We start from the raw sequence: 57671 nt of genomic DNA, 5'->3' as shown, positions 1-57671 counted from the left end.
TGCCTGGCTCTCCTGACCCGGGGGCGGCCCCTCTGCCGCGGGTCGTCGTCGCCGTACCCCCGCACCTTCGTGAGCAGTTCTTCACCCCCGCGGTGTGGCAGAGCCTCTGCACCGCGGGGCAGCCGACCGTCCTCGACGAGCACACCGACCGGGACGCACTCAGTGCGGCGTTGCCCGGTGCCCGTGCCCTGATCACCGCTTGGGGAATGCCCCGCCTCAGCGAGGAACTCCTCGACGTCGCCGACCGACTGGCGATCGTCGCCCACACCGGATCGGCGGTCGCCCCGTATGTCTCCGAGGAAGTCTTCCGGCGGGGCATCCTCGTCACCCAGGCCGGTGACGCGATGGCACGCCCGGTCGCCGAGGTGGCTTTGGCGTTCACTCTCACTCTGCTGCACCGCATCCACCGCTTCGACCACGCGCTGCATGGCGGAGCCGACTGGAGCGAGGCCGGCCAGGCCCCGCCGCGGCACGAGATCCAGGGCTGTGCGATCGGAGTCATCGGAGCGTCCCGCACCGGCCGCGCGTACATCGAGCTGGCGAAGGCGATGGGGGCGCGGGTGGGCGTGAGCGACCCGTACCTCTCCGAGGCGGACGCGCGGGAACTCGGCGTGGAGCGCGTACCGCTCGACGTGCTGCTGTCGCGCAGCCGGATCGTCGCCGTGCACGCCCCTGCCACCGCCGAGACCCGGCGCATGCTGGGTGCGCGGGAACTGGCGCTGATGCCCGATGGCGCCGGTCTGGTCAACACCGCCCGTTCCTGGCTCGTCGACGAGGACGCGCTTCTGGCACAGGTGTCGTCGGGCCGGCTGGACGCGGCGATCGACGTCTTCGACATGGAACCACTGCCGGTCCGCCACCCGTTCCGGAAACTGCCGAACGTGCTGCTCACCCCGCATCAGGCGGCGGGCACCGCCGAGTGCCGGCAGCGGCTCGGCGCAAGTGCCGTGGAGGAGGTGCTGCGGTTCCTGCGCGGCGATCCACCATTGCACGTCGTGGGGCCGGACGCACTGGCTCGCGTCCTTTGACCACTCGATCGCAACCACACAGGGCCCCAGAGGCCGCCCAGTTGTTCCCCCACCCCCGAAGGCATCCCTGTTGCCTTCGGGGGTGGGGAATTCCTGGAGGCCGTAGAAGATGTGTGGCGGGAGCCGGAACAGGCGCAGCCCGTCGCGGAAGGAGCGGCGGGCTCCTGGACGATGTCGCCGTGATGGCGGTCCTGTTATTCGTCCCGGGGCTGAAACTCCTCGGTGACGGCATCGGCATCGGCATCCTGGCCTCCTGACGATGGCGCGGTAGAACTGCCCATAGGCCATCGAGGCTCGCGCACGCAGCGGGCGCGCATACGGGCTCGGAGGGAACCCGCTGCGGCTGGGCGGTCATGCGAAGAAATGCGAGACCCACTGCCGCAACGGCGTGTTGCCATAACTCGGGAAGTCGCATCCATATATTGTCAGGTGAGTCGAATTTATCTTGCGAAGAGAAGCGAATGGAATTAATCGCCTGCTGGCTTGACGGTGAATTGATGGAGTCGGAATGATGCATGGGGAGCCGCGCGATCCGAGCCCGAACGCCAAGCGTGGCCTACCTGAAATCCACTCTGTTCTGCGAACCACTGCGGCCGCGGCGGCGGGTGGAACATTAGTCATCTGGTGGCCGGCGTTCACATACGGAGCCTATGGCGACATCTTCTTCGACAGTGCGATGGCTCTCTGGGCCGTGGCCACGGCCGTACTGCTCTCGGGCCTGGCGCTACGCAGAAGAGTTGCCGTGCCCTGGAGCAGTTGGATCGCATTGCTATTGCCGTCCCTCTGGATTGTTCTGGGTATTACGGCACCGAGGAGCGGGGGTTTCCACTACCTTCATTACTTCGAGGTGCTGATCACCCTGGTGGGTGCTCCATATCTAACCTGGCTTCTGTCGAAAATTCTGCTGTCCGACTATGACGAACTTCCTGCGGCTCAGCGTTTCATGGCCGTCGGCATCACGGTGGTGATCGGTGTCATCGCCTTCTTGCTCGGCAAATACAACGACCTGTTCCTTACATGCGCAGATTTCAATGTGAGCGGCAACAATGTGCCGCCCGGCTGTGCCCAAGGTCCGCCTTTCCGTCTGCGCTGAATACTCGGTAAATGATGGTGGTCGTTCACCGGCCGCGATGGTCAATAAGGTCATGCAGGACATGGTCTGAAGCACTTCAACCATTACATCGGTGCGCCGGCCACGGGCCCGTGCGGCAGCGAAACGACGTCCGCCGATGCCTCAAGACCACCGGCCCAACGCGCCAGCGCGTCTCACCGGGTCCGCGGTTCCGGGGAGGCTTCCTCACGCCGACCAGGTGCCGGCTGGGCGGTGGCGGGCTCCTTGCGTCGGGTGGCGCGATGTGCAGACCAGGCTCCGGCGAGCACGACCAGCGCCATGGCGCACAGCTGGCGGGTGGTGAGCTCCTCGTGCAGCAGCGCGAAGCCGATGCCCGCGGCCACGGCCGGGCTCAGTGCGAGCAGTACTCCGAAGGCTCGTGTGTCGATGTGTCGCAGAACTGTCATGTCCAGCGCGTACGGGATCAGGGATGACAGCAGGGCCACCAGGAGCCCGGTGCCGAGCGCGGCGGGATGGGCCACGACGTGGTCACCGCTGGTGATGGCGGCGATTGGCGTCAGCAGGCAGGCGCCGAACGCAAGTGCCAGGGCCAGACCGGTCCAGTCGGGGAACAGCTGCCCCACCCGGCGGCTCAGCAGGACGTACCCGGCCCGGCATACTGCGGCGGTGCATCCCAGCAGTATTCCGGTGGTGGACAGGGCCCCTCCCGGGGCGGCCAGCAAGAGGACGCCCACGAGCATCAGCAGCGCTATCACAACGTGCTCCAGCCGCCGGGACAGGGCGATCGACAAAACGAGCGGCCCGAGCAGTTCCAGGGTCGCGGCCACCCCGATCGGCAGGTGGTCGATGGCCCGGAAGTAGGCCAGATTCATACCCGCGAAGACCAGACCGAGCGCGATTGCCGACCGCCACTGTGCAGGCGTCACCCCACGCAGCCGCGGCCGGACCAGCAGCCACAGGACGGCGGCTGCGAAGGCCAGGCGCATACCGGCGAGCGCCGTGGGACCGACGGTGGCGTACGCCCCTTTGGCCACGGACGCACCTATCTGAAGACTGACGATCTGAAGGAGTATCAGGATCGGCGCCGCCGCGGCACTCCGCTGTGGCAGGCGGGGGAAGTTCACCGGGCTACTCCTTCAGAGATTCTCATGATCGGCGCCGTCGAAGGCGTGCTGTGCCTGCCGTGCTGAAAACCGCGCCCTTCGTTACGCACCTTCACGGCTCAACCTCACCGTGATGCAATGCTCTTATGCATTTCAACCATTACGGCGGGGAGGCCGCCCGTCTTGCCGCGGACCTGGTCAACCTGACCGCGCCACCACGCCCTGAGCACCTGGAACCGCTGCTCGCCGCCCACGGCGTGGTGCGCCGCACGCTCACCGACGCACAGGCCGAGACCGTCTGGGCCTGGAGCCGACGCCTGGCCGCCTGCTTCGGGCACCAGAGCCTCGAACAACGGTGCCAGGCGATCAACGGACTGCTCGCCAACGCCTCCACCAGCCCCCGCATCTCCCTGCACGACGGCCGGCCCCACCTGCACTACAGCGCCGCCGACGCCGACGCGGCCGATCACGTCCGGGCCATCACGGCAGCCGGACTGGCCTACGTCGCGTGCTCCGCCGACGCTCGGCGTCTGGGGCGCTGCGCACGTCCCACGTGCGGGTTGGCGTTTGTCGACACCTCCCGCAACGGCCGACGCACCTACTGCTCGGTGCGTTGCGCCAACAACGATGCCGTTGCACGTCACCGTCGGCGTCGCCAGAGCAACTCGCAATCAGCAGCCGCACGTGCAGTTTGAACCGCGTATGAAGGAGAGGAGCTTGCTGGGCGGATCGGTTCCCCAGGGGCAGGGTCACCGTCTGCCGGCGGTGAACACCGGCCTGACCGGTCTCGACGGTCACTACAGTCCAGCCTTATGACGATGGTCACCACGCGTGCGGTCGAATACCTGGGCGGCGCGGGGCGGCTGCGGTACCCGCGTGCCGGGTGGGGCGGCGGCCGGGCCGGGCGCCTCGGCGCGGACTTACGGAGTACGGGACCGCGTGCCGGGCGGCGGGTGCGGTGACCGGGCACGGGGTCCGGCTTCCGGCTGACGGTCCTGCGTGCTGGCGGGCACGGCGAAAGCTGAGCGACGCCACCACGGCCCGGCACAGCAGCGCCGCGGCGACGGCGGCGCGGGACACGGGGCGCAGAGCCCGGCAACGCGGGGCAGCGGTCGACCGCCGCCCACTGCGCCACGGCTCGTCCCTGGGGCCGACGAGGGCGGCTACGCCGGCGGCACGGTCCTGGCCGGGGACGGCACGCATGGCGGCGGAGCGTTCCTCGGCGACGTGCTCGACGGCTCCGGTGAACAGGTCCTCGTGGGCCGGAAGTGGCGCTGGGCGGCCCCGCGCGAGACGTCGGTGCGCATCGCGACGACGGAGACGGTGGAGCCCGCCCAGCCGTGCCGCGCCCGTCACTCACCTGTGCCGCACCCCTCGCGCGCCCTGTGCCGCACCCGCCGCACGCCCTGTGCCGTGCCTGTGCCGTGCCTGTGGCGAGTCTGTGTCATTCCCGCCTCAGTCTGAGATGGCTTCGCGGCGCGCCTCGTTGACGCACCGCCGTCGTCGTGCCGCGTCGGCGCGTCCGGTCACATGGCCGGGCGCTTCGCCCAGTTGAACGCTCCGGCTGCCGTACAGGCAGCCCTTGCTGCCAGTTAGGTCAAAATGATAAATAAGGGACGTATCGTCTCCGCAGTTGCCCTCACCACCCTGGTGCTCGGACTCACGGCCTGCAACGACGGCGAGGACGCGGCACCGGCGCAGGACTCGCCGTCGGCCTCCGCCCCGGCGTCGTCCGACCCGGGCAGCAAGAGCCCGTCCGCGGACCCCAGCGACGACGCTGCTGCTCCGGCCGGTGGTGACGTCGCCGCACCGGGCACGAAGTTCAAGATAGGCGACCGAGCGGTCCTGCCGTTCAAGTACGGGACCGACAAGAAGGGCACCGTCGCCGTGACCGTCACGGCGATCGAGAAGGGTGCCGAGGCCGACATGGCCCCCTTCGGTGACAAGGCGAAGGGCATGACGCCCTACTACATCCGGATGAAGGTGGAGAACGTCGGCGGCACCGACCTGTCGTACGCGTCGCTGAGGCTGCGCGGCAAGCTGGAAGGCGGAGGCCCCACGGGCGTCATTCTGATCGGCGACCTCCCGGGCAAGTGCGACAGCGAGACGGCACCCCGCGACTTCACCACCAAGGGCGCGTCGTACGAAACCTGCTCGCTCAGCGCCACGAAGACCGATCCCATCGCGGTTGCCTCGTTCGAGGAGGGTGACGCGTACAGCGACAGCCCGGTCCTCTGGACCAGCTGATCAGCCGTTCCCGTGTCCGCGGGCCGGGCATCCCGTCCCCGACGGCATGCCCGGCCCGCGGCCCACGCTCTACGGCTTCCCGGCGAGGAGCACGGCGCGGTGGCCGCCCGGCTCGCGGCCGATCTCCCGGGTGAAGTCGGACATGAGCTCCGCCCAGCCCCAGAACGTGAACCCGAGGTGCCCGCACGCGTAGTAGTCGTCCTCCCAGCTCCACCGGTCAATCCGGACAACCGGGCGCAGGACGGGCAGTGCACGACCCCTTCGCCACCGCCCTCGGCCCAGTCCTGGAACCGCCCCTTGAAGGGGCCCAGGCGAACTCGATGGGTTCCCACACCGCGTCGACCGGCCGGATTTTGGTCCGGGAGAGCAGGCAGGTGGTCGCGCCCGCGTCTCCCCGGCCGCTGTCGAAGACCGTACGGCCGGTCTGGACGTGAAACCCGTTGGTTCACAGGTCGACCGGGTCCGGGTCTTGGAAGCCGGGCGTTTCCAGCAGGATGAAGGGCCCGTCCAGCCCGGCATGCGCCCGATGACTCAGCGCGAGAATCCGAAGGCTGACGCCCGACAGCGCAGCGCACGTACGCAGGCGACGGAGCCGCCCCCTGTGCGCTTCCTCATCGGTGGGTTGAAGCCTCGGCGGCGGTCGATCGACGGCATACGGTCCCGGGTCCGTACCGGCATTCCGTGGCGGGACGTCCCCATCGAGTACGGACCTTGGAACCGGGTGTACGACCTGTTCCGCCGGTGACAACGGAACGGTACCCGGCAGCGGATCCTCACCCGGCTCCAGTCCCTGGCCGACGCGGAAGGCGCGATCGTCTGGGACCTGAGCGTCGACTCCGCGGTGTGCCGCGCCCACCAGCACGCGGCCGGGGCCCGCAAACAGGGCGACCAGTAGAAGGAACCGCCGGGTGGCGTGTTCACCGAGCCTGGTGATCACGGGCTGGGACGCTCGCGCGGCGGCTTCACCACCAAGCTGCACCTGGCTGTCGAACAGGGTCAAAAGCCCATGTCGACCGTGGTGACGGCAGGGCGGCGTGGAGACTCGCCACAGTTCGAACCGGTGCTGGAGAAGGTTCGCGTGCCCCGCATCGGGCCGGGCCGGCCACTCGTTCGTCCCGATCGGGTACGGGCCGACAAGGCGTACGCCTCCCGCCGGAACCGCGCCTGCCTGCGCCGCCACGGGATCCTCTGCACCATCCCCGACAAGGCCGACCAGGCACGCAACCGCCAGAAGCTCGGCTCCCGCGGCGGTCGGACGCCGCGCTTCGACCCGGCCGACTACCGCGAGCGCCATGCGGTCGAGCGCGGGATAAACCGACTCAAGAGACACCGCGTTGTCACCATGCGCTATGACAAGCTCGCCGTCCGCTACGAGGCGACCGTCCTCGTCGCCGCCATCAGCGAGTGGCTGTGTCCCTTTGCCGTCACGCGGTGGGATCCACGTTCCACGCCGCGGGCAGATCGCTGCCGCAGAAGACGCAGACGAAGTCGTCCTCGCGGACGATGTTGTGCTCCTGGCAGTCGGGGCACCGCCGGAACACCACCTCGTGGGTGAAGCCGGAGGGCCGCCGGAGCTCTACAGCGTCCAGTGCGCGGGCGACCTCCGCCCAGGAGGTGACGTCCGGGCAGTACCCGGTGGACTGGTTGCTGACCTCGTTCACGGTCCACCGGTCTGCCTCGCTCATGAAGCTGATCTCGCCGGCACTCAGAACCATGTCTCCGCCGGCACAGGCCACGTGCTCACTTCGCCGCGGCGCCAGCCGGAGCACACCGTCCATACCGACCACGAAGGTGAACGGTTCGGCCGACTCCGCCACCGATTGCTCCGCGATCCAGCCACCGAAGTCAGCCGCCGAACCGATCCGACGCCCGCCGTCACCAGGCCGCACCGCAGCCTTCAGCTCGACCGGTCCGACATATCGGTAACCCCGTCCCCGCTCGCTCACGTCAGCCAACCCAGACGACCTGTGGCAGTGAACCTTGACCGTTTGCCATCGAAGGTTAACCACTGCTCAGTTCGTGCCATCGAAGATCGACCGCCCAGGTCAATGTGCTGGACACCATCCCCGATTGTCGGTGGCTTCGGAGCGGGGCAGGGCGCCGAGGCGGACTCATCGGCATCCGAGCCGGAACGACTGCGCGGTTTCGAAGCAGCGGGAACACCCTTGATCCACGAGAGGCCGCAGCCCGTTTTCGGTGGCTCGGTCGTCCAGTCCGCCCAGATGCCGGGCCTGTTGTGAGCGGAGGGGCTCAGCGCAGCCGTCGCGCACGCAGCACCAGGTCGTCGGTATGGTGCGCGCCGGCACCGCCGTCGGGTGCCACGCGTGGTCGCTGCTCGTTCACCTCCACCTTCCAGTCGTCGGTGAGCAGGGCGGCGACCATCGAGGGCCAGACGTAGTCAGTCGGGTCGAAGCCGCTGTCGTGCGCCTGCTGGGTGTCCATCCCCGCGTGGTGTACGAGCAGCAGCACGCCGCCGGGCGCGACGGCCGCGAGCAGCGCTCGCTCGGCTGCGGCGTCGGGGGTGCGCAGCAGGGCCGGATACTGCGCGGAGACCAGGTCGAAGGAGGCCGGCGGGAGCGCCGCTTCCGTCAGCGCGGCGTGTACCCAGCGAACGGCGACGCCTGCGTCCCGCGCGTGCCCGGCCGCCCGCTCCAGCGCCACGCCCGAGACCTCGAGCGCGGTCACTTCCCAGCCGCCGCGCGCGAGCCAGACGGCGTCCGCGCCCTCGCCGCAGCCGACGTCGAGCACCCGCCCGGGCGTGAGCCCGGCGACCTCGGCCACGAGCGCACCGTTGGGCCGGCCGCTCCACAGCTGTTGTCGGTCGGCGTATCGGTTGTCCCACTCCGCCCGCACCGCGGGGTCTCCGACGTATCCGTCGCCGGGCAAGGAAGTGTCAGACGCGGGCGGTCCCGCTGCGATGTTGTCGGTCATGGGCCCAACGTCACTCATCGTGGCCCGGTCACGCCACTCCTGTTGCCGCTCCGGCAAAACGGCGTCCAAGAGGCGAGGAACAGCCTGGTGCAGTCGCACTGGACGTCATCGGAACAGATCAGCCGCGGCATCCTTGCCCTGCGCAGTCAATCCTCGATGGCACATACCGTCGTCAATCAATCTTCGGTGGCAATCGGGCAAGGTTCGCTGTCACAGGTCACTGGAGCACTTCCGACACACGCCCTGGCCGGGCAATGTCGGACTCCGTCGCTTCGGTCCGCTGCAGCACCGGGCCGAGCCGACCGCCCGTCCGTCTTCTCAGCCGAGCGGCAGCACGCGAAAACGGGCAAGGACAACGATGGTGTCGTCGTCGACCGTGAAGCCGGGGTCGCCGATCGAGTCGAGATAGTCCGGGCTCGCCCAGAAAGCCTCATGCGCCTCGCGCCACTGGGCCACGGTCTCGAAGCCCTCGCCCTCGTCGATCGCATGGCGCAGATCGACGTCGGCAAGCCGAACCTCGCGGACGCCCACGATCTCCTCGATACAGACCGGCGAGCCCGCGGAGTCGATCACGAGCGCCCGGTCGCCGACCTTGGGCAGAGCCTCGCGCTCGTAGTCCTGTCGGAGGGACGTGGTGGTTGTCTTCTCGCCACGGAGGATCGCGGCAACAAGCATGTCGCGCACCGGGCCGGGAAAGGCGTATTTCGGAAGTGGGGAGTGTTTCGGACATCCCCGATCCTCGCACGCCTCCACAAGAGGCCGTGCAATGCCTTCCGCCGGCCCAGCTGAGGCACTCCCTACCCCGCCCCCTCCGTGACGTTCACCCCGAGCGTCGAGACGGACGAAGAAGAGGTATTCCAGGCCGATGAGAGCCAGCGGCGTCGCTGTGGCCGCGACGGCGGCGCCGACGCTGCGGAAGCCCTTCGTGGCCCGTTCCCGCTGTCTCGTTGGTTGGTGAGAGTTCTCGGCCCGGTTGTTCAGTTCTCTGTGAGCGCGGTGTTCCACCGAGGGCATCAGCTTCCGGTGAGCGGCGCCGCCTGGGTGTGCCGGGCGACCTGCTGCCCGGCGGATACCTCTTCGGCGGACCGCCGCACGGCTTTCCCGGCATACCGCGCCCGGTGGACGGGTACCCGGCCATCGGCCACCTGCCGCTGGACAGGGCCAAACCTGCCGCAGACGCCTACGGTGACGTCCTGGTCCGCATGGCCCCGGACTTCTGGGCCGACGTCCAGGAGCTCACGGAGAAACTCGAATTCGAGCACGAGGAATGGTGGTGCGCGAAGCACAGAGTCGCCGGGTACACGCAGGACACCCTCCTCTTCGGCCTCACGTGATGCCGCGGCCTCAAGGGCGGGGCCGGGGCGGGGTCAGCCCCAGGTCTCGCCGCCGACCTGGTCCGGTCCGAACCAGCGGGAGGTGACGGAGGCGAGCGCCGGTACCGGGCCGCCCTCCAGTCCGAGATGGCCCAGCGCGTGCTTGAAGGTGTGGACCACGCAGGTTCGCACCGGAAGCACCGGCCCGCCGTCCATGTCCCCGCAGGTGTTGGCGGACAGCGGCCGGTTCTGCGGGCCCGCCAGGGCGAAGCAGGCCAGCGTCGTGCGGTGGTCCTCGTACTGGAAGTAGTCGGTGATCGCCCGGTTGCCGAAGTCCATGTGATCGAAGACGACGGCGATGTCCTCGTCGCCGTACGGGGCGGACCGCAGCGCCGGCAGCAGGTCGAGCACCTTCTCGCCGGAGGCGAGCAGCCGGACCTCCTCGTGCGAGGGACCCCAGGGCGGGGGATCGTCGTCCGGGTCCGGCACCTCTCCCGGGTACTCCTCGGTCCGCAGCACCGTGCCCACGGGAGGCCGGTCCCAGCGGGCCTGCCCGCTGACGCTGCCCCAGTTGAGGCTCGCGTTGACACAGAGCCTGCCCGCGACGAGCGCCCACGGGGTCCGGACCACACGCTCGCGCGCCAGCTCGACCGCGAGTCGGCCGAACGCCTCCGGCCGCAGGAGAGTCGGTTCCGGGGGCGCGATGAAGGCGTCGGTCCATATTCCCATGCCCTCTTGTAGCAACGGGGCACGGCCCGGCGCGACCGCGTTTCCGGGAAACACAGTCGAGCGGCGGGTGCAGGGCGGTGAAGGCGGAGCGGTCGCCGGACGGGGCGCCAGCACCCCTGGCCGTCGATGCGTCCCGCTGCGGTGCCGCCTGGGCATGGCCTGTCCGGGTGCGGGTCGGCCACTCTCCGGCCCGGCGCGCGGCGGCATCGGGCTCGGTCGAGAAAGGGCGCGGAACGTGCGCTTTCGGTCGTGATGGAAGGTGGCTGCTACATGGCTGCGTGCGTCATCGGTTGATCGGATCCTGCCTCGCCGGCCCGCACGGCCGGCGAGGAGAAGCCGCCCGGGTCCGGTTCAGCCGGTGATGGAGAAGAAGATCGATCCGTCTTCGGCCCACCACCAGGCGCCCTGGCCCTCGGCCCATTCCGAGTACCAGCTGTCGAGGGCCTTGATCAGTTCCTCCAGGTCGTACCGCAGGTCGGCGTCTACCCGGTCCAGCACCGCCCGGTAGGCCTCCACCGCGGGGCCGGCCTTCGCCAGCGGCCAGCAGCCGATCTCCGGTGAACCCTCCAGGGGGCGGGGGATGCGGAACCCGATCTCCGAGGGCGGACCGCTGTAGATGTACTGGTAGGGCAGCAGGTCCGCCGGGACCCCGGCCGCACTCAGCGCATCGTCCAGAGCGAAGAAGAAGGTGCTTGGGCTTCGGTAACTCGCCAGGGTGGAAGAGTCGGAGGCGTTGCGGTCGATGATGATCTGGAGGGCCGCGTAGTAGGCGCTGCCGGCGTACTCCGCGGTGGAATCGGCCCGACCGGCAACCAGCTCCTCCAACGCGTCCTGAACCGACAGCCCCCAGTCCACCTCCTGGTCATCGAGACCGTCCTGACGCGCCCGCGCCCGCTCCCGCATCCTGTCCAGGAGCCGCGATTCCTCGTCGCTCAGGTCCTGGGCGGGCAGAAAACGCGCAACCTCGCCACGGTTCGCCATGGAGTAATTGATGGTTCGGCTCATGGAGCCAACCTTGTCAAAGGGCACTGACATTCCCGATGCCCGGGGCGTCCACCGGGTGAGTGCTGCGATGCCGAGGCCGAATGCCGTTGCCATGGGGGGCCGGGCGTCATGGTGGTGAGCGTCGCGGGTACCGCGCGGTCCTTCTTCAGCGGCCGAGCCGTGCCGTTCAACGATCGGGGCGTCCCCCAGGTGCGGGCAGCGGCTGCCGTCCGGCCCGCAGGAGTTTGTCGGCCAGCAGCCGGGCGGGGCCGGTGCGGTAATCCTCGTCGCCCCGATGGCCGCGTTCGACGTCGGCGAGGACCTGCCGCGGCGAGCGCACCGTCCACCGCGGTCCGTTCGACCAGGCTGCGGTCCCTGGTGAGTGGGAGCCGGGCTGCGTGGTCGCGGGCGAGGCCGTGAGGACCGGGACGGGCAGCTCCAGCAGCAGGCGGACAGGGCTTCACGCGCTCGACGACGAGCCGGCCGACCGGTCACGGTGCTCTCCGGCAGACCACCCCGGCCCCGGCACGCTGGGCGGCAGGGAGTCAACAGGCCGTACTCCCGAATCGATCGGGTGAACTGGCCCGCGAGAGAGGTTGCTGCCCATGCGGCTGTAAAAGATCAGCAGGACTTCAACCGCCCAGCCGCTTCTCCACCTTCTGGGAGTACCATGCGTGCACCTTTCCCGTTCACGGCCCTGGCTGTGGCCATGCTCGTCAGCACGGCCGCACCGTCGGCCTACGCCGCTCCCGAGGCCAGTCCGTCGGACGTCGGCGGGTTCGTCACCGACGGAGACCATGTACACGTCTCCAGCACACCGCCCGCGACAGCATCGGCACACGGATGGTGGCTCGACCCGCTCGGAAAGCACAAGAACGCGAAGGCGAAGGTCACCATCTGGCTCCAGACCAGGCACGGAGACACCTGGAAGACTGTCGCATCAGGATCCAAGAGCGTGAAGGCCGGCGGCAAAGGAGCCAGTTCCCGCCGCGCCAACGCCCGCAAGGAATGCGGGAGCAGGGACAAAACCAAGTGGCGCAGCGTCGTCGATGTCGACCTGATCGGTATCGCGGACTCCCCTGAGAAGGCGGTCACCAAGACCGTCACCCTGTCGTGCGGAGCATAGAAGCGGAACCGAAGTAGGACATGGACGCAAGTGACCCGACCCTCATCATGGGACTGCACGGGGTATTTCGCCGGCACCCGTGGATCGCCGGCATCCTTGCCGAGAACGACCTGGCGGACGAGGACGCCTTCAGTCTTGCCGTGACCAGGGCGGAAGCCTACGGCTGGAGCAGCACTCACCTGGGCCGCGGTCCGCTGGACGGCTGCCGGTGGGGACACAACGATGCGGGGGAGGACTGGACGGAGGACGGCCTTGTCCGCCAGCTGGTCTGGATGCAGGTCGCGGTACAAGAACAACTGCACGGACAGCGACTTCCCCTTCTGCCAGTGGCCACCGTCCTCAGCGATGCACTGCACCACATGGGCGTGTACACGCTCACCGGGGTTCACGCGATCGTGCCCCTGCACCTGCCCACGGACGACGACCTCGCCTACCTGTCCCAGGCCGCGGACTGGGTGGCCACTTCGGGGCCAGGACCGGCGGCCGACTGTGTCATCACCATCGCGGCCCGGGAATCAGCCGGTCTGTCGAACCGGGCACGGCAAGTCGACGTACAGCTCCTCGAACACTCCTACGGGCGCCTGTCCATCCACCCCGGCGAACCCGCCCCACCGACACACGGGCTGGCTCGATCACTTGCCGGGGAAGTACAGGCCGAGGGCATGCAGAACGTGGCATCGATCCCCTGCTCCCTGCCGCTCTGGTCGCTCGATAGCGCCACCTGGGCGGCCGAGGTCATCGCCACCGCACTGCGCGACATCGGCGTGACGGAACCAGTGCTCCTGACCATCTCCAGAAATGGCATCGAGCCGGCGTGGAAAGAATGAACCGGACCACAAACGCACTTGGCCAGGAGCGACCGGAGGCCGGCCCCGAAACCGGCTCGGAGCCGACAGGCGGCACACACCCGCGCACGTTGCCCGGGGCGGTCCCACGCGACGTGCGAGCGGAGCGCGGGACCACCAAACCCTGCCGCCCTGTCGGAGTCGGGCAGAAGCACCATGGAAGACACTTCTGTTATCCCGCTCCCGCTGCAGCGCACCAGAGTGATGACAGCGCAGGCCACCACACGCACCTCCATATCGCGCCTGACCCCGCCACACCGCTCACCACGCAGTGCCGTACGGCGGGGCCGCGGTGCATGCTGCAGAGTTGCCAGTCCTTGTCCACGCCGTCGAGTGACTCGCTTCGCCTGCCGTGCCGTCACCCTGCCCGAGCCCGCGGGCATGGCGCCCCTGGCCCTCGCTGCCGAACCGCACCGGCTGTCCTCGCCGCCAACTCGCATGCCGGTGCGCCCGCTCCTGACCCGGTACCCGGCTTCGTCGTTGCATTCGTTCCGCCGACTGCCGTGTCAGTCCGCCCGGCTCAGGCGATGACTCCGACGTCTTCAGCACCGGGCCGGTACCCGCCCCGGTGCTCATGGGCTCGACCCGCCTCACCGGGCGGCCGTCGCGAAGGAACTGACCCCACATGGTGGACCTGCGGGCCCTGAGCCCCGACGACGCACCAGCCCTCACCCGCATCTACAGCGGCGCCTCCATCCGGTACACCACCGGCAAACCCCTCACCCCCGACCAAGCCCACGAAAAGATTCGCACCTCCCTTGCCAGAGCCGCCGAGAACCCCCGGATGCAGTGGAGTTGGTGCATCCTCAGAGAATCCCGGACGATCGGCCTGATCTCTCTGCGCCGCCGAACTCCCTCCACGGGCACCATCAGCTACATCCTTTGCGAGGACTGCTGGGGAAGGGGCTACGCCACCCAGGCCGTCACCCAGGTCATCCCTGTCGCCTTCACCGGCGCAGGTCTGAACCGGCTGGAGGCCATGCACCACCCCGAGAACCCCGCCTCCGGCCGCGTCCTGACGAAAGCCGGATTCACCCGCGTCGGTACAGCCGACCGAAACACCAGGCACGGCCCGGCCATCCCTTACGAACTGTACAAACTGGAGAACACCAGCAGATGAGACGACAAAGCGCGCAGTTGGCCCGCACCGACGCCATACCGAACGGAATACCTTGACCCCGAACTGCTGCTGGCCGCACCGCCGCAGGAACGCCAGCCGCGACCGCGTAGGCGTTTGAGCTGCCCAGACCGTTCCCGCGGCAGCCTCCCGGTACACCAGACGTCGGCGGTCCGCCTGGGCGAGGGCACCGAGGGAAGACGATGCTCGCCGGTCCGTCGAACTGCACCCCCTTTGAGACGGAGGCACGACACACTGGTCGAGTGATTTCCTGGCTGCACCGCCGCTGGTTCGGGCTCCGGTCCCGTCCGCACCGCGACTTCGACAGCACCGACCCCACCGCGAAACGGACCGCCCGAATCATCTGGACATTGCTGACCGGAGCAACCTGCCTGGTGCTGGGCCGCACAATCACCTGGGCATCTCGGACCGTGGGCGCATCCTCAGAACTGACGACCAGGCTCGGTGTGTGGATCCTGCTCTCCGTGTTCACCGTCGCGCTGGTCGCGGTCACTGCTGGACCGGGCCGTACCCGTCGGCCGGCACCGGTCACGCTCGTCCTCGTGACCGGCTTCATCCTGCTGATGACGTTGTCCGGGCCGTCCTGAACGGCCTTGCCGAGGATTCCAGGAAAACTGATGGGAAACGTCGCCAGAGACCATTGTTCTGGCCTTCCGCATCACCAAAGCCCCGGGGCCAGGGGTCCGCGTAGGGTCGACCGACCGGACCACTCCGTGCCGTTGCTCGGCCCGTCGTGCCGGAACCGGGGCAGTCGCAGGGCCGAGGCCGAGACCAGAGGATTCGCCGCCGAGGCCGTGCGCCACGGTGTGCCGGTCCACCGGCTCCGAACGCCGGGTGGCGAGTCGTCGGAGGACGTCCAGGCCCGCTACGTGGGCCTCTGGGGCAAGGTCTGCTCCGGGGTGCGGCAGCCCACCCTCCTCGTCGGGCACGGTGGGGGCGTCGCCTGCCTGTTGCTGTGGCTCACCGGAAGCGGATTCGACCGGTACCTCCAGCATGTGCCCGGGTCCGCCGGGGTCACGTGCGTGGAGATCGGCGGCCCGGCTCCGCGCGTGCGGCCCATGAACGTCTCGCCCGCGGACCTGCCCGTCCTCCTCAACGCCCGTACCGCCCGATGAGAGTCGGGACGGTACGGGAGCGGGGATGCCCGTCAGGCTTCCGGGGCGCCGCCGAAGCGCTCACGGTAGGACTCCAGGTCCTCCTCCGTGATCTTCGCGAAGAGCACCGGCGGCACCGTGAACGCGGTACCGGCCGGGACGGTGTCCAGGGACTTGGCCTGCTCGGCGGTCACCCAGGTCGCGGTGTCGTTCTCCAGATCGAAGGCCCCGCGCATGGCGGCGGCCGACGTCGGGATGAACGGCTCGGAGACGACCGCGTACAGGTGGATCAGGTTCATCGCGGTACGGAGGGTCAGTGCGGCGCCGTCGGCGTCGGTCTTGATTTCCAGCCAGGGGGCCTTCTCCTCCAGGTAGGAGTTGCCCGCGGACCACAGCGCACGCAGGGCGGCGGCGGCCTTGCGGAACTGGAGCACCTCCATGTGCTCCTCGTACTCTCCGAGCAGTCGTGCGATCTCCTCGCCCAGCTTCGCCTCCGCTTCGCCGGTGGCGTGCCCGGCCGGGACCTCGTCGCCGAACCGCTTGCGGGAGAAGGACAGCACGCGGTTGACGAAGTTGCCGAGGGTGTCGGCCAGGTCCTTGTTCACCGTGGCAGTGAAGTGCTCCCACGTGAAGGAGGAGTCGTCCGACTCGGGGGCGTTGGCGATCAGGAAGTAGCGCCAGTAGTCGCCGGGGAGGATCTCCAGGGCGGCGTCGGTGAAGACGCCGCGCTTCTGGGAGGTGGAGAACTTGCCGCCGTAGAACGTCAGCCAGTTGAAGCCCTTGACGACGTCGACCTTCTTCCACGGTTCGCGCACGCCGAGCTCGGTGGCCGGGAACATCACCGTGTGGAACGGGACGTTGTCCTTGGCCATGAACTGCGTGTACCGGACGGTGTCGTCGGCCTCGTACCACCACGACTTCCAGTCGCGGGTCTCACCGTCGCCGGCGGTATCCGCCCACTCCTTCGTCGCGCCGATGTACTCGATCGGGGCGTCGAACCAGACGTAGAAGACCTTGCCCTCGGCCGCGAGCCCCGGCCAGGTGTCGGCCGGGACGGGGACTCCCCAGTCGAGGTCACGGGTGATGGCGCGGTCGTTCAGACCCTCGGTCAGCCACTTGCGGGCGATGGACGTGGACAGGTGCGGCCACTCGCCGCTGACGGTGGCGATCCACTCCTCGACCTCGTGCTGGAGCTTGGACTGCAGCAGGAAGAGGTGCTTGGTCTCGCGGACCTCCAGGTCCGTGGAGCCGCTGATCGCCGAGCGCGGGTTGATCAGGTCGGTCGGGTCGAGCACACGGGTGCAGTTCTCGCACTGGTCGCCGCGGGCCTTGTCGTAGCCGCAGTGCGGGCAGGTGCCCTCGACGTACCGGTCCGGCAGGAAGCGGCCGTCGACCGGCGAGTACACCTGACGGATCGCTCGCTCCTCGATGAAGCCGTTCTCGTTCAGCTTGCGCGCGAAGTGCTGGGTGATCTCGACGTTCTGCTGCGAGGAACTGCGCCCGAAGTGGTCGAAGGCCAGCTCGAATCCGTCGTACACGGCCTTCTGCGCGTCGTGCGCCTGCGTACAGAACTCGGCGACCGTCAGCCCGGCCTCCTTGGCTGCCAGCTCGGCCGGCGTGCCGTGCTCGTCGGTGGCGCAGATGTAGAGGACGTCGTGACCACGCTGGCGGAGGTACCGGGAGTACACGTCCGCCGGAAGCATCGACCCGACCATGTTGCCCAGGTGCTTGATCCCGTTGATGTAGGGAAGCGCGCTGGTTACCAGGTGTCGAGCCATCCTTGGATGCTCCATTTCGTACGTACGGCGCCGGTGGCGCTGCCACGGCGGGCCCAGGTCGGGAGGCCGCAGCCGACGCGGTCATTCCGATCGCGCGCCATCGTCACGCACGGTGACGAAACGGGGCTGCAAGCCGTCGCCATCGTATCGAACCGGGGGTGGGGTCAGCCGGTGGGTTTTCGCGCCGCACACCGCCGCGCCCGAAAAGCACTCGGCCGTCCGGGACAGGCGGCCAAGCGAGTCCCGGACGGCCGAGGCGTTCCCCATCCTACGGCTACCGCCCACGGCGGATCTCGCGCCGCGAGTACGCCCCCAACCCCCATTCCGAACCACAGCGAGGAGGTGGACCGCATGATCAGGAACCGCGAGCCCCGTCGACTCCGCGTCGTCGTGGGGCAGGGATACGCCGGGGGCCGCTCGCGGTGCGAGCCGCGACGCAGGATGCCCGCCGCCTCTCGGTACACGTGCTGACAGCCGAGGCCGCTGCACGCTGGCCAGACCTCCCCGGCACCACAGCCTTCGTCCACGTTCGAGGAAACCGACGGGCTCGCGGCCCGCGCGCTGTGGCTGTCTGCGCTCCTGCGAGGTCTGCCCAGCAAGGGCTGGGATGCCAACAATGATCACGCCTTCGCATTGGCAACTCACCCTGAAGAGATCGCGGGGATGTGCTGTGCGGCGTGCGAAACCTTCGATTGGCTAGGAGCGGCACATCAAAGTTTCCTGTCAAAGTCAATTTTGACGCCTCCTCGTTCGAGAGGGGAGGGGTGTTCCGGTGCGGACGCCAGGAATGGGATATTCACAAACGCTATTTAGCCGTTCGGGTGTGAAGATCGCGGTGGGACGTCGTGGCGGCCGTAGTTTCGTCACGCTGTTGTCCGTGCTCAGGAGTCGGAAGGTCACGGCCTCCTCTGGCGGAGGCGCCGTCATGCCGCGGTGAGGCGCTCGGCGAACAGATCGCCGAGTTGCCGGGGTCCGCTGGTTCATGGACGTGTCGCCGGCCGCGGGAGTGTGTCCCTGGCCAACGGCTGATGCCGCTGAAAGGGCTTTTCCTGCATGCCTCTGAAGACCGCACTCCGCCGAACACCGCTCATAGCGGTGGCCGGAGCTCTCGTGATCACCGACTTCACCGCGGGGCCCCGCCCCGGCCGCCGCGCCGCAGGGCGCTGACGGGATGCGTTCCGTCGTTGCCTTCGGTGCCACTGGTGTCTCCGCCCAGAAGGCCAAGACCAGCTGCACACGGACTTGTGGCAGTACCAGCGAGCCGTCCGTGCTCACGGTGACCGACACGCGGGGCAAAGCCCGCGGTCGGATGACCGGCGCAGCGACCCAGTCGGAGAAGCCGAACTCCAAGTCGCGCAACTGGAAACGCCAAGCAGAACAGCAAGGCAGGAACCCGGCTCAACCAGTGCTACGGAAACAACCGGATCATGGAAGGTGACGGCTTCTTCGTGAAGGCGAAGTAGCCCCCACAGGAACCAACCCCGCAGACCCTGGCGCCGGAAGGCCGCCAAACTGCCACCACCGCCACGTAGGCTCTGCCCGAACCAAGCTGAAGGGCGGCCGCGATGCCCCACGCGTCTCAGTCCATGACGCTCTTCGTGGAAAACGGCCGGTTCGAGATCGACCCCACCGAACCGGACACAGACGAAAGCCCCGACACCCAGCCGCCGCTCGGCGAGCCGGCCAACGGGCTCATCGCGGCCACCAACAACGCCGCCGCCATCCACACCGGCATCAAAAAAGGGCAACGTCCACCTCGACACCTGCCTCTTCGACACCGAACCCGCCCTCGACCCCGACACCTGGGACGAGGCGATCGACACCACCCTCACCTCCACCACCGGCTACGCCCGCATCGGCTCCTACGAGCACGCCATGGACCTCAACATCGCCCACCAGGGTCCGGGAACCCACCGGCTGCGCCTGCACGCCAAGGGCCGCGACTCCCAACCCGGAGCCAGCCGACGCCGCAACTCCAAGCCCAGCGCCGAGCACTACCTGTTCCACATCTGGCCCGCCCCGGCCGCTCCCGAGACCGTACACAAGGCCACCGACACCGTCGGCCACACACTGCGCACCCGGCTCGCGACAATGGCCGAGCGGGGCGCGAAGTGGTCCCTGGACGACTGGGTCGGCCCCCTCACCGTGAACATCACCGACGGGACGTTCTCCCTGCAGGCCCCAGACGCGCAGACGAGGCCGCAGCCCACTGGCCTCATCCCCACCGAGAAGGACTGGGCCCCGATCTCCACCACGGCATCGACCGGCACCGTCACGGTCACCCTGCACCCCGCCGACCGCGACCCGGGGCCCGATCCGCTGTCATGGGACGAGATCGCCGAAGCCGTCGTCCGCTCCACCACCGCCACCTGGTCCTGTGCACAGCCGACGGCCCCACCAAGGACCACGAGGAAACGGCCCTGCACGGCTCCCGCCAGTACGGCATCCGCGTCCACACCCGCCGCACAGCCGACGGCGAAGACTACCTCGTCCAGACATGGATGCACGGAAAGAAGTGGCCAACCATGACCCGACCGCTCGGCCCCTGGCCCGTCCGTGTCGACGAAGGACAGTTCTACATCGCCCCGAGAGCACCCACGCCAAGGGCCTGGACAAACGTATGGAACGCGCACCGGACCACGCCTGCAAGAACGCAGGCCTGATCGGATCCTCCGAGGACACCGCGTGCGTACTGGCCGGCATCAACTGCGGCACCATCATGCTCTCCGTCCTCCGGACCGACACCGACCCGGGCCCGGACCCCGCACCATGGGACGAGACCGAGGAAACCGACCTCACCTCATCAACCGGCGACTTCCGCTACAGCGCCCTCATGGGCAACACCGGCGAAGACCCGCAGGAGCCGTACGAAACCAACCTCGCCCACGCAGGACCCGGCACCCACCGACTACGCCTGCACACCCGGGGACGGGACACCAACCCCGACGGCGTGCAGGACGACGACGAACCGATCGCGGAACACTACCTGCTCCAGGTCTGGCCGAAGCGCACACCGTGGAAACTGGAGCAGCCCCGGTCCGCCGGCAGATGTTCGGCAGCGCCTTCCGAAAGGGATCGACAGATCAAGGACGGTGAAGGGACGAACACGTACTTTGCGCGCCCGGTCCGCCCCGGAGCCCGTGCGCGACCCACGTAAGGAGAAGGCCGCAGGCGTTCAGCTGATCGAACGGACCAACTCCCTCGCAGCCACTCCCGCGGGTACCGCTCTCATTTCACGAAGCAGAGCACCTGCTCAGCCTCTTGGACGCAGTGCAATCCTCCGTCACCCGACCGGCGGCTCGACCAGCATCGCGGAGTGGCCCGCCTTGACGGTGAACGCGCCCCGGACCCAACTTCGGTCACTGTCCGGTCGTTTATGAGAATGGCTGACCCTTTCAGCGTACGGTCGGTGCCGTACGTCGAGGATTGCCGAAGCCCTGGTACGGGCACCGAGGAGCTGTCGATGCTGGACCGGGATGTGCTGCGCGCCGCGCGCCTGGCTGCTTACGGGGCCGTGAGCACTCGGCTCTCCTTGCTGAGCGACCACCGGCTCGAGGAGGTCGTGGCAGCCGCTATCCCGCTCGGGTCGGGCATCGGCGGCAGGTCGGCAGAGCTGGACATCAACGGAACGCGCGTCTTCGTCAAGCGGATTCCTTTGACAGACACCGAATTGCGCCCGGAGAACATGCGGTCGACGGCGAACGTCTTCGAACTGCCGATGTTCTACCAGTACGGGGTGGGCTCGGCCGGGTTCGGCGCCTGGCGGGAGCTTGCCGTGCACACCATGACCACGAACTGGGTTCTCGGCGACGAGCATGCGGGATTCCCCCTGATGTACCACTGGCGGGTTCTGCCTGATTTCCCTCCCGAAGGATTCACCGACGAGTTCGGGGGCCTGGAGGGAGCCGTTTCCCACTGGGAGGGATCACCCGCCGTTCGCTCCCGGCTGGAGGCCATCGGCCAGTCCTCGTGCAGTCTGGTGGTCTTCTTGGAGCACGTGCCGCACACACTCGCCGGATGGCTGGCCGACCACCGGAAACCCACTGTTCCGGAAGGCGGGGACGGCTCGCCCTTCCGCTGGGTGGAGGAAGCTCTGATGAGCGGAGCTGCCTTCATGAGTTCTCGCGGACTTGTCCACTTCGATGCTCACTTCGACAACATCCTGACCGATGGCCGCCAGCTTTACTTCGCCGACTTCGGACTTGCCCTGAGCTCCCGCTTCGACCTTGCGGCGGACGAGTCCAACTTTCTCACGGACCACCTCGCGTACGACCGCTGCTACACGGCGAGCCACCTGCTCCAGTACCACTTGCTCGACGGCGTGCGCGGTGACACGGAGCGCGAAGTCTTCCTGCACGACTGGATCGCGGGCCGGCGCCCTGGCGGCATCCCGCCCGAGATCACGGCCATCATCGACCGGCACGCACGCCCTACCGTCGTTGTGAACTCCTTCTTCCGCCACCTGTTCACCGAGAGCAAGCAGACGCCGTTCCCGGCCGCCGAAATCGAGCGGCAGTTGGGCGCCGGTGCCACAACCCCGACCTGATCCATGCCCTCGCCTCGGTTGCCACGGGTCGCTGTCCACCGACGGACCTCTGGTGCACTTTCTGGGGTTCCTGCCACCCCGGCGCAGCGAGCTGCCGCTGTCCACGCCCACCAGCAGGCCGCGATGCCCAAGGAGCACCTAAAGGTTGTTGCAGAAGGGTGGGTGTGGGCAGGCCGGGATGGCGTTCGGCCTGCTGGTCCAGCGGGTCATGGCGAGGTTGTGCATGGTGGCGACGGCTTGGACGGCATGGTGAAGGCCGTCTCCTTTCTGGCGGCAGTCGCGGAGGATTTTCCAGTTCTTCATGCGGGCGAAGGTGTGCTCGACGCGGGCGCGGACGCGTCGGTGTTCGGCGTTGTCCTCCTCCTGACCGCGTAGGGGTGGGCGTCCGGCTCTTCTGCGGTGCGGGACGATCAACCCGGTTCCCAGGCAGGCGCCGTCCGCGATGACCGTTGTCCCGGCAGCGGCGGCGGCCAGGTCCGATTCCCGCCAGGCGTGTGCCTCGGCCTTGTTTCCGAGGACGGGGCGGGCTGAGGCGATCACCGGGCGGCTGTCCGCATCGATGATGACCTGCACATTCGCTGAGAACCGATAGTTGCGGGAGGACGTGGCGAACCTGCGGTCGCGGACCGGGGGCCGGGGTTCCGCCCACGATCCACAACCGTTCAACATCCGCGACGGGCCGCGGCGCCGGCTCCAGCGCGAGAAGCGGCCGCAGGCGATGAATGACCCGGCAGACGGTGGCCGCGGAGCAGCCGAACAGCGGGGCGAGCTGGCGCATCGTGAGATTGGTCCGGTAGTAGACGGCCACCAGGAGGACCCGGTCCGCCAGCGGCAGGCACCACGGGCGCCCTCCACCGGGACCGTTTCCTCCCCGCTCCCGCACTGCCTTCACCAACTTCTCGAACCGGCCCATTCGCAAGCCGGTGGACGTCTCCCCCACAACGGCTCAGCCCGCAACACCCCACCCATACAAGAGGAACGCCCCATCCTGGACGTTCTGCAACAACCTTTAGCCGACTGGGTACTCCTCCACGCCGGGGAGGCGAAGCCGGCCCCGCCCTGCTGCACGATCCGCTGGTCGCCACCGCGATCCGCGGCCGCGAGCTCCATCGCGGCGCGGTCATCGGCGTCGCCCAGCTCACCGACTGCCACTCCGACCAGGGCCCCAAGCACTGCGCTGGCCCCTGGGCGCAGCGCAACGTTTACCACCTGGCCCTCGACGACGTCCACGAACTGCCGCTTCCCGTGCCTGGAGCTGATGAGGTGCCCGTCAGGGCGTGGCGCTGGCAGGGACGAGTCGGGTGCATCCGGCGAACTGGTCAGTAAGTGCGGTTGATGGGGCGGTGGTTCACGCATGTCGTTACTCTCCAGGGCATGACATCCCAAGGGCGTAGTGCCGGAACTGTCTTGTGCATCGTCGTGGCCATGATCAGCATGATCACGGCGGTGATCCTGTCGGCGGTCGCGTTGGACGCGGCCTCCAAGGTGGCTGATGAGCCACTGGGTGACGCCGGCAGCGCGAGGACTCTTTACGCGGACTCCAACTGCCGTGCTGATCGCGACGCCGCACCCACTCAGGCGGACATGAAGTGCCTCTTCGAGTACCAGTCGGCCAATCAACAGGGTGCGGCGCTCTGGGAAAGGGAGACTGCAGCACGGCAGGCCGACATCCAGGCGAAGGGCGACTTGGCGATCGTCTTCGGTCTGCTCGGCGTGACCTTCGCGGTCTGCGCCGTGGTGTCCAACAGGGGCCGCCGGGCCGGGCCGCAAACCACCGCGATATGAGGCGGCCCTGCGACTGCCCCGGCGTAGTGGGGCAGTCGCAGGCGGGCTACGTGGGTCTGGGGGGTGCCCCTATGTCTTTGAAGGCGTTGTTGTACCGAACTTGATGGACGTGTTTCCCCAAGTCAGGCATGACGTCGAGGACGGCGAGGGAGGCTCGGGCTGACGTTTTGTCTAGTCTGTGGAGGTGCGAGATGGCGTCGGTCGTGGGGTTGCTGGAGGACCGCGAGCTAGCCGCGCGGGTTCGCGTGGAGGGACTGCAGGAGGAAGCGGACCGGGTACTGGCCGAGCTCGCCCAGGCGGAGACGGACTGGCAGGAGTGGCTGATCGCCCGGCAGCGCGTGGACGAGGTCTTGTCTGCGCCGCGGCGCTCGGAGACCGGCGTAGTCGGCCCCGTCTCGGTCGAGAACTCGTGTGTGCTGAAGCCGGAGGTGGCGGCCGAGGTGCCGTCCGTTGGGACGCCCGCGACGGGTGCTGCGCGTGCAGGTTCGATCGTGCCGGTGTGGCGGCCCGCGCTGACTGTGGATGTGCTTGCGGTGGACTACCAGCAGATCCTTGCCGCCCTGGCGGAACGCCGCACGAAAGAGGATGGGGTGATGACGTGCCAGGAGATCGCCGTCGTACTCGGGCTGGAGCTGTGCCCGGCCAGCGTGGAAGGGGTACGGTCGAAGATGAAGCGGCTCGCGGACCGCGGCTGGGCAGCCGAGCCGGCCCCCGGCCGGTTCACCCTTGCCGACGGGCCATCCTGCGGCTCATGAGCACCGAGACAAGGGATTCTTGTATGGATGGCAAGCCCCCACTGTGCGTCGTGATCACCGGGCCTTCCGCCGCCGGGAAGTCGACGTTGGCAGCCGCCATCCAGGAGCACGCCCGTGAGCCCCTGTTGCGTTTCGGAGTGGACGAGCTTTACCGCATGGTTCCCGGGCAGTGGGCCGGTGGCGTTGCAAATGCCCGATTCGCAGAACGCGGTTTCACCTACCAGGATGTCCCGTCCATGCCTGGGGCGCGCCGGATCGACAATGGTGTCGACGCCGTCGCCATGCTCCTTGCGATGAACGCGGGGATCGTGGGAATTCTCGGCGCTGGCGTCGGTGTGATCGTCGACGGTCAGGCGTTCGAGCCTGTCGTCAACACGGACCTCGAAGGCCGACTCCAGGACTTGCGTGCACGGGGGCTGGCCCGGGTTGCCTTCATCGAGCTCTCGGTCACCGACGAGCCGCTGGCTGACCGGCAGCGCCGCCATGCTCATCCGGTCGGCCTCTCTCGGCATCAGAACAGCCTGCCCAAGCAGGCCACCAAACCCGACCTCGTCGTCGAGACGAGCGGTATGCCGGCCGCTGAGGTGGCCTCGTTCGTGTGCCGTTGGCTCGAAGAGGAGTATCTGGAGGCGTGACCGCGGGCTTACCGGCCACACCTTGTCTCCGATCGGTGCAGATCACAACCTGATCAGGCATGATCTGCTCTGTGAACGCGACAACGTCCGGCCCCGGGCCGGTTCACGCTCGCCGATGGGCCAGCCTGCGGCTCATGAGTATGGTCATCGACCACAGGACCATTCGCTCGTGGACGGCGGGCAGCGTCTCGTAGTCGCGTACCAGCCGACGCAAGCGGAACAACCACGCGAACGTCCGCTCCACGCACCAGCGCCTCGGCAGCACCACGAATCCCGATACGTCGTCCGAGCGTTTGACGATCTGCATGGTGAGCTGGAGCTTCTCCTTCGCCCAGACGACCAGGCGGCCCGCGTAGCCGCCGTCGGCCCACACCAGCATGAGCTTCCTGTGGCGGTCCCGCACGCGCTTCAACAGCGGCGCCGCCGCGTGGCGGTCCTGGACGCTCGCGGTGGTCACCATGACCGCGAGCAGCAGGCCGCGGCAGTCCACCACGATGTGGCGCTTGCGCCCCGGCACTTTCTTTCCCGCGTCGTATCCCCTTGAGGACGCGGGCACGGTGGCCGCGGCCCGTACCGACTGCGAGTCGATGATGGCGGCGGTCGGCTCCGGATCGCGGCCAGCCTCCTCGCGCACCAGGCCGCGCAGCCGGTCGTGCAGTTCGGCCAGCAGCCCCTGCGCGCCCCAGCGCCTGGCGAACGCGTAGACGCGGTCCCACGCAGGGAAGTCGCCCGGCATGGCCCGCCACGTGATCCCGCCGGCGACCAGGTAGCGCACGGCATCCAACATCTGGCGGTGGCAGTAGCTCTCCGGCTGGCCGCCCTTGCCGTTCATCCACGCCGGTACCGGCATCGCGTCCCGCACGACCACCCACTCCGCGTCCGACATGTCCGAGGGATACCGGGGCTCGCGGTCCGGATGGTCGTTTGCGTTCCCAAATCGGTGAGCGAGGCAATCACATGACCGAGCAACCGAGTTGGACTGTACCGGCACGAACCCGCAAGACTGCGACACGAGGGCCCCCTGTTCAGGTCGCTCGGACTTCGACAATCCCGAGCTGGACAGAAGGCCCCGCCTTCATACATATCGGATCCGAAGATCACGCGGCCGAGTCACCACACTCGAACTGGCGCCTAACAAGGTCGGTACGACAACGGCTTCTGACTGCAAACCATCGGGTGGCTTCAAGCTAACGGGACATCAACGGGGGTTCACACAATTCACCCGTCCAGTCTTTCCCTCACCTGTGGCTCCTCGATGGCCGAGGCGCTCTTGGGTTTGAACGCTCAGCTTCACACCCCGCCGTTGCCGGTGACGCATGTGAGCGCGGGAACGGATCTTGGACACTGATCCGGGGACCAGCTCTCCTCTCCTTCCTCCGTGGCTGTTCCCACTTGTCGTGAGCGACTTCGTGTCGCACTTTGAGCTGTTTGTTTCCTCTCCTGGAGGGCTGTTCGCCGCGGATGGAGGAGCCCGAGCTCCGGGTTGCCGGGGCGAGTCCGGCGTAGGCGGCGAGGTGTCCGGCGGTCGGGAAGGTGCTGCCTTCGCCGACCTCGATCAGGATCCGGGCTCCGGTCCTGACGCCGACGCCGGGCATCGACGTCAGGACCTTCGAAAGAGGGTGGGAGCCCAGCAGTTCCTCGATCCGCCCGGCCGGCAGTTTGCGCTGGTCAAGCACGGCGGCCAGCGAGGCGGCCAGGCTCGGGACGATCAGCGCGGCCGCCTCGGTCCCCGCAACGGTGACGGTCTGCTCGTCCAGGGCGGCGAAGATCTCCTCGACCAGCCGCTCGGCCATCCGCGGTGCCTTCGGCCGCAGCAGGGTGACCAGCCGCCGGCGGCCGGCCTTGCGGATCTGGGCCGGCGACCCGAACCGTTCCAGCAGCGTGAGGACGGCCGGGTGCTGCAACCGCGGCCCCAGGACCCGCTCCAGCGAGGGATGGATCTGGGGCAGCAGGCCGTGCAGCCGGTTCGCGACCCTCGTTGCCTCCCCGGCCAGGTCGTCGTCGAATCCGGCGATCATCTCCAGCTCGGCGATCGTCTCGTCCTCGCCGTCGATGGCCCGCAGCGTGTGCGGCATCGCGCGGGCCGCGTCCGCGATGATGAACGCGTCCTTCGCGTCCGTCTTCGCCTCACCGGGATAGGGGTCGGCGATCCGGCGCATCGTCAGGCCGGGCAGGTAGGCGACCGGGCAGCCCATGTCCCTGGCGACGGCCAGCGGCAGGGCGCCGATCGAGGCCGGCTGGTCGACCACGACCAGCACTGTCCCGTGCTTGGCCTGCAGCTTGGCGAACAGCTCGCGGAGCTTGGGCTCGGTGTTGGGCAGCCGCTTGTCGAACGCCTTCTTGCCGGCCGGTGTGACGGCGGTGGCGTGGTGTTCGCCCTTGCCGACGTCCAGGTCGAGGAAGGCGTCGATGTCACTCGTGTCGATCACGTGCAGGCCCCTCCATCACGCTTTCGTCCGGCCTTGCCTCGGCACCGAGCTGCCACATCCACGTTACGGAGAGCTCTTCCGGCCTTGGGTGAAGCCGGTGCTCAAGCCCCTCATCAGCGGTCCGTCGATGCCTCCGGACCCGGTGACACCGCCCCCCCGGATCATCAACAACAATGCCGTTGCTTTTGGGACTGGTAGGGCGTTGGGCTATTTGTGTTGGTGTTGCGTCTGGAGCGGCTGGGGTTGGGGATCTTGACCCGGTCCTGTCCGCCTGAGTTGGTGGACCGGGTCGTTGCCGAGGTGGGATGCGCGGAGAAACGTCGTCGCCTGCTGCCTGCCCGGTTCACGGTGTACTTCGTCCTCGCGTTATGTCTGTTCCCGCGTGTCGACTACCTCGAAGTCCTGCGGCTGTTGAAGGCGGGTGAACGAGGGCTGAGGCCGTGGTCGGGCGTGAACAAGTCGTCCCTTACCAGGGCCGGGCAGAGACTGGGCTGGACAGTGATGCGCGACCTTTTCCGTGCGATGACGCGACCACTGGGACAAGGTCCCGAGCTGTTCCAAGGTCTGCGTGTCCTGGCTGTCGATGGGATGCTGCTGGCGGTGCCCGACTCGGTCGGTAACCGGGAAGCGTTCGGTAAATGCGGTTCCCAGCGGAGCCCCATGGGTTATCCGATGGCGAGGATGGTCGCTGTGGCGGAATGTTCCTCGTACGCGGTCCTGGACGCGGTGATCCGTGGTTGGAAGGACTCCGAGCGGATCGTGTCCGACGAACTGGAGCGGCATGTCGGCGACGGCACATTGCTGCTGGCCGATCGCGGATTCTGGGGCCTGGCCCGCTGGCACCGGCTTCGTGACCGCGGCGCCCACCTGCTGTGGCGGACGGATCGACGGATCGCTCGCAGGGTCGAAGACGTCCTGGCGGACGGAAGTTATCTCGCCCGGATCGAGGCGAACAAGCACAGCAAAGCGGCCGGGACCGTCAGAGCCCCGCCGGCCCTGGTCCGGGTGGTCGAGTACCGGATCGACGGCCAGGCCGAGGTGATCCGGCTGATCACCAGTCTGATGGACACACGAGAAGTACCCCGCTGCCGAACTTGCCGCACTGTACGCACGACGATGGGAGATCGAGCTCGTCTTCGACGAGATCAAGACCCACCAACGCGACAGACCCGTCCTCCGCTCGCACACCCCCGACGGCGTCCGCCAAGAGATCTTCGCCCACCTGATCGTCCACCACGCCCCCCGGGACCTGCTTGACGAGGCCTCCCGCATCGCGCAGTGCCCGGCGGAGCGGACCTCGTTCACCCGGGCCCTGAACCTCGTCCGCCGGTCGGTGATCGCACCGACCGGCTTTTCCCCCCTCGGCACGCAGCCGTGACCGCCATCTCGGCGTCGCCGAGATCACCGAGGCCTTGCTGCCCCGACGACGGTCACGAGACTGCCCGCGGAAACTCAAATCGTGCATCACCCCGTTTGGCAGCAAGGCCTCTGATGAACCTGCCAGCCAGCGCCGGTCAGCCGTCACCATCGCCCTGAACCACAGATGGCAGTAGCCCCAAAAGCAACGGCATTGTCATGAACAACAAGGGGGGAAGTCATGCCGGACCCGAAGGCCGGAGGCCCCATTGCGGAGCCACGAAGACGGTAACGGGGGGAGAGACCCGACCGCCCGCTTCCGCAGGTGCGGACACGGCAGCGGGCCGCTGCACCCCGGCGACCAGAAGGGCGTCGCGGAGTTCACCGCCTTGCTCGCTGCCCGCCAGCGACCGCCCCTACCAACCCGGCCTGGACGAGACGATCGTGCAGGCAGCCGTCGACGACTACACCCGCCCGGCCGGCCGACGGATGATGACCGCCGACCTGCGCGCCCTGTACCCGAACGACACCGAGGACCAGGCCGTGCTGCGCCCGCTGACCCGCAACCACACGGCGGCCCCGTACGAGCGGGCCCGTCTCGCCGCCGGCGCCCCGGCCGCCCGGGTCAACGCAGCGCGGCGCGCGGAGCGTCTGGGCTCCCGCCCCGGTCGCACGCCGTTGCCGTGCCTGCCGCCTCGAGGCCGCACCCGCGGCCGTTCCGCACCGGCCCCGAAGGCCGGCCGTCTCCTGGAGCCGGAGACCGGCGTCGGCGTCGACACGGTGGAGCAGACCCGCCGGACCCTTGAAGCCGCCGCGAAGCCGGCCGCCAAGCTCCAGGACGGTGTTCGCGAGCGCGCCGTCGCCCACGGCCCCAGCCACAGCCCGCCCCGGCCACAGCCCCGCAGCCCGGTACCCGGCCCACACCGGTCCGGACCACAGGAGGAGGAGTTGCGTGAGTACCCCGGAAGAACAGCCCAGCCTCGACGACGCACTCGCACGCACTCGCACGCGCCCGTGCGGCCCGCGCGAGGATGGCCGCCGAGCTCGACGAGGACCAGGAGCCCGATGAGCTCCTGGGGTGGCAGCCGGTCTGGAAGCGCCCCCGGACACCGAACCAAGGCCTCGAAGAAACAGGAGCTGCGCAAGCAGCGGCGGCTCCAGGACGCCGGTGAACGCCGTCTCGCCGTCTCGCCGCCGCGCAGTCGCGCCGGCCCCGCTCCCGGCAGAACCGGATCGGCAACGCGGCCGCGCGCCGCGATGCCCGTGCCCTGTCCCGGGTGCGGCACTCCAACGCCTGGCTGTGGTGACGATGCCGGGGCATCGCCACTGAGTGGAGTCCACCCGGTGGGCTCCACTCGGTGGGCTCCACCGAGTGGACTCGACTCCGGTGCGCCGGACGACGATGGACTCCACCGTGGTGCGCGCCACCGCGCCCGGCACCGCACCACCCGGCGATGTTCGGTGTTCTCGCGCGCGTCGGTGCGCCGCACCCGATGGTCCGCACCGCACCAGTTCGCACGCGGCCGGCGATCCGCTGTCCGGGTGCGGACGGGCGCGCGACCCCCTTGTCGGGCTCCGCTACCCCCTTGTCCAGTTCTGCTATCGCGACGTTTCTCCTGGACAGCGCCGGTACTGCGGTACGCCTGTCGGGCCCGGGCGTACCGGGACACTCTTGCCGCGGACTGCATGGGCCCGCACGAGCTGGGACGTGCCACACAGGGCCGCCGTACCTCATGTGTGATGAACTATGGCCCGGTTTCCAGACGTTGATCTCGTCTCGGCAAGAAAGTGGGAGGGACCGTGAACCTTGGCGGGGGGACGTGGCAGCGGCTGACCGCCGTGGCGCTCGTCCTGGCGGTGGCGGCCGGGTGTACGGGTCAGGGCGAAGGGCCGGAAGGCGGGAACGACAAAGACCTGCTGCGGAACCACGACTGGACGCAGATGCCGGGCACCACCGCGCGGAACGACGTCCTGCGGGTCAGCGCATCGGATCGGCACATCGTGGAGCAGGACTCCTCCGGCGGCCAGCCCAATCCCCCGCTGAACCTGGCCGGCCCGCATCTGAGGTCCGATGGCGACTTCACCGTCACCGCACGGATGTCCGGTGTGGGCGACGATGGCGGCGACTCATGGCTGCGGCTGTACGGACGGGTACCGGTCATCTATGACGAGTGGCGGCAGGAGCGGCCCTCACTCCGCGTCGGTGTGACCGCCGACGGACAAGTGAAGGTACAGATATGGGACGGCGAGGGCGACGAGCCGGCCACCTCCAAGGTTTTCGACTGCGGCTGCTCCGGGACGGTGACGCTCGCCGTGTCGAGCATCGGTGACACCTTCCGCGTGAAAGTCGACGGGCGGCGGCTGGGAACCGTGCAGGACCCGGGGGTGTTCGCCGAGGGCACTGTCTGGTTCGGTCTGGAGGCGGACGCGGGCGAAGACGAGCGCCGCGAGGGATGGCGTCTGACGCAGCTGATCGCGCGGGCAGAGAGCGGTGACTCGCTCCGCGTGGTCAACGCGCCGCAGCTACGCCAGGAGCAGTCCGACGACTCGCTGCGTGCGCGGGCCGCAGACGTGGGGCGGCCGTTCGACGTCGGTGCCGCCCTAGCCGAGAACCCGCTGCTCACCGACTCCCGCTACCGGGCGCTCGCGGGGAGTCAGTTCTCCATGCTCACTCCGGAGAACGCGTTCAAGCCACAGTTCCTCCACCCGCGCCGGGGCGTCTACGATTTTCGCGACGCGGACCTGCTCGTACGCTTCGCCCGCGCAAACGACATGAAGGTTCATGCGCACACCCTCGTCTGGCACGAGGCTCTGCCCAACTGGATGCGGGAGAACGACGATCCCGAGGAGGTGCGTCGGACCATGCTCCGGCACATCGCCACGGTCGCCGGTCACTTCAAGGGGAAGGTCGCGGAATGGGATGTGGTCAACGAGCCCATGTCCGACGACAAGGAGAGCTACACCAACGGAGATCTTGGTCTGCGCTCCGAGCAGAGCCCGTGGTTCGAGGCCATGGGCGAGGAGTACATCGACGAGGCGTTCAGGGCCGCCCACCGGGCCGATCCGAAGGCACGGCTGTTCCTCAACGAGTACGGGGTCGAGGAGGAAGGCGAGCGGTGGGACGCCCTTTACGATCTGGTCAAGCGGCTCAAGGAACGGGGTGTACCGATCGACGGCGTGGGTTTCCAGAACCATGAGTACGCACCCGGCGACCGCATCGACCCGGAGACCTTCCGCAGCCATGTGCGGGATCTGGCGGAGCTCGGGGTCCAGGCGCGGGTGTCGGAGATGGACGTCCCCATAGGCGAGAACGAGGAGGACGGGCGGGAGATCCAGGCCGACGAGATGGTGGGCAAGCTGCGGGTCTGCCTGGAGGAGCCGAACTGCACATCGTTTTCCACGTGGGGATTCACCGACCGGTACGGTTCCACCGCCGACACCAAGATCTATCCTCCGCGCACGGCCGATTCCCTGCCGTGGGACGCGGCCCTGCGGCCGAAGCTGGCGTACGAGCGCCTGCTCGAGGCCTTTGACGAGGCGTGAGGCATCAGTGGGCGGTTCGTGAGGTGATATCCGTTTCCGGGTGAGGGTTGTGTCAGGGGTGCTGGTCGTGGCGGTGACTATTGCTTCCTGGTGAAGCTGCCCGTGTCGGCTTCGATGAGGACGCCGAGTTCGACCAGGCGCTTCAGCTTGGCCCGTAGTGGTCCGGTCGCCGTGTTGAACACGGTGAGGATGCGGGCGTAGTCCGGATGCTCGGGCAGTTCCGGCGGGAGGCGGGGAACCGGTCGGCGAGGCCGGTGACCGTCTTGCGGGTGATCGCGATGTGCTCGAGGTGTATCTCGGCCTTCCGCAGCCGGGTCTGCAGGTTGTCGACCTGCGCGCGGAGGGCGTTGGCCTGGGTCCGGGCGGCCTCCTCCTGGACGTCCAGTGCCTCCAGGAGCGGCTTGATGTTCACGCGGCCGTCGCCGCTTCGCGCCAGGTGGGGGTGTTCGCGCCGGTGAGGGGTCGGACCATTGCATGGGTCATCGCCCAGTAGACGCGGGAGGACGAGGAGGAAGGGCGGTGTTCGTAGTCACGGACCAGACGCCGGTGCAGTATCAGGATCCCGTAGGTCTGCTCGACCCTCCACCGCTTCGGCTGCGGGACGAACCCTTTGTGCTGCGGGTTGCGTTGGACGATCTCCACGTCGATGCCGGGGCCGGCTCCGTGCGTGACGACCTGGGTCTTGAAGCCCTGGTCGACCAGAGCCTTGCGGACGGTGCCGCCGGCGTGCTCGGCAACCTCGCTCAGCAGGGCGATGCCCGCGGTGTTGTCGTGGACGTTCGCAGCGAGGACGACGACTGCGATGACCAGGCCGAGGACGTCCACGGCCAGGCCACGCTTGCGGCCCGGCACTCGCTTGGCCGGATCGTGGCCCGTTGTGGCGGCGGGGACCCCGGCGGCCGCGTGGACACTCTGCGTGTCCAGCACCACCAGGGTCGGGTCCTCTGATCGTCGGGCGCGTTCGCGGACCTGGCCGCGCAGGAGCTCGTGGACGACCTGGTCGGTTCCGTCGTCCCGCCAGGCGGCGAAGCAGTAGTACGTCGCGCTCTTTTGCGGCAGCCAGTTCGCCCCTGGTAGAGGATCGCGTTCATGATCTCCCGCATGTCGTAGGCGCCCTGGTGACCGCTGACCGAGCGGTGCCGGCCTTCCACGCGATGATCACCGGCTCAATCAGGGTCCACTGCTCGTCCGATAAGTCACTCGGATACGGCTTGCGTTCACTCACCCGGCCGGCCCACCAGACCACAGCCCTCGGACCGGAAGAATCTGATCCACACCCACACCCACACCCACGCCGTCAGGAGACGTGGAACTTCCTGCCAATCAGCGTGGTCACCCGAGCGGCCGTCCACACCTGGTCCTCCACCCAGCCGTGCGCGGCCGGCCCCTGCTGGAGATACACGACCGGCTTCTCCAGGCAGCGCAGGGACAGGCGGCATCGCGACCTGCTCGGACCACGGGAGGCCAGAGCCTGAACACCGCCCTCCCGCCACCGTGGGTGCCACTGGTAGGACGATTTCAGGCCCACTCGCAGCCGCCGCACGGCCTTCGGCGGCTTGATCCTCTGTTCGAACAGCTCGGCTTCCTGTATATGCACAGTTTTCCGGCGCCGACGTCCCGCGGCGGTCAGTCCGCCTCCATCCGCATACCTCACACACCACGGGATACAGCCACCACCCCAGGCCCTTCAGGGACTTCGCGCAGATTCACCCCAACAAGCCGAAGTCAGTAGGATCCAAAGGCCCGCATCCGCGGCCCGTGAAGCGAACACCTTCACGACCGGTGGTGCGGGGCTGTGGATTCGCTTGCGAGAGCCCATAAGACGGCCCGCGGTCGCGGGCCGTCCGTGACCAGTGGAGTTCGAACAACATGAGACCTGTACGTCCGCGCCTCTACACGTGCATAGGAACCCTCCTCGCCGTCGGCCTCCTGGCCGGCTGCTCCTCGTCGGACGGGTCGGCCGAGCCGACGCGTTCGGAATCGTCGTCCGGCCGGCCCGCGCCCGGGAACGAGAGCCCTAAGGCGTCGTCCCCGGCCTTCGCCACCCCGTCCGAGTGCGACGGCCTCCAGCTCAAGGGCGGTACGACCCTGGCCGGTTCGGCCCTGTCGAAGTGCCTGGTGGCCGCCCTGAAGGCGTACGGATCGGGGACGGAGGCCGTGCAGTCGGGGGACGAGTCGGGGACGTCGCGGTTCCTCTTCGGGGACGAGCCCGCGCTGGCCGGGTCGATGACGGGGCCGGAGGGGGAGAAGGCGTACGTCTTCAAGGGCGAGGACGAGTGGATCAAGACGCCGGGGCTCGGCAAGTGGGTCAAGGGGGACAAGAACAGCAGTGACCCGCAGGAGCAGATCGTGGCCGCCACCGGGAAGCTCTACCGCGCGCTCGCCGATCCGGAGATGACGGCCCAGATGATCGCGTCGGCGCCGGAGTGGACCGTCGAGCAGGAGCGGCCCGTGCTCTCCCTGGAGAACGGGGAGGACGTCACGGCGTGGCGGATCGTGAACAAGAAGCCGTACACGTTCATGGGCGCGGCCGTGCGCGAGCACATCCTCTGGTTCGGGGACGACTTCACGCCCTACGGCGGGCAGGCCGAGTCCCGGACGGCCGGCGTGATGAGCACGACCACGCAGCACTTCTACGACCTGGGCAAGCCGGTGACGATCGAGGCGCCCGAGTAGACCTCTCGCGCTTCGCGTTCCGGGGCCGGCAGACGGCTCCGGAACGTGGGGCGCGCACGGCCGGGCGCCTGCAGCGGGACGATGACGAGGGCCGTGTCGTCGTCGGCACCCGTCGGTGGCAGCAGATCCGCCAGCAGCGCGTCGGCGAGCACTTCGGCCCCGGCCCCGTGGTGGCGGGCGAGGAAGGCGGCGAGCCGGTCGAGCCCGGTGTCGATGTCCTCGTTCCGGTGCTCGATCAGGCCGTCGGTGTACAGCACGAGGAACGCGCCCTCGGCGAAGGGCACCGTCGCCTGCGGCCAGGGCCCCGGGCCGCAGCGGGCGCCGAGCGGCGGATCGGTGGCCCGGTCCAAGAACTCCACGGCTCCGTCGCCCCGCAGCAGGGCCGGCTGGCTTTGTTCACGGGGTAGCGGCTCTGGTCCACTTCGTGTGGACGGGTACGCAAGGTAACTGTTGATCTTCGTGTGATGCGGGTTGAGTTTGTCCGGAAATCGATCAATTGGATGGTGGTGCGGTCGACAGTCCTTCGCCATGAACGAAGTGTTGCCGGAGTTGGACGAGCTGCTGTTCTCCTCGGTCGAGGGTGTGTTGGTGGAGTCGGTTGAGGTGACCGACACGGTCGGCTGGGTCAAGGCTCGTACGACGACAGGGCAAGCGGCCTGTGTGACGGAGCGGTGATGCTCAGGGGGTTGGGCTGCTTTGGTCTGGTGTCCACGATCAAGGGGAAGGTTCACGGGCGGGTTGACCCCAGGCGGCGGACCGGTAGCGGGGCGGGGAAAGCGGCGATCCCGCCCCACTACCGGACTGACGGCAGGAACGCCCTAGGACCTCTTAACGCCTTCTCAGGTCGAATCCGCGGTATCCGGTGCGGGGTGACGGGTTGTGATTACTGTGGTAGGACGTTTGCATGCCGTGCGCGCAGGGTGGTGGGCTGACGCCCACGGAGCAGGTGAAATGAGGAAGCACAGACGTACACACCACCGAGGCGACCGTGCCGGACTGCCCCTCGGCCGACCGGATCACCGCCGTCCGCAAGCAGGGGATCACCATGGTTCACCCCGCTCCTGCGTCCGTATGGCCACCAGCCGTGCCGACGGCCCGTCCGGCGGCTCCTTCGACGCGGCCGGCCCGGCTCCCTGGTAACGGCGCCAGAACCTGCGCTGCACAAAGCGCCGAACTCCCCGCAGGGGCGAGGTGTTTCGCCGTATGCTTGCTGCTCATGGAGCGCTTAGATCCCGTAAACCCTCCTGCTGTCAGGCGTGCAGTGACGCACGATGCGGTGGTGATCATCCCCGGAATCATGGGGAGTGAACTCGTCGAGGCCGACACGGGTCGGGGTCGCGTCCTGTGGGGGATGAGGCAGGCGCTCACGTACGCCGCGCGCTGGCACCACAAGAGCGGGATGGCGGCGCTGGCCGTCACGGAGGACGAGCGGGCCGGGAAGGTTGGGCGGGTCACCGCACGGCGGCTGCTCAAGTTCGCCTCCTGGTCTCCGCTGCTGGGTGGTGTGGAGCCGTACACCAACCTGGTGAGGGGGCTCACGCCAGCCGTCGCCGACCCCGCCGCGATCTGCGAGTTCCCGTACGACTGGCGGCTCCCGGTCGCCTACAATGCCCGCCGGCTGGCCGAGGCCGTCGACCGGCATCTGACGGCCTGGACCGCGCATCCCGCGTACGAGGCGGCCCGGCGCCACGACCCCGACGGGCGGCCCGCCGAAGTGGTCCTCATCGCCCACTCCATGGGCGGACTACTGGTCCGGGAGCTGGCCCGGATCCCCGGGGCGGTCGAGCGAGTACGCGCCACACTCACCCTCGGGACGCCGTTCCACGGCGCGGTGAAGGCCGCGGCGATCCTCAACTCCGGCCGCGGGGCGCCCGTACCGCTGCCCCACCGGCAGCTGCGCGACCTCGCCCGTACCCTCCCCGGGCTGCACGACCTGCTCCCCGCCTACCGCTGTGTCGAGACCGACGACGACATGGTCCCGCTGACTCCCGCCGACGTGGCGGACCTCGGCGGCGACCCCGAACTCGCCGCGCAGTCCCTCGACCGCCTCAGAGCACTCAGGGACACCGCGCTCCCGGGTCACCGGATGGCCGTGGGGATCGCCCAGCACACCATGCAGAGCCTGCGTCTGGACTCCGGGGTCGTCACACCCCAGGCGTATGTGTTCCAGCGGCGCAACGACGACGAGATCCGGCGGGACGAGATCGGACGGCCCTTCACGGAGGACCTCGGGGGCGACGGCACCGTCTACCGGTACGCCGGACATGCAAGCGGAGTCGAGGAGGTCGCCCTCGCCCAGCAGCACGGCGCCCTGGCCACCTGCGGCGGTGCGATCGATCTGGCGCGCGGACTGCTGACCGGGCTGCGTCGGCTGGAGGACCTCGGACAGCGGCTCGGGCACGGCGAGACCGGGCTGGACGTGCCCGATCTGGTCACCGCGGGCGAGGAGTTCGAGATCACCGTGACCGGCGAGGACAACCCCCGCAGGATGAGCTGCGTGGTCCAGGACAGCGGCGACGCCGACCGGGTCGTCGCGAGCCCGCAACTGCCACCGCGTCGCGACGCGTCCGGTGCGCTGCGGGCCCGGTGCCGGCTGCGGGAACCCGGCCTGTACCGGATCAAGGTGTCCGGCGGCAGCGAACCGGTCACCCGGCTCGTCCTGGCCGCCACCGAGGCCCCGGACCTCGGCTGCTGATCCATGCACGAGGGGGAGGAAACGGGCGAGAAGCCTGGCGCGCAGGGCTTCGACGTCTACACCGTGCCGCTCGGCGAGTACCTGAGCGAGGAGAAAGTCGCCGCTGACGAGGAGGCCTGCGCGATCGGCGCGATCCTCGAACCGCTCGGCGGCGTTCTCGTTCCCTGGGAGGTGAAGCCCAAGGAGCGCGACCTGGGCCGGGTCGACACGCGGCTGAAAAGGTGGTCCACACCCGTCGAACTCCGCAACTCCCTTCTGCTCTGGGTCGGTCACGGCTGGTCGAACGGCAGGAACGCAGCCCTGTATATCAGGGGACACGACCCGGGCACGGACGACACCGAGCTCGTCCCCGAAGCGTTCGCCAACCACGTCGCGGAGGCGCGTCGGCAGCGTTCCTCCGACGGCCTGTGGGACATCGTCGTCGTCGAAGCGTGCGGTGCCAGCCTGTTCGTGAGGAAGGCACTGTCGTATCTGTCGGGTGGCGAGGAGTCGGCGACCCGAGGCCTGCTGCTCGTCGGCTCCGGACGGGACGAGGGCGAGGGACACCTGGGCACCTTCCGGCGGACTCTGGAGCACGTCCTCACCCACAGCTACAGCGATCACGACACGGTGATCCCCCTCCACGACCTGGGCGCGCGCCTCGACGAGACCTGTACGCTCTTCGTCGCCCCGCTCAACCTGGGCGGTCTGCCGCCGCTGCGCCGCCGCACCGCCTTCCCGGTGACCGCCTCGGTGGAGATCCACGCCCGGCTGCGGGAGGCGGTCGACGCGCTACCGGAGGCCGACCGCGCCCACTTCGCCCGCAAGGGGCTCGGCTCGGAGTTCGGCGAGCTGTCCTGGGGTTTCGCCGGGCGTACGGAGGACCGCGCGGCGATCGCCGACTGGCTTGCGAAACACCGCTCGGGGCTCCTCGTGGTCACCGGGCGCGCCGGGTGCGGCAAGTCCGCACTGCTCGGCAACGTCCTGCTGCACGCGAACGCGCGGCTCGGCGAGCTGCTGCCGCTGCTTTCCCGGGCCGGTCTCGCGGCCGACCCGAGTGACATGGACCCGGAACTGCCCGCCTTCGACCTCACGCTCCACCTGACCGGGGCCACCGCCCACGACGTCACCGCCCGGCTCGCGGCAGCCCTGGGGGCGCAGCCGCGCCCGGACGTCCGGCCCCCCGCCGACGAGTTCAACGACCTGATCGCCGCGTTGCGTTCAGGTCCCGCCCACCACGAGCGCCCGTACACCCTGCTGGTCGACGCCCTCGACGAGGCGCAGGAGCCGCCGCTGCTCGCCGGGCTGCTGCGCGAGCTCGGCACGCTCCCCGGCATCCGGCTGGTCGTCGGGGCGCGCCCTTCGTCGTACGAAGCGCCGGACCGCGCCCCGAGCGCCGACCACGACCTTCTCGACGCCCTCGGCGCGGCCGAGGATCATGTCTCCGTGCACTGGTTACGCCGCGACGCGCAGGCCCTGGACGACTACGCCACCAGGAGCCTGGAACAGGCACGTGCCTCCTACCCCGGTCGGCCGGAGACCTTCCCGGACGCCGTCCGCCGCGCCTGCGCACTGATCGTGGGCGGCACGGAGGGCGACACGGCAGACGACACGCAGGACCGGGACTTCCTGTACGCGGGGCTCGCCGTGCACGAGATCCTTGCCGATCCCGACCTTCTGCTCGCAGACCGCGCCCGTGAACTCGCCGTACTCCTGCGGGGTGATCATCGCTCTCTTTTCGCCACCGCCGTCCGGCGCCTCGGCGCGCGCCACGCGCGGGTGGGCCGGCTGCTGGAAGCTCTCGCCCATGCGCAGGGCAGGGGACTGCCCCGGGCAGACCGGATCTGGGCCACCGCGGCCACCGCCCTCGGCGGCACCGGACAGGAGGCGGTCTCCTCCGACGACATCGACGAGATCCTGAAGGCCGCGGCTCCGTACATCGTGCTCGACGGCGAGAACGGCCAGAGCGTCCACCGCCTCGCCCACCGCACGTTCGCGGAGCACTTCACCGCCGCGTACGGCAACGCGGCGTCGGGCACAAGCGATGTGGCCGAGCGTCGGCGCCGGGTCACGGAGGCGCTCGTACGGCTGGCGGACGAGGGCCCCGAGCAACCGCTCAACCCCTATCTGGCCCGGCATTTGTCCAGCCACGCCGCGGCGGCCGGGATACCGGGATGGACAGCGCTGGCCGGCCGCCCCACCGTGCTCGACAGACTGTCGGTGGAGGCCGTCGCCACCGATGTGCTGCGCGCGGTGGGCGAGGCGCGCGGGCTGCCACCCTCCGTCCTCGGCGTGCTGGACGCGGCCCATCTGCTGCGGCGCTGCGGACCGGCCGACCGGGTGGGACTGCGGCAGTTCGGTACGGCCCGCGCGGCCGGAGTCGCGCCCGTACGTGAGGAGCCGGCCGACGCTGGCCGGGGCGCGGGCTGGCAGGTGTGCTGGGCCCGGCTGCGGCCACGCCCGCCGCGGCTGACCCTGGCCCGCCGGCCGCTGCCGGTCCGCTCCCTCACACCGGTGGCGGGACCGGGCGGGAGCACGCTGCTCGCCGGGGTCGACGACAGCGGCGGCCTCCACCTCTGGGACCCGGCGCGCGGGTACGCCGCCGCGGCGGCCGAGCCGTTCGCCCCGGGCCCGGTGACGGCGGTGACCTCGATTCCCGGCACCACCCTGCTGGCGACCTCCGGCCACGACAAGCGCATCCGGATCTGGGACGTGTCATCAGGGCGGCCACGGCTCTGCCGGGTGGCTGAGAACGGGATGTGGCCCCACACGCTGCACGGTTGCCTGCTGCCGACCGATGCCGCCGGCTCGGACGGCTCGCAGGACCCGGGCGGCTCCGCCGCCGTGCCCCTGGTGGCCGTCGGGGAGTTCGGCGGCGGGATCCGTTTCCTCGACCCGCTGACCGGGCAGGTGCACAGGCCCTGGTTCCGGAGCCACGACAGCGGACCGGTCTGGGCCCTGACCACCTTCCAGGACGGCGACAGCACCCTGCTGGCGAGCGCGGCCGGTGACGGGATACGGGTCTGGGACGCGTGCACCGGTCACCGGGTGGGCGCACTCGTGCAACGGGCCGGCGCGACGGCGCGAGCCGTGGCAGCGGTCGAACGGCTCGACGGCGGCGGCACGTTGCTGGCCGGGGGCTGGGACGACGGCGGAGTACAGGTGTGGGAGCCCGTCTCCGGAGAGCTGGTCACCGAGTTCCGCTCGGACGGCCCCGTGAACTGCCTCACCGTTCTCGCCGCCGCCGACGGCCGACGGCCGCTGCTGGCCGCCGTCGCGCAGAGCGGCGCGGTCCGCGTATGGGACGCGCTCACCGGGCGGGCCGAGGACCTCGCGGACCCCGCCCCGCTCGTACCCAGCCCACACGACTCCACTGCCCAGGGCCTCGCCATCACCGCCTTCGAGGGCCTGGCCGGCGACACCCTGCTGGCGTCCGCGGCGGACGACGGCACCGTCAGTGTCTGGAACCCGTACCTCCCGCAGGAGCCCGCAACGATCCCCGGCCCCCGGTCCGCCACGGCGACCGCCGCCATCGCCGCCGATCCGTCCGCGGACCGGAACGAACGACTGTCCACCATCGGCGGGCCGAAAGGCACCACGCTGCTGCTCGCCGAGGACCACGGTGGCCGCCTCGCCGCCTTCGACGCCACCACCGGTGAGCCCGCGGCCGTGCCCCGGGGCCACCACCCCGCGGGGCCGCCGACCGGCACGAGCCGACTGAGCGGACCGGGTGGGCTCCCGCTGCGCGCCACGTACCGCAGGAGCGAGGAGATCCAGCTCACGGTAGAGGCCACCGGCCGCCCGTACGGCGAGGTGCTGACCGGCCACCAGGACTGGGTCACCGACGTCGTGGAGTTCACCACACCGGACGGGCGGCTCCTGCTCGCCTCCTGCAGCGACGGCAACGACCGGACCGTGCGCTTCTGGGATCCCGATCCAGCGGGACGCCGGACACCGCTGTACACGCTCTCGCTGGAGATCCAGTGCCGCAGCCTCGCCGCGTTTGGCGATGGCCGGATCGCGATCGGAACCGACGAGGGACTGCTCGTCATACGCGTGGAGTCCTGGCTGCTGACAGGACAGACGGAAGGGGGCCGTGATGTCCGGGCCAGGCAAGGACACTGACAGGTACGCCGAACTGGTCGACAGGCTGTTCTGCCGCAAGGCCACGGCCCCGTACGGTCCGTACAAGAGGATCGGCGAACCGGTCGTGGTGCTGCAGGACCGGCTGATGCGCGTCCGTATGCAGACCCCCGGCGACGACTACGAGACCTTCGAGATGTCGCTCTTCGCCGACATCCACAAATTCGCGGGCGAGCTGTGGGAGCACGAGGTCCGCAGCCTGCTGCGGCTTCAGGCGCTCAACCACCCCGCCCTGCCCGAGATCACCGACGGCAGCTTCGACGCGACTGAGAGCATCGCGTTCACGATGACCAAGGAGAATGGCAGCCCACTGGACATCGACTGGGCCGTCTCGTGGGCCCAAGAACACCGGATCGCCGCCTTCGAGCAATTCAGTGTGCTCGTCGACGCCCTCAGCCAACTGCACGGCTCCGGGATCCTGCACCGCAATCTCACCCTCGGCGCGCTGCAGGTCCACACATCGCCCCACAGCGACGCCGCCGAGCACCTGGCGCTGAGCCTGGGACGCTTCGAGATGAGCACGCTGATCGGCAATCTGCTGCGCGCCATGGGCAGTTCCACCCAGGCCGACGAGGCCCAGCAGGGCATCCGGCAGCTCTATCTGAGGCCTCCCAAGAACGTCGAGCCGGCCCGTCATCTCGCCTACCTGGCTCCCGAGACCCACCCCTCCCTCTTCGAGGGAGCCCCCTCGTCCCGGCGCGACTGGGACACGACGGACGTGTTCGGGCTCGGCGTCCTCGGGTTCGAGCTGTTCTGCGGGCCGATCCACAGCTGCGTCCCCGGCGAGTACGCGGCCGTCGCCGCCGCCGACGACACCGGGCTGCGCACGGCCCTGAACAAGCTGCACCGGGCGATGCGCACCCACCTGGCCAATCGGCCCGAACTCCCCGGCGCGCTCACCCGGGTGCTCCGCAGCATGCTGGAGCCGACCCCCAAGTCACGCATCACCTCATACGAGGCGGCCCGCCGCATCGAGCAGGACTGGGAGGCGGTCTGCGGCATCTGGGAGGACAAGGAAGAGAACCAGCGCCCCCATCTCGTCGCCTTCATGCCGGACGAGTCCGTCAAGACGATCTACAAACAGCGCAACTGGATCTCCCGCAGCCCTGACGACGCCGCGGGCCGTGAGGAGCTGAAGGCCTTCTTCGAGAAGGAGCTGCGCCAAGCGGAACTGGTCCGTTCTCCCAACGGCGCTTTCGGCTACGCGACGGGCGCCCGTGAGGAGACACTGCGGGAGGCGGAGTGGGTCCTGATCGGCGAGAGCGCGGTCTGGTTCTGCGCGTATTTCATCGAGAACCCGACGTACCGCGACCGTCAGCGGGTCTGCGACGACATGCTGGTCATCAAGTACCTCCGGGACCGCGACTACGCCCAGGAACTCGTCAACGCGCATCCACGGCGCCGTCTGTCCCGGATCGACCTCGTGGCCTACCGCACCGGGCAGGACATGTCCCACCACCGCACTGGCCGCCCGTCGTGGACCCGGCTCACCGAGTCGGTGTCGGTCGGCGCGCGGAGCAAGGACCCAAAGGACGAGGAATTCCTCAAGGCCCTCGACTTCCTCATCGACTACCAGGCAATCGAACTCAATGCCCGGAAGTACCCGTTCGTCCGGACCGAGCGGGCAGCGGAGGACGCACCGGCCGGCGACACCCCGCAGGGCACCGCCGTCCTGATGTACGACCAGCAGCGCGACGACGAACGCAAGCACCGCAACGCGCTGCTCACCGTGTACGCCATGGATCCCGGTCGCCGTCCGCATCTCGGTGACTTCGTCGCCGATCTCGGCTCCGACGACGATGACTTCATCAAGCTGGACGTGGTGGGGACACCCGACCGGCCGCATTTCGGCAGAGACCGTATCCGGGTCAGAGTCCTGCGGCGGCTCGACGCGCACTCGATCGAGGTGCGCCGGATCGGCGGCGGGCGGATCCCCGCGTCGGGCTGGCTGCGGCCCTCCACCGACTCCGGCTCCGACATCCAGCTCGGCCGGCAGGCCCGGGCTTGGCACTCCCTGCGTAATCTGCCCGGTCTCATCCGGGCCCTGCGCGAACCGCTCTCCTTCGACCTCGGCCGCGGCCGCTACAACGACGCCGACGACAGCGGCCTGGAGGGCAACGCCCCCAGCGTGATCCGGGAGATGCTCTCGCTGCACCCCTTCTACGCCCTCCAGGGCCCGCCGGGCACCGGCAAGACCACCGTCGCCACGCATGCCGTCAGCCGCTATCTCCGGATGGAGAAAGGTGCTCGCATCCTGGTCAGCGCCCAGTCGAACTTCGCCCTCGATAACCTCGGCATCCGGCTGGCCGAGGAACTCGGCGACGGCATCGACAAGGGACAGATCCTGATGCTCCGGGAGATGCCCCAGGTGGGCGGGATCGACAAGGTCGACCCGCGGCTGCACCAGCACACCCTGGAGGCGCTGACCCGGCGGGTCGTCAGCAACATCGAGCAGAAGCTGGGTGGAGGGCCCGGTGCCCGGACGGATGTGCCCCCGAGCGAGGCCGCCCTCGTGCAGCAGTGGCTCGAGCGTGTCGTGCCCGACCAGGTGGAGATCTCCGACCGGATCAAGGCGGGCGCCAACATCGTCCTGGCCACCTGTTCCATGGCCGCCACCATCACCGACACCGTCCGCGACCCCTCGGACCTGTTCGACTGGGTGCTCCTGGAGGAGGCTGCCAAGGCCTGGCCGACGGAGGTGGTGACCCCGCTGGTGCTCGGTGTCCGATGGACCCTCATCGGCGACCACCGGCAGCTCGGCCCCCACCGGGAGAACGACGTACGGGCCTTCCTGCACAGCCTGTACAGCCACCCGGACCCCGACGTCCAGCGCCACTACGACGCCCGTGAGAGCTACTTGAAGGTGCTCAGCCTCTTCGGGGAACTGTTCCGCACCGAGCGGGAGCGGCCAGCCCAGAGCCGGCAGGTCCCGCCCCTCGGCAGCCTGGACAAGCAGTTCCGGATGCACCGGACCATCGCCGAACCAGCCAGCCGGGCCTTCTACCCGAAGGACCCGGTCGAGCAGGATCCCGACCTGGGTCTGCCGAACAGCTTCCTCACCACCCACGAGGCGGCCAACGCACCGCACGGCGTCCGGGAGCCCTGGTTCCTGGAGGGGCATCCGCTGGTGTGGCTCGACACCACGGGCCGGCCCGGCTGTGCCGATGAGGGGTACTGGACCAACGTCGGCGAGGTCGACCTGGTGGACCGGCTCGTCACCGGTATGGAACCGGCCCCGCCCGACCCGTCGCTGCCCGACGCGCCCGGCAGCCTCGCCGTCCTCACTCCGTACGCGGCCCAGGTGGCGCTGCTCAATCAGCGCGGGTCACTGCGCAACCGGGTGCACACGGTTCACTCCTTCCAGGGGCGCGAGGCGCACCGGGTCGTCGTCTCGCTCGTCAGGTCAACCAGAAGAGGAGACGTTCTGAAAAGCGTCGGACACGTCGGGCAGGCCGAGGTGATCAACGTGCTGATGTCCCGGGCCCGCCGTCTCCTCGTGATGGTCGGCAGCCTGGAGCACTTCGCCGAGCACGGCGGGCAGGACTGGCGGCTGGTGACGGACACCGTGAAGCGGTTCGGCAAGGTTGTCCACGCCGACGAGTGGGAGTGAGCATGGCCCAGGACGTCGAACTCGCCATCCCCTGCAGGCTTGTCACCCTCTCCCTGCTGCTTGGCCCCGAGGACGGGCTGACCACCCTGGAGGACCTGGTCGCGAAGGCCATCGCGGCGGGCCGCAGCACCGTCGAGGACCAGGCCGACCTCTTCGCGCTGCCCCGCCGCATCGTCCTCGACGTGGTGCACAGCCTGTGGCGCAAGGGCCACATCATGGTCGGTTTCCAGGACGGCACCCTGGACCTCACCGACGGGGCCCGTGAGGTCATCGCCTCGGGCGGCTCACTGCGGGACAGCGCCGCCAAACAGGAGCACCGGCAGTTCCTATTCGAACCGGTCACCGGCCGGGTCTTCCCCGCCGACCACGGCACCCGCCGACCGTCCGTGGGCAGCCTGCGCGTACCACTGCACCAGGTCCTCAGCGAGACCGACCTGCCTGCCGACGAACTGCTGCGGGCCGTCCAGACCGCCATCCGCAACGACCGCCGCAGCAGAGGCTTCCGGAAGAACGTCCTCGATGTCGGCTTCCGCAGCCCGGTGCTGCGCCCGGCCAGCGAACTGCGCTGGCTGAGCGCGCAGGCACAGGTGTTCCTCGACAACGACACCGGGCGGATCTCGGCCCAGCTGCTGGAGCGGGACCAGCCGGGGTGGAGCTCCCGCTCCCGCGAGCGGATGCGCCAGCACCTGGCCGACCTCGCCGAGAAGCAGCCAGACCACAAGTTCGTCCAGGCGCTGCGCGGCCGGGCCGGCATCCAGCTCGTCGCTCCCGAGAGCGCCGACAGCCTGCTGCGGCGGATGGGCGAGGCGGTCCGCGCCCTGGCCGACGCCGAGCCCGAACACATCGGTGTGCGGCAGGAATTCCTTGCCGATCTCTCCCGGCGGCTCTCCGCGCGGATCGCCGAGACGGGCAGAGCCAAGGCCGCCGTTGTCGTTGTGGCCCGCGCCGCCGGTCACGAGTGGACAGTCAAAGACCTCATCCAGTCCGCCAGGACCCAACTGGTCTTCTCCGCTCCGGACATCAGCTACGCGGCGCTCAGCGGGCTGCTGCCGGATCTCCGCAAAGCTCTGGAACGCGGAGTGCATCTGGTCTTCCTCTGGGGCAGGAGGGACGGCGACATCCTGCCCAACCGGGTCAGGACGGCACTCTTCGACCTGGAGGCCCGCCACCCTTCCAAGGTGCTCTTCAGCGACCGCAGCGCCCGCACCGCCGCCTGCGTGGTGGTCCAGGACAATCAGCGGGCCTTCGTCGGCACCCACAGCCCGCTCGGTGTCGACATCACGCGGGACACCCGGGGAGAAGTGGGCATCCTCGTCGAGGGCACCGCCCCGGGCGGACCGCCCGGCACCCCGCAGTGCGTCACCGATCTGCTGATCTGGGCACGCAAGTCCTTCCCGTACTGGCAGCTCGGTCAGCGCATCCTCATCCAGGACGACTCCTTCGGGTCCGTACTGGAACGGCGGCGCGCCGAACCCGTGGCCGCCGTACCGCCTCCAGGCGAGAAGGGACACATCGACAGGCTCCGCCAGGATCCTGCGGCCCGGGCCCTGTGGGTGGAGAGCTGGGTGGAGCACCACGCGGTGTTGACCGGGGCCCTGCGTCGCGCCACCGAGGGCGACCCGGTCGTCGAGATCCTGGAGGACGGAGCGCCCCGGGATCTCGTGCAGCAGGCCCTGCACAGCGCGACCCGGCGGCTGGTGCTGGCCGACGACAGCTCCGACGCGCAGGCCTCCGATGAGCGGTTCGTCGCCGCGCTCGGCGAACGGCTGGACCAGGGGGTCGCGGTCCAGCTGATTCGGCCCGCCGGGCTCGGCCAGGAGAGGACGCCAGCGCAGCCGGAGCTGAAAGCGCTGATCCGCCGAGGTCTGAAGGTCCGCGACGAGCGGGCCGGAGCACGGGCCGCCATCTGGGACGACGAGGCCATCATCGGCAGCCTGTCGCCGCTGCGCGACCGGCGGCGCACCCTGCGGCCGTCAGAGCGCACCAGCCATGTCGGTGTACACGTCCGGGGCGCTGCCGCGGCCACGACGATCGCCGCGGAGCTCGGCGTCCCCGCCGAGCTCCGCACGGAGCCAGAAACCGTTGCTGAGCCGGACAGCCGGCTCAGCGGGGCCACCGCAGTCGCCCTGTCGCTGCTGGTCGACGCCGGCGCCGAGCGTGGCAGCGCGCGATACGCCGCGATCGTCGCCGAACGGCTCCGCCAGGTCGACGACCTCTGGGGCGTACTGGACGTGTGGCACAACAAGGTCCGCCCGGAGGACATGCGGCCGGTGGTCGCGGCCGCACTGCTCCAGGAGCGGGAGAGCCGGGACGAGCACTGGTCCCGCTGGGCGGGCTGGCTGGTCGCCGAGGCCTGGGACCGGCGCGCGTTCGTCGAGGCCTCCCTGCTGGGCCAGCTCCTCCATGGGGCTCAAGGTGCTGTGCACCCGGCGGCCTGTACGGCGGCCGTGGCCATCGAGACCGGCCCACTGGGCCCGGTCCTGTCCGAGGCGGCACTGGAGCTGTCCTACAGCGAGCCGCTCGCGCAGGCGGTGGGCGCGGCGGCCGGTCTCGCCGAGACGCTGCTGCGGGCTGTTCCCGACGACGGGCTCATCGCACTCGCACTCCTCGACGAAGCGCTGCCACCGTCGTGGCAGGAGCTGGCGGCGGCCGCCAAGCGGCACCGGGAAGCGGGCCACGGGCCCCTCCCGCTCGCCCTGCTCGCCTCCGAGCTCTCCCGGATGACTGAGCTCAGCGAGACGGCGGAGCAGTGGGAGGAACTCGTCGACCAGATCGACCGGATGGAGCGCCTGCATCGCTTCACCTTCGACTCCGGCAAGTTCCTGCACCGGGAGCTCTTCGCCAGGGACGGCATGCTGACGGCGATCCGGGCCGCGGCGGAAGGCAGTGCCGAGAACTGCGCGCGGATGCAGGACTCGCTGCCCGTCCATGTCCGTCGCCATCTGGACCAGATCGTGGCCGACGGTGGACGGCCCGAGATCCAGTGGGGCAACCAGCGGACCTTCCTGCAGACCATCGAGGACATCGTGCGCCGGGCCCGGTCGATCGCCCCGATGCCGAACGGGCCGGGCTCCACCGCCGCGACGGCCCCGGAGGCGGCCGGCTGCGGGGAGCTGGCGGAACTGATCGCGGACAAGTGGGACGCACTGTTCAGCGACGCCAACGGCCTCGGCCGCCCGTACGCCTCACCCCTGCTGGCCCTGCTGGACCGGCTCGACCCGCTCGCCCAGTGGCAGCGGTCGCAGCGCCGAAGGAGGACGGACGACCGATGACAGACACCGATGACTCCCTGCGTGGACTCCTCGTGGCATGGCCGGGACGGTTCCGTTTCCCGGGCCTGCTGGTGGCGCTCTCCGACGGGACACCCGCCTCTCTGGAGCAGCTGGCCCTCGCCGGTCTTGAGGGCATCGCCGGGGACCACAACGAGTACCGGGCCTGCACGAGGCTGATCGCGGCCGGTGAGTTCCAGGTGGCCGAGGAGGCGCTCGCGGAGTGCCAGGCGCTGGAGATCTCCGAGGTCGAGGAGTTGCGGACGCGGCTGAGCCGGCGCAGGGCCGAGTGTCTGCAGAGCCTCCTCGGACGGGTTCAGCATCTCGTGGACCGGGCGAGTGCGGCCAATGTGGCCGTCGTACCGGAGCGGGACGCGCTTACCGCGTTGTGCGCGCGGTCCTGGCCACAGGTGGAGGAGCGCCTGCGGGCGGACGAAGCAGCGTTCGAACAGGCTTTGGACGAGAAGCGGGCGGAGCTGCGGGAGCGGTGCGAGAAAGCGGCCGTACGGGACGCGGAGCGGGACGGAGGACGGGGTGGGGAGATGGACGCCATGAGCGCTGTCGCCGCGCTGCTGGAGGCCGGACAACTGCGCGCCGTCGAACTGCTGCTGGCCAGCGGCGCCTCACCGCGCCCGGCCCCGGAGAGCGTGCCGCCGCTGCGCGGCTGGACGCAGGCCGCGGAGACCCCGTCCGAGATCCTTCGGTGGCATCTCAACCCGCTGATCAGGCCCCCGGGTTACGCCCGCTGGAAACCTGTGGACGAGCGGGGTCAGGAGCTGCTGGAGGCCTTTGACGCGCTCGGCAACAACAACGAGGCGACAGCCGCCCAGTTCGCCCGCGCGCTCGCCCGGTTCCTCAGCGCGGAGGACCACCCGGCGCCACCGGTGCACCGTATCGAGGGCGGGTATCTCACCACGATCACCGGGGTGTTCGCCGAGGCGGAGACCGCGCGGTTCCGACCTACCGGAAGTGTGGAACTCTTCGTCGCCGCTCCGGACGCGAAGGACCAGCCCGGTCTCGACCTGCGCCAGCCCTACATCGCGGTGGGCCGCTCACTGCAGGCGTCCGATTGCCCCGAGCGGACCGCCTGCGCGGTGCTCGACCTCGGGCATCTCGTCGAGCTGGTCACCCTGCGGTCGCAGGTACCCGTTCAGCTGCTCAGGGTGCTGGGGCGGCAGTGGTCCCTCGATGCCTTCACCGGAGGTTCGGCGGCCTCGCTGGAGGCACTGCTCGGCAGCGAGCCCGGCGAGCGGTGGCACGTCCTGCGCTGGATCGTCGATCTAGCCGGGCTGGGCGATCTGACGACGGCCGACGCCCTATCGTTCCAGACCGGTCCCGATCTGGCGCTGCTCCATCTGTTCCTGGAGTTCCTGGCGCTCCCGAGGACCGCGGCGCGGCCAGAGCGCGGCGCGTACAGCATCGTACGGGACTGGGCCCGGGATCCGTCGTTCGCCCGGACCGTCGAGAACGCTGCCCTCACCCCGATCGCCGACTCGACGGCCGCTCGGGTCACCTTCTGGGCCGCGCTGTCCGCTGCCGTTCCGGGGCAGCCGGTCACCCTCGACGAGATCCTGCTGTGCGCCGCGTCGGTCGCCGGGGACGACATGCCCGACGATGGCCATGAGCCGGAGATCCGGCGGGGCCTGGCCCGGCTGGCGGCGCTACCGCTGGTGGCGGGGGCCGACGCCAGCGAAGTCCGCTTCCACCGCTGCGGAGTCCTGCTCATCCTGGGCGGCGACGCCGATCGGAAGCTCCAGGAGACACTTCTCCAGCTGACGGAGGAGACCGCGTCCGCCCGGGCCGGTCTCGGCGACATCCTCCGCCCCGGTGACTGGCGGCTGTATCGGCACGCCCTGCGCCCCGAACTGCGGAGGTACGAGGAGCTGGCCGCGTCCCCGGCCACACCCCCCGAGGAACTGTTGACGGCGGCCCGGGCCCTGACCGCTACGGCGGGTGAACTTCCGTCGGAAGTCTCGGTGGACGGCAACAGCGATCTCGCCGTGGCCCTTCTGGAGATGCGGGAATCATTCACCGCCCACTACCCGGAGGTCGCACTGCAGATCCACGCCCCGGACAGCGCCCCGGTGGCCGTCTCCCCCGCCGGGCTCCGGGCGATCCTGTACGAGGTACTCACCAACGCGGCCGAGGCGGCGGCGGAGAACGGGGAACAGATCGTCAGGGCGACGGTCACCCCGGCGAGTACGGAGTTCGTCGTCGACATCCAGGACAGCGGAAAAGGTCTGCCGTATGCGGAGGGCTCCGAGTACCGGGTGTTCCGCAAGGGCGAGTCCACCCGTGGCCCGGACCGGGGCCACGGTCTGCACATCGCACGCCAACTGGCTCGTGAAGTCGACGGTGACCTCAACGTCCGGGCGCGCATCCTGGGCCACCCCGTGCTGCAGGGCGCCCATTTTCAGCTGCTGCTCCCGGGGGCGGGCAGGGAACCCGGTCAGTAAAAGAACACGATGCCGCTCCTGGGCGCGACACGGGCCGAAGGCCAGCTCCAGCCGTAATGTGACACGACCTGTGTGGGACACAGCAACTGCAACGACTCACCCGGTCATACTTCCTCCTGGTCCTGTCCGTGCTTCCGTGCGCCTGGGGTGCCATACGCGGGGCGCGGATCGGGCACGCAGCCCACCACCGCAGCCTCGCCGCCTCCCGGCTTCGCAACGTCTTCCGCTCCTACACCACCGAGCGGAACACCGCCGACGAGGTCCGCGCCGGTACCATGGCCGACTTCCTGATCCGCCAGTACCGGATCGTCTCCGGCCGCCTGGAGGCCGAACACCTCAAGGCCACCCGCAAGGCCCTGGTGGTCCAGGGCATCGGCGACGTGCTCACCGCGGTCGGCACGGCCGCGACCTGGGGGCTCTCGTACTCCCGGTGGCCAACGGCCGCATGGAGCTCGCGGTCGCGGGGACCGCCGCGTTGGCGGTGCGGACCTCCGGGGCAGCGCTCGCCACGACTGGCTGCGTAGGTGAAAACGAGGAACGAATGTCGGCCGGTGCTGGCAGCGTTGCTGGGCTGAGGTGCTTGAGTAATTGTCAAGAGTTGTGGATTGGGCCGTTGATCTATCGAGGCTGCTCCCACTCGGTCCGGGTGAGTTCGTACTCGACTTCACCGTGCTCGGAGCCCTCGATCGCCTCCGGCCAGTCCCCGGTGAAGTTCCGGACGAAGGACAGGCCCGATTTCTCCATGACGCGACGGGAGCGGGTGTTGACGGCCATGGTGTTTGCGGTGACCCGCTCGACCCCGAGTTCCGCAAACCCCTTGTGGACCAGGGCCCGGGACCCCTCGGTGGCATAGCCACGCCCCCATGCCGCCTGGTTCAACCGGTAACCGAGTTCGACCACGGCGGCGCTGTGCTCCTCCAACGGTCGGAACTCGAACCAGCCCAGGAAGGTGCCGGTGGGCTTCTCCTGCGCGGCCCAGTAGCCGCGGGTCTTCCAGCATGGGTAGTCGTGCAGGAGCCGCGGGAGGGTCCTGGTCTCGATCGCCTCCCGACTTGTGGGGCGGCCACCGTTGATGAAGCGCATGACCTTGGGGTCGTTGTCCAGGGCGAGCAGGTGGTCGATGTCGGTCACCGTGAACTCGCGCAGGGCGAGCCGGTCGGTCTCCAGGAAGTTGGGCATGCCGCGATCTTCACCACGGGTGGGCCGGGCCTGCCACTGATTTTCCGACCTGTGGCAGGCGGTGGTGTTCATGCCGCGCGGGCCTCGGATCGCTCGACCAGGACGCCCCGCTCGAAGCGGGCGCCGGCCCGGACCAGAGCGACGAGGTGGGGTGCGTTCATCGCCCGCCAGCGTTCCTGGGCTGACTCGATGAGCTTGAAGACCATGGCCAGGGCGGCGGCCCGGCTGCCGGCGCCCTTGGTGACCTTGGTCCGCAGGCGCACAGTGGCGAAGGTCGACTCGATCGGGTTCGTGGTCCGCAGGTGGATCCAGTGCTCGGCGGGAAAGTCGAAGAACGCCAGCAGTTCTTCCTCGTCGTCGGTGATCCGCTTGACAACCTTGGGGTATTTCGCCCCGTACTGCTTGGCGAACGCGGCGACGGCCTTGGCCGCGCGCTCCTTGTCCTCGGCGTTGTAGATCTCCTGGATCGCGCGCTTGGCCGCAGGCTGGGCCGACTTCGGCAGCGCGTCGAGGACGTTCGCGGTCTTGTGCACCCAGCACCGCTGGTGGCGGGTCTCGGGGAACACCTCGTTCAACGCGTTCCAGAAGCCGAGCGCCCCGTCGCCGACGGCCAGGACGGGGGCCCGCATGCCCCGGCGGGCAGCGTCCCGCAGTAGTCCCGCCCACGCCTCGGAGGATTCGCGGTAGCCGTCGGTCATCGCGATCAGTTCCTTGGTGCCGTCGGCCCGCACGCCGACCATGACCAGGACAGCGGCCTTCGCCTCTTCCAGGCGTATGCGCAGGTGAACGCCGTCGGCCCAGACGTAGACGTAGTCCGTGGAGGACAGATCGCGGTCCATGAACGACTTGTGGTCGGCCTGCCACTGCGCGGTCAGCCGCGTGATCGTCGCGGGCGACAGGCCGGCGGAGGAGCCGAGGAACTGCTCCAAGGCGGGCACGAAGTCACCGGACGACAGGCCGTGCAGATACAGCAGCGGCAGCACCTCGCTGATCTTCGGGGATTTACGAGCCCAGGGCGGCAGGATCGCCGAGGAGAACCGCTTGCGTTCGCCGGTGGCCCCGTCGACGCGCTTGTCGTTGACCCGCGGGGCCTTCACCTCGATCGCCCCGGTCGCGGTCGTCACCTTCCGCGGCTGGTGGAAGCCGTTGCGCACGACCAGGCGGCGGCCGGAATCGTCTCGCTGATCGGCCAACTCGGCTATGTAGGAGTTGACTTCTGCTTCCAGGGCCGCGGCCAGCATCCGCCTCGCGCCCTCACGCACGATCTCGTCAATCAGGGAGCCGTATGGCGTCGTTCCGTCTTCGCTGACTACCGTGAGCACGGGCGTACCTTCCCGACCGACGCAGCGAACGTCGGCCTACTCGATGACCATCACAGGATCATTCGGGAAGGCACGCACTTCGTGTGCCAACCCGAGGCCGATCCACAAGTCTTGAGCATTGCTCGAGGTGTGGGCTTGGAGATGTCGGTCAGAACCAGGAACGGCTGGAGGTTCAGACACCGATTCGACGCATCCACCAGGGGAGGTCTTGGGGTGCGAAGGGGTTGTTGAGGGTGCGGTCAAGCACATGTTCGTCTGCGGGGCCGACGACTGCGCTCAGCTCGCGTCGTGCCTTGGTCCTCAGGGCATGGAGTGTGATCTCCAGCAGGGTGCGGACGTGGTAGTCGCCGTTGCGGAGGTCTGTGTCATCGAGTTCGTAGAACGGCTCGAGGTCTCCGCGTGTCTTGTGGACAGACGTGTTCCAGCGGCGGAACGCGTGTGCGACTTCACCCGCGGGGAGGCCGTGGCTTCGTTCGAAGGCGGCGATCTGCCTGTTTGCCGAGGCGGACAGCCCGCGGATCACGGGTGCCCGCCGATGGTGCGTTCGGCGTTGCGGGAGCTGGGTCCTGATCTCGCCCGGTGATCGGCGAGGCATGAACACTTCCAGGAGAAAGAGGCTGGGTCGACCGACCTTACGAGCTGGTGCGTGATTGTGTTGAAGACGCGGGTTCCTGAGCTGTGGGTTTGTTTCAGTGGGTGGTGTTGCGGTCGGAGACGAGGCCGGCGATGGCCCGGTAGGTGGCGGGCAGGTTCTCCCGGCGGTGGGTCCAGCGGGCCAGTTGCTTCCAGCGTTTGTGGTCGGCGAGGGCGTGTTCGACGGTGATGCGCTTTGAGGAGTGCCGGTGCCGGGCTCGTAGGCGGGCTTCGAGGACCTCGGGCGGGCTGATCTTGTTTCCCTTCCTGGGTGGGGTCACTGCCTGGCCGGGGTGATCGCGGCGGAGCCCGGGGTAGCCGTCGTCCAGGAGGACCTCCACGTCGGGAAAGTGCTGGAAACAGGTACCGATGCCTTCGTTGCGGGCGGCGGTCGCGTCGTGCATCCGCCCTGGTCGCAGGGCGTCGGTCCAGAGCGTGCGGCCCTGATGGTCGGCGACGACGGTGGCCTTCATCGTGTTCTGTTTCTTCTTGCCCGGGATGAACGCACGGCGCCCGCCGCGGCCGGCCGGGGGCCGGCGGACCTGGACCTCGGTGGCGTCCAGCCGCAGCTCGGTGCCCTCGGCCCGGGCGTATGCGAGCACATCCGTCAGGGTCCGCAGCCGCAGACCGGGCCGGTCCGGGACCGCGCATCCCCGCTCGGCCAGCAGCCCTCGTATCTCGGCGGTCGCACGGGTGATGGTGGAGCGGTCAACGCCGAACAGCAGCGCCAACGCCGCATGCGGCAGATCGTGCCGCAGGTGAATCAGCGTGGCCACGAGCCGGTCGACGAACACCAGCCGATGCCGGGCACCGGCTCCTGCCTCGCGCTTCCTGGCCCCGCCGCGAGCTTCGTGACGACGCCCCTCAACCACGGCCTGCCACGGATCAGCCAACTCCTCAACCAGGGAGGCGAGATGCCCCTGGGAGACCCCTGTGAACACCTGATGCGCGAGAACCGTCCGACCGAGCATGATCGCCACACCCGGATCATGCCACCCACCAGCAAGAACACATCACCCGCTATCACACACCAGCTCGATAGGCATTTGATCGGGAGCCGCAGCCTCGCAGGAGATGTCCTCCCCCTTCACTCCGTCGCCCGTGTCGGCATGCTCCTGGATCGACCATCGAAGAGATTTAGCAGCACAAAGGATGGAAACTCGGCGAAAGTTGTCCTTTGTGGCCAATTGGTCCATTCGCATCGCCGGTGGTGCACGGCGCCGCGATCGCAGGAGGCGAAGGGTGCTCTCGTACGCCACGGCACTGGGTGCCGGAATCGTCCTCGGAATCATGTACGCGCTGATCAGGGTGCCCTCTCCGGCACCCCCTCCGGTCGCCCTGACCGGACTGGCCGGCACGCTGATCGGCTTCGCCATCCTCGAAGCGGTCGCATGAGCCGCGCCGTCGCCCGCTACGCGCTCTCCCTCGGCGCCGGCATCCTCGCCGGATTCCTGTGCTGGCTCATGGGCGTACCCACTCCGGCCCCGCCGTGGATCGCGCTGGTCGGACTGCTCGGTATCGTCATCGGCGAATCCGGGGGACGCCTGCTGCTCGCCCGGCTGGGCCACCTTCGCGCCGCTTCGTCCGGCGCCCCCGCTCCGGACGGTGACGAGTCCGCCCGTCGCGCCGACGACTGAAGAAAAGACCAAAGAAAAGACCCAAAGAAAAGGCTGAAGGAAAAGAGGGCACTGCCATGCTTCCCGTTACCTACTATCCGGTCGCCACCCAGGACCTGTTCCGGCACAACAGCGAACGGATCAAGGGCAAGCCGTACGCCAAGTACTTCAACGGCGACCTGTGGCTTCACGACGACGTGATGCCCGCCATCCAGAGCGCCATGCCCTCCGATGCGGCCATCACCAGCTCGCCCGAGGACCTCGACACCCTGCTGGACGCCGGGTACCACAAGGTCGAGACCGGCTTCTGCGTCACCGACGACGGCCACCCGTACGTCACCAGTCTCACCCGCTTCCCCGGCTGCACACCGGAGATGTTCACCTGGTGGTTCTGGTGGCATTCCGTCGAGCCCGAGCGCTACTCGCTGTGGTACCCCTACAACCACCAGCAGGCCATTCCCCGCGACCAGGACGTCCTCACCCGGCCCGGTGTCGCCGACGTCGATCGCTACATCGGCAACACCCACGACATCATCGAGTACATCGGCCCCATGCGCTCGGAGCTCACCATCCAGTTCCTCCACCCCTCCGAACTGGGCTTCGACACCAGCCGCTTCGCCCAGTCGGAGATCAGCGCCCACGCGTGCGGCAAGCTCAGCATGAACAACGGCGTCATGCTCCACCTCGTCCGCACCACGGCCGACGGTTTCGAACTGCGCAGCCGATACATCTTCGACTGCGGCAAGACCTACAGCACCGACGAGGAACGTGCCGAGGCGCTCGGCTTCGCCTACGAGATGCTCTTGCACGACCAGACCGAATTCACCCACCTGTCCACCTTCCTGGCCGACATCTACCGGGAGTTCGGCGACCAGGGGTGAGCCGGACGGGCTGGTCCCGGGCGGCCCGCCGGACGAAGAGTGCCGCCGCCCTCGCCCGTCGGCCGAAGGCCCCGGTGGGGCCCGTCGCGTCCGACGTCATGTCTGAATTCCGCCAACCCGGGTCTCCGGTCCGGCGCAGACCGGACGGTGTGATGGGCCGCTGCCCGAGCAGAGCCGCCAGGCCGAGCTCCGCGTCCGAAGCCGCGGCCGAGCGGACCCGCGGCAGCCTGAAGGGCGCCATTATGCACACCGATCACGGCTCCCAGTACACAAGTGCCGCCTTCGCCGCCTGCGAGCGGGCCGGGGTGAGAAGGAGCATGAGCGCCGTGGGCAGTTCGGCGGACAACCGCCGCGGAGAGCTGGAACGCGTCCATGAAGAGGGAGACGCTCAAGGGCGCGAAGGCGTGGCCCGCCGCTCGTCACGCCCGGCTCGCGGCCTTCCGCTGGGCCAGCCGCTACAACACTCGACGCCGGCACTCCCGCCTCGGACAACGCTCTCCGATCATCTACGAGAACACCTTCTTCGAACCCGCAACCACACTTCCCCAAGCTGCATAACCCCGTGTCCAACATCCGGGGTCAGGGCCCGTCTCCCGGTGCCTTAAACGCGCAAGGTTCTCAACCTGGATTACGCCCTGCTTCGACAGTGATCCAAACGAACGGCCCCTAGTAGGGCTTTATTACGTCTCTGGGCAAGTGGTCGGCTTGGTGGTTTCCTGCTGGTATGAGGGCAGATGAACTCGCCATGTGTCAGGGTCGGTTGGAGGAGTTCGCT

The 57671-nt window shown here is 69.0% G+C and carries 46 protein-coding genes and 10 pseudogenes (2 of these 56 only partly in view); 35 read left to right on the top strand and 21 right to left on the bottom strand.

The annotated features are described in order from the left end of the window. Positions 1-16, top strand: the end of a protein-coding gene (locus tag ABZZ04_RS31715) for a dihydrodipicolinate synthase family protein (RefSeq protein ID WP_356935675.1). 1007 nt of this gene lie to the left of the window's left edge; the window shows 16 of its 1023 coding nt (coding positions 1008-1023); its start codon lies beyond the left edge, outside the window; the stop codon is at positions 14-16. Beyond that, positions 1-1028: the 3' portion of a hydroxyacid dehydrogenase gene (locus ABZZ04_RS31710; RefSeq protein WP_356935668.1), read on the top strand. 1 nt of this gene lie to the left of the window's left edge; 1028 of the gene's 1029 nt are visible here — the last part of the coding sequence; the start codon is cut by the window's left edge — 2 of its three bases fall inside, at positions 1-2; it ends in the stop codon at positions 1026-1028. Before ABZZ04_RS31715 ends, ABZZ04_RS31710 begins: the two co-directional genes overlap by 17 nt. A 508-nt stretch (positions 1029-1536) precedes the next feature. Beyond that, on the top strand, positions 1537-2121 hold the full coding sequence (locus ABZZ04_RS31705; RefSeq protein WP_356935667.1) for a hypothetical protein: 585 nt from the start codon (positions 1537-1539) through the stop codon (positions 2119-2121). 173 nt (positions 2122-2294) lie between these two features. On the opposite strand, the gene ABZZ04_RS31700 is transcribed toward ABZZ04_RS31705, so the two are convergent. Continuing rightward, entirely contained in the window at positions 2295-3134 is an 840-nt protein-coding gene (locus ABZZ04_RS31700) for an EamA family transporter (protein WP_356935666.1), read from the bottom strand. A gap of 215 nt (positions 3135-3349) precedes the next feature. Between ABZZ04_RS31700 and ABZZ04_RS31695 the strand changes: the two genes are divergently transcribed. After that, a complete protein-coding gene (locus ABZZ04_RS31695) occupies positions 3350-3898 on the top strand; it encodes a CGNR zinc finger domain-containing protein (RefSeq protein ID WP_356935665.1) in 549 nt (182 codons plus the stop codon). 457 nt (positions 3899-4355) lie between these two features. On the opposite strand, the pseudogene ABZZ04_RS31690 reads toward ABZZ04_RS31695, so the two are convergent. Beyond that, positions 4356-4510: pseudogene (locus ABZZ04_RS31690) on the bottom strand (TetR/AcrR family transcriptional regulator); the annotation flags it as partial. A 295-nt stretch (positions 4511-4805) separates the two neighbouring features. Between ABZZ04_RS31690 and ABZZ04_RS31685 the strand changes: the two are divergent. The 3 genes and pseudogenes from ABZZ04_RS31685 to ABZZ04_RS31675 all read left to right on the top strand — a co-directional run. Continuing rightward, positions 4806-5450: a hypothetical protein gene (locus ABZZ04_RS31685; protein ID WP_356935664.1), complete on the top strand. Its 645-nt coding sequence runs from the start codon at positions 4806-4808 to the stop codon at positions 5448-5450. Between the two features lie 517 nt (positions 5451-5967). Then, complete coding sequence (locus ABZZ04_RS31680; RefSeq protein ID WP_356935674.1) at positions 5968-6195, top strand: transposase; 228 nt, start codon at positions 5968-5970, stop codon at positions 6193-6195. A gap of 168 nt (positions 6196-6363) precedes the next feature. Continuing rightward, positions 6364-6801 (top strand): annotated as a pseudogene (locus ABZZ04_RS31675) (transposase); the annotation flags it as partial. 73 nt (positions 6802-6874) lie between these two features. On the opposite strand, the gene ABZZ04_RS31670 reads toward ABZZ04_RS31675, so the two are convergent. The 4 genes and pseudogenes from ABZZ04_RS31670 to ABZZ04_RS31655 all read right to left on the bottom strand — a co-directional run. Then, positions 6875-7396: a hypothetical protein gene (locus ABZZ04_RS31670; RefSeq protein ID WP_356935663.1), complete on the bottom strand. Its 522-nt coding sequence runs from the start codon at positions 7394-7396 to the stop codon at positions 6875-6877. Between the two features lie 304 nt (positions 7397-7700). Beyond that, entirely contained in the window at positions 7701-8381 is a 681-nt protein-coding gene (locus ABZZ04_RS31665) for a class I SAM-dependent methyltransferase (RefSeq protein ID WP_356935662.1), read from the bottom strand. Positions 8382-8699: 318 nt separating this feature from the next. Next, complete coding sequence (locus ABZZ04_RS31660; RefSeq protein ID WP_356935673.1) at positions 8700-9056, bottom strand: ASCH domain-containing protein; 357 nt, start codon at positions 9054-9056, stop codon at positions 8700-8702. Positions 9057-9311: 255 nt separating this feature from the next. After that, positions 9312-9416: pseudogene (locus ABZZ04_RS31655) on the bottom strand (IS6 family transposase); the annotation flags it as partial. An 8-nt stretch (positions 9417-9424) separates the two neighbouring features. Here ABZZ04_RS31655 and ABZZ04_RS31650 point away from each other — a divergent pair. Beyond that, positions 9425-9715, top strand: a complete 291-nt coding sequence (locus ABZZ04_RS31650; RefSeq protein WP_356935661.1) for a hypothetical protein — start codon at positions 9425-9427, stop codon at positions 9713-9715. A 33-nt stretch (positions 9716-9748) separates the two neighbouring features. Here the strand turns inward: ABZZ04_RS31650 and ABZZ04_RS31645 are convergent, their stop codons facing one another. The 3 genes from ABZZ04_RS31645 to ABZZ04_RS31635 form a co-directional block, all read right to left on the bottom strand. Next, positions 9749-10423: a hypothetical protein gene (locus ABZZ04_RS31645; RefSeq protein ID WP_356935660.1), complete on the bottom strand. Its 675-nt coding sequence runs from the start codon at positions 10421-10423 to the stop codon at positions 9749-9751. A gap of 351 nt (positions 10424-10774) precedes the next feature. After that, a complete protein-coding gene (locus tag ABZZ04_RS31640) occupies positions 10775-11428 on the bottom strand; it encodes a hypothetical protein (protein ID WP_356935659.1) in 654 nt (217 codons plus the stop codon). 166 nt (positions 11429-11594) lie between these two features. Then, on the bottom strand, positions 11595-11747 hold the full coding sequence (locus ABZZ04_RS31635; RefSeq protein ID WP_356935658.1) for a hypothetical protein: 153 nt from the start codon (positions 11745-11747) through the stop codon (positions 11595-11597). A 330-nt stretch (positions 11748-12077) separates the two neighbouring features. Here ABZZ04_RS31635 and ABZZ04_RS31630 point away from each other — a divergent pair, with 330 nt between their 5' ends. From ABZZ04_RS31630 to ABZZ04_RS31610, 5 genes are all read left to right on the top strand, one after another. Beyond that, positions 12078-12533, top strand: a complete 456-nt coding sequence (locus tag ABZZ04_RS31630; protein ID WP_356935657.1) for a hypothetical protein — start codon at positions 12078-12080, stop codon at positions 12531-12533. Positions 12534-12553: 20 nt separating this feature from the next. Further along, positions 12554-13360, top strand: a complete 807-nt coding sequence (locus tag ABZZ04_RS31625) for a hypothetical protein (RefSeq protein WP_356935656.1) — start codon at positions 12554-12556, stop codon at positions 13358-13360. A 643-nt stretch (positions 13361-14003) separates the two neighbouring features. After that, positions 14004-14498, top strand: coding sequence for a GNAT family N-acetyltransferase (locus ABZZ04_RS31620; protein ID WP_356935655.1), 495 nt, complete (start codon positions 14004-14006; stop codon positions 14496-14498). A 200-nt stretch (positions 14499-14698) separates the two neighbouring features. Continuing rightward, positions 14699-15103, top strand: a complete 405-nt coding sequence (locus tag ABZZ04_RS31615) for a hypothetical protein (RefSeq protein ID WP_356935654.1) — start codon at positions 14699-14701, stop codon at positions 15101-15103. Between the two features lie 126 nt (positions 15104-15229). After that, positions 15230-15631, top strand: a complete 402-nt coding sequence (locus tag ABZZ04_RS31610) for a histidine phosphatase family protein (protein WP_356935653.1) — start codon at positions 15230-15232, stop codon at positions 15629-15631. A 32-nt stretch (positions 15632-15663) separates the two neighbouring features. On the opposite strand, the gene metG is transcribed toward ABZZ04_RS31610, so the two are convergent. Next, positions 15664-17388, bottom strand: a complete 1725-nt coding sequence (metG, locus tag ABZZ04_RS31605) for a methionine--tRNA ligase (RefSeq protein ID WP_356935652.1) — start codon at positions 17386-17388, stop codon at positions 15664-15666. A 1875-nt stretch (positions 17389-19263) separates the two neighbouring features. On the opposite strand from metG, the gene ABZZ04_RS31600 reads away from it, so the two are divergent. From ABZZ04_RS31600 to ABZZ04_RS31590, 3 genes are all read left to right on the top strand, one after another. Further along, entirely contained in the window at positions 19264-19917 is a 654-nt protein-coding gene (locus ABZZ04_RS31600) for a hypothetical protein (protein ID WP_356935651.1), read from the top strand. Next, positions 19904-20545, top strand: coding sequence for a hypothetical protein (locus ABZZ04_RS31595; protein ID WP_356935650.1), 642 nt, complete (start codon positions 19904-19906; stop codon positions 20543-20545). Before ABZZ04_RS31600 ends, ABZZ04_RS31595 begins: the two co-directional genes overlap by 14 nt. A gap of 306 nt (positions 20546-20851) precedes the next feature. Continuing rightward, positions 20852-21934 (top strand): protein kinase family protein, encoded by a 1083-nt coding sequence (locus ABZZ04_RS31590; protein WP_356935672.1) that lies wholly within the window; start codon positions 20852-20854, stop codon positions 21932-21934. A gap of 207 nt (positions 21935-22141) precedes the next feature. Here ABZZ04_RS31590 and ABZZ04_RS31585 read toward each other — a convergent pair. Continuing rightward, positions 22142-22903, bottom strand: a pseudogene (locus ABZZ04_RS31585) (transposase family protein); the annotation flags it as partial. 456 nt (positions 22904-23359) lie between these two features. On the opposite strand from ABZZ04_RS31585, the gene ABZZ04_RS31580 reads away from it, so the two are divergent. The 3 genes from ABZZ04_RS31580 to ABZZ04_RS31570 all read left to right on the top strand — a co-directional run bounded on the left by ABZZ04_RS31580 (position 23360) and on the right by ABZZ04_RS31570 (position 25109). Further along, the gene (locus ABZZ04_RS31580) at positions 23360-23719 is read left to right on the top strand and encodes a hypothetical protein (protein WP_356935649.1); all 360 of its coding nucleotides are present in this window, start codon (positions 23360-23362) and stop codon (positions 23717-23719) included. Positions 23720-23910: 191 nt separating this feature from the next. Then, entirely contained in the window at positions 23911-24474 is a 564-nt protein-coding gene (locus ABZZ04_RS31575; protein WP_356935648.1) for a hypothetical protein, read from the top strand. After that, entirely contained in the window at positions 24471-25109 is a 639-nt protein-coding gene (locus ABZZ04_RS31570) for a chloramphenicol phosphotransferase (RefSeq protein ID WP_356935647.1), read from the top strand. Before ABZZ04_RS31575 ends, ABZZ04_RS31570 begins: the two co-directional genes overlap by 4 nt. Positions 25110-25212: 103 nt before the next feature. Here ABZZ04_RS31570 and ABZZ04_RS31565 read toward each other — a convergent pair whose 3' ends face one another. Next, positions 25213-25995 carry an IS5 family transposase gene (locus tag ABZZ04_RS31565; protein WP_356935646.1) on the bottom strand — a complete coding sequence of 261 codons (783 nt, stop codon included), beginning with the start codon at positions 25993-25995 and terminating at the stop codon, positions 25213-25215. A gap of 532 nt (positions 25996-26527) precedes the next feature. Beyond that, positions 26528-27538: pseudogene (locus ABZZ04_RS31560) on the bottom strand (IS110 family transposase); the annotation flags it as partial. A gap of 213 nt (positions 27539-27751) precedes the next feature. Between ABZZ04_RS31560 and ABZZ04_RS31555 the strand changes: the two are divergent. The 4 genes and pseudogenes from ABZZ04_RS31555 to ABZZ04_RS31540 form a co-directional block, all read left to right on the top strand. Continuing rightward, positions 27752-28609 (top strand): annotated as a pseudogene (locus tag ABZZ04_RS31555) (IS4 family transposase); the annotation flags it as partial. 31 nt (positions 28610-28640) lie between these two features. Continuing rightward, positions 28641-28916: a transposase gene (locus ABZZ04_RS31550; RefSeq protein WP_356935671.1), complete on the top strand. Its 276-nt coding sequence runs from the start codon at positions 28641-28643 to the stop codon at positions 28914-28916. A 930-nt stretch (positions 28917-29846) separates the two neighbouring features. Next, a pseudogene (locus ABZZ04_RS31545) lies at positions 29847-30201 on the top strand (hypothetical protein). A gap of 532 nt (positions 30202-30733) precedes the next feature. Next, positions 30734-32437 carry an endo-1,4-beta-xylanase gene (locus ABZZ04_RS31540; RefSeq protein ID WP_356935645.1) on the top strand — a complete coding sequence of 568 codons (1704 nt, stop codon included), beginning with the start codon at positions 30734-30736 and terminating at the stop codon, positions 32435-32437. A 142-nt stretch (positions 32438-32579) separates the two neighbouring features. Here ABZZ04_RS31540 and ABZZ04_RS31535 read toward each other — a convergent pair whose 3' ends face one another. The 3 genes and pseudogenes from ABZZ04_RS31535 to ABZZ04_RS31525 all read right to left on the bottom strand — a co-directional run bounded on the left by ABZZ04_RS31535 (position 32580) and on the right by ABZZ04_RS31525 (position 34034). Next, positions 32580-32849, bottom strand: a complete 270-nt coding sequence (locus ABZZ04_RS31535; RefSeq protein ID WP_356935644.1) for a hypothetical protein — start codon at positions 32847-32849, stop codon at positions 32580-32582. Further along, positions 32846-33662 (bottom strand): annotated as a pseudogene (locus tag ABZZ04_RS31530) (IS5 family transposase). Before ABZZ04_RS31530 ends, ABZZ04_RS31535 begins: the two are co-directional and overlap by 4 nt. Before the next feature lie 72 nt (positions 33663-33734). After that, complete coding sequence (locus ABZZ04_RS31525) at positions 33735-34034, bottom strand: hypothetical protein (RefSeq protein WP_356935643.1); 300 nt, start codon at positions 34032-34034, stop codon at positions 33735-33737. 272 nt (positions 34035-34306) lie between these two features. Between ABZZ04_RS31525 and ABZZ04_RS31520 the strand changes: the two genes are divergently transcribed. Continuing rightward, the gene (locus ABZZ04_RS31520) at positions 34307-35113 is read left to right on the top strand and encodes a hypothetical protein (protein WP_356935642.1); all 807 of its coding nucleotides are present in this window, start codon (positions 34307-34309) and stop codon (positions 35111-35113) included. Here ABZZ04_RS31520 and ABZZ04_RS31515 read toward each other — a convergent pair. After that, positions 35071-35499 (bottom strand): annotated as a pseudogene (locus ABZZ04_RS31515) (SpoIIE family protein phosphatase); the annotation flags it as partial. The gene ABZZ04_RS31520 and the pseudogene ABZZ04_RS31515 sit on opposite strands and share 43 nt — an antisense overlap. A 142-nt stretch (positions 35500-35641) precedes the next feature. On the opposite strand from ABZZ04_RS31515, the gene ABZZ04_RS31510 reads away from it, so the two are divergent. From ABZZ04_RS31510 to ABZZ04_RS31480, 7 genes are all read left to right on the top strand, one after another. Continuing rightward, positions 35642-35788: a hypothetical protein gene (locus ABZZ04_RS31510; protein WP_356935677.1), complete on the top strand. Its 147-nt coding sequence runs from the start codon at positions 35642-35644 to the stop codon at positions 35786-35788. Between the two features lie 604 nt (positions 35789-36392). Further along, positions 36393-37808 carry a hypothetical protein gene (locus ABZZ04_RS31505; RefSeq protein WP_356935641.1) on the top strand — a complete coding sequence of 472 codons (1416 nt, stop codon included), beginning with the start codon at positions 36393-36395 and terminating at the stop codon, positions 37806-37808. Positions 37809-37811: 3 nt separating this feature from the next. Continuing rightward, a complete protein-coding gene (locus ABZZ04_RS31500) occupies positions 37812-41912 on the top strand; it encodes an AAA family ATPase (RefSeq protein ID WP_356935640.1) in 4101 nt (1366 codons plus the stop codon). Further along, complete coding sequence (locus ABZZ04_RS31495) at positions 41887-45540, top strand: AAA domain-containing protein (RefSeq protein ID WP_356935639.1); 3654 nt, start codon at positions 41887-41889, stop codon at positions 45538-45540. Before ABZZ04_RS31500 ends, ABZZ04_RS31495 begins: the two co-directional genes overlap by 26 nt. Positions 45541-45542: 2 nt before the next feature. Beyond that, on the top strand, positions 45543-48812 hold the full coding sequence (locus ABZZ04_RS31490; protein WP_356935638.1) for a hypothetical protein: 3270 nt from the start codon (positions 45543-45545) through the stop codon (positions 48810-48812). Next, a complete protein-coding gene (locus ABZZ04_RS31485; protein ID WP_356935637.1) occupies positions 48809-51265 on the top strand; it encodes an ATP-binding protein in 2457 nt (818 codons plus the stop codon). The genes ABZZ04_RS31490 and ABZZ04_RS31485 overlap by 4 nt, the downstream gene beginning before the upstream one ends. Positions 51266-51393: 128 nt before the next feature. Next, entirely contained in the window at positions 51394-51789 is a 396-nt protein-coding gene (locus tag ABZZ04_RS31480) for a hypothetical protein (protein WP_356935636.1), read from the top strand. A gap of 94 nt (positions 51790-51883) precedes the next feature. Here the strand turns inward: ABZZ04_RS31480 and ABZZ04_RS31475 are convergent, their stop codons facing one another. From ABZZ04_RS31475 to ABZZ04_RS31460, 4 genes are all read right to left on the bottom strand, one after another. Beyond that, complete coding sequence (locus ABZZ04_RS31475) at positions 51884-52444, bottom strand: GNAT family N-acetyltransferase (protein ID WP_356935635.1); 561 nt, start codon at positions 52442-52444, stop codon at positions 51884-51886. A 68-nt stretch (positions 52445-52512) separates the two neighbouring features. After that, the gene (locus ABZZ04_RS31470; RefSeq protein WP_356935634.1) at positions 52513-53766 is read right to left on the bottom strand and encodes an IS256 family transposase; all 1254 of its coding nucleotides are present in this window, start codon (positions 53764-53766) and stop codon (positions 52513-52515) included. 172 nt (positions 53767-53938) lie between these two features. Then, entirely contained in the window at positions 53939-54289 is a 351-nt protein-coding gene (locus ABZZ04_RS31465; RefSeq protein WP_356935633.1) for a hypothetical protein, read from the bottom strand. A 166-nt stretch (positions 54290-54455) separates the two neighbouring features. After that, positions 54456-55370, bottom strand: coding sequence for a transposase family protein (locus ABZZ04_RS31460; RefSeq protein WP_356935670.1), 915 nt, complete (start codon positions 55368-55370; stop codon positions 54456-54458). A 271-nt stretch (positions 55371-55641) separates the two neighbouring features. Here ABZZ04_RS31460 and ABZZ04_RS31455 point away from each other — a divergent pair, with 271 nt between their 5' ends. From ABZZ04_RS31455 to ABZZ04_RS31440, 4 genes and pseudogenes are all read left to right on the top strand, one after another. Then, on the top strand, positions 55642-55794 hold the full coding sequence (locus tag ABZZ04_RS31455; RefSeq protein ID WP_356935632.1) for a DUF1427 family protein: 153 nt from the start codon (positions 55642-55644) through the stop codon (positions 55792-55794). After that, on the top strand, positions 55791-56036 hold the full coding sequence (locus ABZZ04_RS31450) for a DUF1427 family protein (RefSeq protein WP_356935631.1): 246 nt from the start codon (positions 55791-55793) through the stop codon (positions 56034-56036). Before ABZZ04_RS31455 ends, ABZZ04_RS31450 begins: the two co-directional genes overlap by 4 nt. 56 nt (positions 56037-56092) lie before the next feature. Beyond that, on the top strand, positions 56093-56896 hold the full coding sequence (locus ABZZ04_RS31445; protein WP_356935630.1) for a hypothetical protein: 804 nt from the start codon (positions 56093-56095) through the stop codon (positions 56894-56896). Between the two features lie 227 nt (positions 56897-57123). Then, a pseudogene (locus ABZZ04_RS31440) lies at positions 57124-57454 on the top strand (integrase core domain-containing protein); the annotation flags it as partial. Positions 57455-57671 lie beyond the last annotated feature (217 nt).

The sequence above is a fragment of the Streptomyces sp. NPDC006435 genome (assembly GCF_040612315.1).
Taxonomy (GTDB): domain Bacteria; phylum Actinomycetota; class Actinomycetes; order Streptomycetales; family Streptomycetaceae; genus Streptomyces.
The sequence above is the reverse complement of the archived record's forward strand: the minus strand, read 5'-3'. Positions and strand labels throughout refer to the sequence as shown.

Bases quoted from the DNA above. Each gene is read 5' to 3' on its own strand.
- ABZZ04_RS31705 (WP_356935667.1), top strand. From the start codon at position 1,537: ATGATGCATGGGGAGCCGCGCGATCCGAGCCCGAACGCCAAGCGTGGC.
- ABZZ04_RS31660 (WP_356935673.1), bottom strand. From the start codon at position 9,056: ATGCTTGTTGCCGCGATCCTCCGTGGCGAGAAGACAACCACCACGTCC.
- ABZZ04_RS31450 (WP_356935631.1), top strand. From the start codon at position 55,791: ATGAGCCGCGCCGTCGCCCGCTACGCGCTCTCCCTCGGCGCCGGCATC.
- ABZZ04_RS31580 (WP_356935649.1), top strand. From the start codon at position 23,360: ATGATCAGCATGATCACGGCGGTGATCCTGTCGGCGGTCGCGTTGGAC.
- ABZZ04_RS31590 (WP_356935672.1), top strand. From the start codon at position 20,852: ATGCTGGACCGGGATGTGCTGCGCGCCGCGCGCCTGGCTGCTTACGGG.
- ABZZ04_RS31680 (WP_356935674.1), top strand. From the start codon at position 5,968: ATGCGCCCGATGACTCAGCGCGAGAATCCGAAGGCTGACGCCCGACAG.
- ABZZ04_RS31565 (WP_356935646.1), bottom strand. From the start codon at position 25,995: ATGTCGGACGCGGAGTGGGTGGTCGTGCGGGACGCGATGCCGGTACCG.
- ABZZ04_RS31640 (WP_356935659.1), bottom strand. From the start codon at position 11,428: ATGAGCCGAACCATCAATTACTCCATGGCGAACCGTGGCGAGGTTGCG.
- ABZZ04_RS31575 (WP_356935648.1), top strand. From the start codon at position 23,911: ATGGCGTCGGTCGTGGGGTTGCTGGAGGACCGCGAGCTAGCCGCGCGG.
- ABZZ04_RS31500 (WP_356935640.1), top strand. From the start codon at position 37,812: ATGCACGAGGGGGAGGAAACGGGCGAGAAGCCTGGCGCGCAGGGCTTC.
- metG (WP_356935652.1), bottom strand. From the start codon at position 17,388: ATGGCTCGACACCTGGTAACCAGCGCGCTTCCCTACATCAACGGGATC.
- ABZZ04_RS31495 (WP_356935639.1), top strand. From the start codon at position 41,887: ATGTCCGGGCCAGGCAAGGACACTGACAGGTACGCCGAACTGGTCGAC.
- ABZZ04_RS31695 (WP_356935665.1), top strand. From the start codon at position 3,350: ATGCATTTCAACCATTACGGCGGGGAGGCCGCCCGTCTTGCCGCGGAC.
- ABZZ04_RS31620 (WP_356935655.1), top strand. From the start codon at position 14,004: ATGGTGGACCTGCGGGCCCTGAGCCCCGACGACGCACCAGCCCTCACC.
- ABZZ04_RS31570 (WP_356935647.1), top strand. From the start codon at position 24,471: ATGAGCACCGAGACAAGGGATTCTTGTATGGATGGCAAGCCCCCACTG.
- ABZZ04_RS31460 (WP_356935670.1), bottom strand. From the start codon at position 55,370: ATGCTCGGTCGGACGGTTCTCGCGCATCAGGTGTTCACAGGGGTCTCC.
- ABZZ04_RS31625 (WP_356935656.1), top strand. From the start codon at position 12,554: ATGGACGCAAGTGACCCGACCCTCATCATGGGACTGCACGGGGTATTT.
- ABZZ04_RS31665 (WP_356935662.1), bottom strand. From the start codon at position 8,381: ATGACCGACAACATCGCAGCGGGACCGCCCGCGTCTGACACTTCCTTG.
- ABZZ04_RS31645 (WP_356935660.1), bottom strand. From the start codon at position 10,423: ATGGGAATATGGACCGACGCCTTCATCGCGCCCCCGGAACCGACTCTC.
- ABZZ04_RS31510 (WP_356935677.1), top strand. From the start codon at position 35,642: ATGAACGAAGTGTTGCCGGAGTTGGACGAGCTGCTGTTCTCCTCGGTC.
- ABZZ04_RS31685 (WP_356935664.1), top strand. From the start codon at position 4,806: ATGATAAATAAGGGACGTATCGTCTCCGCAGTTGCCCTCACCACCCTG.
- ABZZ04_RS31520 (WP_356935642.1), top strand. From the start codon at position 34,307: ATGAGACCTGTACGTCCGCGCCTCTACACGTGCATAGGAACCCTCCTC.
- ABZZ04_RS31490 (WP_356935638.1), top strand. From the start codon at position 45,543: ATGGCCCAGGACGTCGAACTCGCCATCCCCTGCAGGCTTGTCACCCTC.
- ABZZ04_RS31445 (WP_356935630.1), top strand. From the start codon at position 56,093: ATGCTTCCCGTTACCTACTATCCGGTCGCCACCCAGGACCTGTTCCGG.
- ABZZ04_RS31475 (WP_356935635.1), bottom strand. From the start codon at position 52,444: ATGCCCAACTTCCTGGAGACCGACCGGCTCGCCCTGCGCGAGTTCACG.
- ABZZ04_RS31485 (WP_356935637.1), top strand. From the start codon at position 48,809: ATGACAGACACCGATGACTCCCTGCGTGGACTCCTCGTGGCATGGCCG.
- ABZZ04_RS31615 (WP_356935654.1), top strand. From the start codon at position 14,699: ATGCTCGCCGGTCCGTCGAACTGCACCCCCTTTGAGACGGAGGCACGA.
- ABZZ04_RS31600 (WP_356935651.1), top strand. From the start codon at position 19,264: ATGGACCTCAACATCGCCCACCAGGGTCCGGGAACCCACCGGCTGCGC.
- ABZZ04_RS31630 (WP_356935657.1), top strand. From the start codon at position 12,078: ATGCGTGCACCTTTCCCGTTCACGGCCCTGGCTGTGGCCATGCTCGTC.